Origin of the sequence: Burkholderia sp. BKH01 (assembly GCF_025685725.1) — a bacterium.
GTDB lineage: Bacteria > Pseudomonadota > Gammaproteobacteria > Burkholderiales > Burkholderiaceae > Burkholderia > Burkholderia pyrrocinia_C.
Map to the genome: position 1 here is coordinate 1 of NZ_JAOTQT010000009.1, position 57,671 is coordinate 57,671.

At 68.4% G+C, this 57,671-nt stretch carries 34 protein-coding genes and 1 pseudogene (1 of these 35 running past the window's edge); 4 read left to right on the forward strand and 31 right to left on the reverse strand.

The features are described 5' to 3' along the window. The 3 genes and pseudogenes from OEJ37_RS15635 to OEJ37_RS15645 all read right to left on the reverse strand — a co-directional run. A pseudogene (locus OEJ37_RS15635) lies at positions 1–283 on the reverse strand (N-acetyltransferase); the annotation flags it as partial. Continuing rightward, positions 273–5,267 (reverse strand): non-ribosomal peptide synthetase, encoded by a 4,995-nt coding sequence (locus OEJ37_RS15640; RefSeq protein ID WP_263344786.1) that lies wholly within the window; start codon positions 5,265–5,267, stop codon positions 273–275. The gene OEJ37_RS15640 and the pseudogene OEJ37_RS15635, both read right to left, overlap by 11 nt. A gap of 9 nt (positions 5,268–5,276) precedes the next feature. Further along, a complete protein-coding gene (locus tag OEJ37_RS15645; protein ID WP_263344787.1) occupies positions 5,277–14,948 on the reverse strand; it encodes a non-ribosomal peptide synthetase in 9,672 nt (3,223 codons plus the stop codon). Between the two features lie 272 nt (positions 14,949–15,220). Between OEJ37_RS15645 and OEJ37_RS15650 the strand changes: the two genes are divergently transcribed. Beyond that, a complete protein-coding gene (locus OEJ37_RS15650) occupies positions 15,221–16,966 on the forward strand; it encodes a cyclic peptide export ABC transporter (RefSeq protein ID WP_263344789.1) in 1,746 nt (581 codons plus the stop codon). Positions 16,967–17,134: 168 nt separating this feature from the next. On the opposite strand, the gene OEJ37_RS15655 is transcribed toward OEJ37_RS15650, so the two are convergent. The 14 genes from OEJ37_RS15655 to OEJ37_RS15720 all read right to left on the reverse strand — a co-directional run bounded on the left by OEJ37_RS15655 (position 17,135) and on the right by OEJ37_RS15720 (position 35,784). Continuing rightward, on the reverse strand, positions 17,135–18,157 hold the full coding sequence (locus tag OEJ37_RS15655) for an ABC transporter substrate-binding protein (RefSeq protein WP_263344790.1): 1,023 nt from the start codon (positions 18,155–18,157) through the stop codon (positions 17,135–17,137). Further along, positions 18,154–18,954, reverse strand: a complete 801-nt coding sequence (gene fhuF, locus OEJ37_RS15660) for a siderophore-iron reductase FhuF (RefSeq protein ID WP_263344791.1) — start codon at positions 18,952–18,954, stop codon at positions 18,154–18,156. The genes OEJ37_RS15655 and fhuF overlap by 4 nt, the downstream gene beginning before the upstream one ends. Further along, on the reverse strand, positions 18,951–21,041 hold the full coding sequence (gene fhuB, locus OEJ37_RS15665; RefSeq protein WP_263344792.1) for a Fe(3+)-hydroxamate ABC transporter permease FhuB: 2,091 nt from the start codon (positions 21,039–21,041) through the stop codon (positions 18,951–18,953). Before fhuB ends, fhuF begins: the two co-directional genes overlap by 4 nt. Continuing rightward, complete coding sequence (locus OEJ37_RS15670; protein WP_263344793.1) at positions 21,038–21,886, reverse strand: ABC transporter ATP-binding protein; 849 nt, start codon at positions 21,884–21,886, stop codon at positions 21,038–21,040. Before OEJ37_RS15670 ends, fhuB begins: the two co-directional genes overlap by 4 nt. Beyond that, complete coding sequence (locus OEJ37_RS15675) at positions 21,876–22,895, reverse strand: TauD/TfdA family dioxygenase (RefSeq protein ID WP_263344794.1); 1,020 nt, start codon at positions 22,893–22,895, stop codon at positions 21,876–21,878. Before OEJ37_RS15675 ends, OEJ37_RS15670 begins: the two co-directional genes overlap by 11 nt. Before the next feature lie 44 nt (positions 22,896–22,939). Further along, positions 22,940–23,182 carry an MbtH family protein gene (locus OEJ37_RS15680; RefSeq protein ID WP_174418746.1) on the reverse strand — a complete coding sequence of 81 codons (243 nt, stop codon included), beginning with the start codon at positions 23,180–23,182 and terminating at the stop codon, positions 22,940–22,942. A gap of 88 nt (positions 23,183–23,270) precedes the next feature. Beyond that, positions 23,271–23,939: an RNA polymerase factor sigma-70 gene (locus OEJ37_RS15685; protein WP_174418747.1), complete on the reverse strand. Its 669-nt coding sequence runs from the start codon at positions 23,937–23,939 to the stop codon at positions 23,271–23,273. A 254-nt stretch (positions 23,940–24,193) separates the two neighbouring features. Beyond that, the gene (locus OEJ37_RS15690) at positions 24,194–25,216 is read right to left on the reverse strand and encodes a fimbrial protein (RefSeq protein WP_174418748.1); all 1,023 of its coding nucleotides are present in this window, start codon (positions 25,214–25,216) and stop codon (positions 24,194–24,196) included. After that, the gene (locus OEJ37_RS15695; RefSeq protein WP_263344795.1) at positions 25,213–25,959 is read right to left on the reverse strand and encodes a molecular chaperone; all 747 of its coding nucleotides are present in this window, start codon (positions 25,957–25,959) and stop codon (positions 25,213–25,215) included. Before OEJ37_RS15695 ends, OEJ37_RS15690 begins: the two co-directional genes overlap by 4 nt. Positions 25,960–25,975: 16 nt before the next feature. Further along, entirely contained in the window at positions 25,976–28,429 is a 2,454-nt protein-coding gene (locus OEJ37_RS15700) for a fimbria/pilus outer membrane usher protein (protein ID WP_263344885.1), read from the reverse strand. 120 nt (positions 28,430–28,549) lie between these two features. Further along, entirely contained in the window at positions 28,550–29,062 is a 513-nt protein-coding gene (locus OEJ37_RS15705) for a fimbrial protein (RefSeq protein WP_263344796.1), read from the reverse strand. A gap of 861 nt (positions 29,063–29,923) precedes the next feature. Beyond that, positions 29,924–31,429, reverse strand: a complete 1,506-nt coding sequence (locus OEJ37_RS15710) for an efflux transporter outer membrane subunit (protein ID WP_263344797.1) — start codon at positions 31,427–31,429, stop codon at positions 29,924–29,926. Then, on the reverse strand, positions 31,426–34,563 hold the full coding sequence (locus tag OEJ37_RS15715) for a multidrug efflux RND transporter permease subunit (RefSeq protein ID WP_263344798.1): 3,138 nt from the start codon (positions 34,561–34,563) through the stop codon (positions 31,426–31,428). Before OEJ37_RS15715 ends, OEJ37_RS15710 begins: the two co-directional genes overlap by 4 nt. A 15-nt stretch (positions 34,564–34,578) precedes the next feature. Continuing rightward, positions 34,579–35,784: a MexX/AxyX family multidrug efflux RND transporter periplasmic adaptor subunit gene (locus OEJ37_RS15720; protein ID WP_263344800.1), complete on the reverse strand. Its 1,206-nt coding sequence runs from the start codon at positions 35,782–35,784 to the stop codon at positions 34,579–34,581. Positions 35,785–35,933: 149 nt separating this feature from the next. On the opposite strand from OEJ37_RS15720, the gene OEJ37_RS15725 reads away from it, so the two are divergent. Both OEJ37_RS15725 and OEJ37_RS15730 read left to right on the forward strand, forming a co-directional pair. Beyond that, positions 35,934–36,581, forward strand: a complete 648-nt coding sequence (locus tag OEJ37_RS15725) for a TetR family transcriptional regulator (RefSeq protein WP_174418752.1) — start codon at positions 35,934–35,936, stop codon at positions 36,579–36,581. Between the two features lie 337 nt (positions 36,582–36,918). Then, on the forward strand, positions 36,919–38,184 hold the full coding sequence (locus OEJ37_RS15730; RefSeq protein WP_263344801.1) for a M23 family metallopeptidase: 1,266 nt from the start codon (positions 36,919–36,921) through the stop codon (positions 38,182–38,184). Positions 38,185–38,349: 165 nt separating this feature from the next. Here the strand turns inward: OEJ37_RS15730 and OEJ37_RS15735 are convergent, their stop codons facing one another. The 13 genes from OEJ37_RS15735 to OEJ37_RS15795 form a co-directional block, all read right to left on the reverse strand. After that, on the reverse strand, positions 38,350–39,075 hold the full coding sequence (locus OEJ37_RS15735; protein WP_263344802.1) for an amino acid ABC transporter permease: 726 nt from the start codon (positions 39,073–39,075) through the stop codon (positions 38,350–38,352). A 2-nt stretch (positions 39,076–39,077) separates the two neighbouring features. Then, on the reverse strand, positions 39,078–39,800 hold the full coding sequence (locus OEJ37_RS15740) for an amino acid ABC transporter permease (RefSeq protein ID WP_263344803.1): 723 nt from the start codon (positions 39,798–39,800) through the stop codon (positions 39,078–39,080). 94 nt (positions 39,801–39,894) lie between these two features. Then, on the reverse strand, positions 39,895–40,710 hold the full coding sequence (locus OEJ37_RS15745) for an ABC transporter substrate-binding protein (protein ID WP_041489925.1): 816 nt from the start codon (positions 40,708–40,710) through the stop codon (positions 39,895–39,897). Between the two features lie 203 nt (positions 40,711–40,913). After that, positions 40,914–42,083: a fimbrial protein gene (locus OEJ37_RS15750; protein ID WP_174418757.1), complete on the reverse strand. Its 1,170-nt coding sequence runs from the start codon at positions 42,081–42,083 to the stop codon at positions 40,914–40,916. Positions 42,084–42,142: 59 nt separating this feature from the next. Next, positions 42,143–45,157, reverse strand: a complete 3,015-nt coding sequence (locus OEJ37_RS15755) for a GLUG motif-containing protein (RefSeq protein WP_263344804.1) — start codon at positions 45,155–45,157, stop codon at positions 42,143–42,145. 79 nt (positions 45,158–45,236) lie between these two features. Continuing rightward, positions 45,237–45,884, reverse strand: coding sequence for a fimbria/pilus periplasmic chaperone (locus OEJ37_RS15760; RefSeq protein ID WP_263344805.1), 648 nt, complete (start codon positions 45,882–45,884; stop codon positions 45,237–45,239). A gap of 154 nt (positions 45,885–46,038) precedes the next feature. Then, complete coding sequence (locus OEJ37_RS15765; protein ID WP_263344806.1) at positions 46,039–48,813, reverse strand: fimbria/pilus outer membrane usher protein; 2,775 nt, start codon at positions 48,811–48,813, stop codon at positions 46,039–46,041. Positions 48,814–48,854: 41 nt separating this feature from the next. Further along, positions 48,855–49,613 carry a molecular chaperone gene (locus OEJ37_RS15770; protein WP_263344807.1) on the reverse strand — a complete coding sequence of 253 codons (759 nt, stop codon included), beginning with the start codon at positions 49,611–49,613 and terminating at the stop codon, positions 48,855–48,857. A gap of 24 nt (positions 49,614–49,637) precedes the next feature. After that, positions 49,638–50,222, reverse strand: a complete 585-nt coding sequence (locus tag OEJ37_RS15775; protein ID WP_174418761.1) for a fimbrial protein — start codon at positions 50,220–50,222, stop codon at positions 49,638–49,640. A 965-nt stretch (positions 50,223–51,187) separates the two neighbouring features. Further along, positions 51,188–52,300 (reverse strand): agmatine/peptidylarginine deiminase, encoded by a 1,113-nt coding sequence (locus OEJ37_RS15780; protein ID WP_174418762.1) that lies wholly within the window; start codon positions 52,298–52,300, stop codon positions 51,188–51,190. Between the two features lie 50 nt (positions 52,301–52,350). Next, positions 52,351–53,463, reverse strand: coding sequence for a polyamine ABC transporter substrate-binding protein (locus OEJ37_RS15785; RefSeq protein WP_263344808.1), 1,113 nt, complete (start codon positions 53,461–53,463; stop codon positions 52,351–52,353). 10 nt (positions 53,464–53,473) lie between these two features. After that, a complete protein-coding gene (gene aguB, locus OEJ37_RS15790) occupies positions 53,474–54,388 on the reverse strand; it encodes an N-carbamoylputrescine amidase (RefSeq protein WP_174418764.1) in 915 nt (304 codons plus the stop codon). A gap of 46 nt (positions 54,389–54,434) precedes the next feature. Then, positions 54,435–55,472, reverse strand: a complete 1,038-nt coding sequence (locus OEJ37_RS15795) for an agmatine/peptidylarginine deiminase (RefSeq protein WP_174418765.1) — start codon at positions 55,470–55,472, stop codon at positions 54,435–54,437. 101 nt (positions 55,473–55,573) lie between these two features. Between OEJ37_RS15795 and OEJ37_RS15800 the strand changes: the two genes are divergently transcribed. Then, positions 55,574–56,482, forward strand: a complete 909-nt coding sequence (locus tag OEJ37_RS15800; protein WP_263344809.1) for a LysR family transcriptional regulator — start codon at positions 55,574–55,576, stop codon at positions 56,480–56,482. A 77-nt stretch (positions 56,483–56,559) separates the two neighbouring features. Here the strand turns inward: OEJ37_RS15800 and OEJ37_RS15805 are convergent, their stop codons facing one another. Then, positions 56,560–57,671, reverse strand: partial view of an MFS family transporter gene (locus OEJ37_RS15805; protein WP_072441484.1) — the 3' portion only. 193 nt of this gene lie beyond the right edge of the window; 1,112 of the gene's 1,305 nt are visible here — the last part of the coding sequence; its start codon lies off the right edge, out of view — the gene reads right to left on this strand; the stop codon is at positions 56,560–56,562.

The following is a 57,671-nucleotide window of genomic DNA, read 5'->3' on the forward strand; positions in this document are numbered from 1 at the left end:
GGTCGAGCCGGATCGCCGCGTGGTGCGCGCCGTCCGAAAACGCCGCGGACAGCGCGGCCAGCAGCGCGCGCCGCTGGTCGGCCGGCGTCGCGCGATGGTTGTACGCGACGAGGCGCAGCGCGCCGTCGTCCGCAAGTTGCGCGCGCAGCAACTGCGCGCCGATGCCGTCGCCCTGCGCGACGCGGATCTCCGTGCCGTCGCGCAAGGCGAACAGCCCGTCCGCGAACGCAAGGCGGCACGTATCCGGCATCGTGAATCCGTCCGGACGCACTTCAGCCAGCATGGCGTTCCTCCTGTCCTGTTTCCGCGCACGCATCGAGCCGCGCGCCGAGCGCCGCGAGCGTCGGCGACGCGAACACGTCGGCGACCGTCAGCGCGCGACCGGCGCGGACGGCCGCGTCGACGAAGCGCACGACGTCGAACGACGTCGCGCCGGCTTCGAACAGGTCGGCGCCGGGCTCGGGCGCGGCCGTCGCGAACGTGTCCGACCACAGCGCCGCGAGCGCGGCAGCCGCGTGTGACGGTGCGTCGGTCCGTATTTCCCCGCTTGCTTGCGCGCCGAAGGCCGCATCCGCGACCACACACGCATCGGGCGCGCCGAGCGCCGCCTCCGACGCGCCGGCAAAGCGCGCGACTTCGTCGTGATAGACATCGACGAGCGCATCGACGAAGCCGCGGTCGAGCAGTTCGTCCGCATACGAGAACGCGGCGCTCACGCGGCCGTCCGGATGCTCGACGACGTCCAGTTCAAGCGTAAACACGACGCGATGGCGCACGTCGTCGAATTCCGCCAGCGACAGGCCGGCCCAGTCGCGTGCGGCCGCACCCGTCGGGCGCAGGTAGTTGAACATCACCTGGAACAGCGGATTGGCCTGCGCGGCACGCGGCGCGCGCAGCGCCGCGACGACGTCGGCGAACGGCACGTCGGCATGCGCATACGCGGCGAGCGCCGTATCGCGCACCTGGGCGAGCACGTCCGCACGGCGCGCGGCCGGGTCGATCCGCGTGCGCACGACGACCGAATTGATGAACAGGCCGAGCGCTTCGCGTGCCGCGTCGCTGGTCAGCTCGCGCGTCGACGCAAGCACGCCGACCGGCTGGTCGGTCGCACCCGTCGCACGGAACAGCGCGGTGTTGAGCGCTGCGTGCAGCAGCATCGGCAACGTCGCGTGCGCGGCCGATGCGGCGTCGCGCGCGGCGCGGATCAGCGACGCGTCGAATTCGAACGCGATGCGTGCCGCGCGCCATTGCGGCACGGCCGGCGCGTCCGTGCGCTGCGGCAGCACGCGCGCCGGCAGATCGACCAGCGCGTCACGCCAGTAGCCGACGCGAGCCGGATGGCACGGTGCGGGCAGCACGAGCGGTACGACCAGTTGGTTAGTCAGTTGGACGGCTTCGTCGAGCGGCCCATCGCCGCCGCGCACGCGGGCGACGTAGCGTACGCGCACCGCATCGAGCCACAGCTCGATCGATTCGCCATCCGACACGATGTGATGGATCGTCACCGACAACACGTGGTCGTCCGCGCCGAGCCGCAGCACGCGTGCGCGCCACAGCAGCGCATCGGCCATGAGGTCGAACGGATTGAGCGCATCGTCGGCGGTCAACGCCGCCGCGCGGGCAAGCGCATCGGGTTGCGCCGACAGGTCGACTACCGGCAGCGCAACCCGCTGCGCCGCATCGATCCGCTGGCCCGGCAGCGCACCGTCGCGCGCGACGAGCCGCGCACGCAGCGCCGGATGCACGGCCGCCGCGTCGGCGAACGCGGCGCGCAGCGCATCGATGTCGAGTGAGCCACGCACGCGCAGCGCGACCGGGATGTTGTACGCGGCGCTGTCCGGCTGCGCGCGCCACAGGAACCACAGGCCGAGCTGCGCGGGCGACAGCGGCCACACGCCGTTTGCGTCGGGCTTGACCACCGCGGCGCCCGGCGCCGCAGCGCCCGCATGCGCGGCGCGCGGCGCGTCGGCCACCTGCAGCGCGTACTGCGCGAGCACCGGCGCCTCGAACAGCGCGCGCACCGGCACGTCGCGGCCGAGCCGTTCGGCCACGCGCGTCACGACGCGCACGGCGGCGAGCGAATGGCCGCCGAGATCGAAGAAGTGATCGCCGCGGCCGACGCGCTCGAGATTCAGCACGTCGCACCAGATCGCGGCAAGCGCGGCTTCGTCGCCGTCGTGCGGTGCCTCGTACGCACGTTCGACGCGCACGGGCGCCGGCAGCCGCGCGCGGTCGACCTTGCTGTTCGCGTTGCGCGGCAGCGCATCGAGCACGATCAGTTGCGCGGGCACCATGTAGTCGGGCAGCGTGCGGCGCAGATGCGCGTCGAGCATCGCGGCTTCGACGGGCTGCGCGGCCGCCTGTGCATCGGCGGTCAGTTCGACATACGCGACGAGCTGCGCAAGCGCGCCCTGCCCGTGCACGACCGCGCACGCTTCGCGCACCGCATCGTGCGCGGCAAGCTGCGCCTCGATTTCGCCGAGCTCGATGCGCAATCCGCGCAGCTTCACCTGATGATCGACGCGGCCGATGAAGTCGAACACGCCGTCCGCGCGGCGCCGCACGAGGTCACCGGTGCGGTACAGGCGCGCGCCCGGCGCGCCGTACGGATCGGGCACGAAGCGCTCGGCCGTCAGCGCCGGGCGGTCGAGATAACCGCGCGCGACGCCGATCCCCTCGCCGCCCAGATACAGTTCGCCGATCACGCCGACCGGCAGCGGATGCAGCCGCTCGTCGAGCACGTGCGCGGTGCGTGCGCCGACCAGCGTGCCGATCGGCAGATACGCGGCGTCGCCGAGCGTCGCGAGATCGTCGCCAGGCCGGAACATCCACAGGGTCGGCGTGATGACCGTCTCGGTCGGGCCGTAGCCGTTGACCACGCGCACGTTCGGCAGCGCGCGGCGCAGCATCGCGAACGCCTCGCGCGACGTCGCCTCGCCGCCGACGGTCAGCGAACGCAGCGTCGGCGGTGCGCCGTGGGCGAGCGCCCATTCGGCGAGCTGCGCGGCGCAGCCGGGCGGCACATAGGTCATCGTCACGCCGTCGCGGACCATCATCGCGCAGGTCTGCGCGGGCGGCCACAGCACGTCGGCCGTCACCGACACGGCGGCGCCCGACATGTATTGCGAAAACCAGCCTTCGTGCGCGCCGTCGAAGTTGACCGACTGGAACAGCAGGAACACGTCGTTCTCGCCCGCGCCGTAGCGCTCGGCAATCGCCGCGCAATGCAGCGCGAACGACGCATGGTCGACGATCACGCCCTTCGGCTTGCCGGTCGAACCCGACGTGTAGATCGCGTAGGCGGCATGGCCCTGCAGCACGTCGGGCAGCGCGACGCCAGCGGCTTCGTCGAGCGCATCGATTTCATCGGCGCGCCACACGCGCAGTTCCGGCAGCTCGGGCAACGACGCAGCGCTCGCGCCGTCGGTCAGCACGTGCGCGATGCTCGCATCGCCGACGATCTGCGCGAGCCGTTCGCGCGGATGGGCCGGATCGAGCGGCACGAACGCGGCGCCGGACTTCAGCACCGCGATCAGCGCGACGAGCAGGTCGACCGAGCGCTGCAGCGCGACGCCGACGCGCATCTCGGGCCGCACGCCTGCCGCAACGAGATGACGCGCGAGGCGCGCCGCGCGTGCATCGACTTCGCCGCGCGTCAATGCACGATCGATATCGGCAACGCCGCGTGCGTCGGGCCGCGCGTGCGCATGTGCGGCGATGCGCGCATGCACGGGCACGAACGGTTCGGCTTCGGTTGCGCCCGCCGGCGCGTTCCACGCAAAGAGCTGTGCACGCTCGTCGGCGGGCAGCCAGTCGAGATCGCCGACCGGCAGGTCGGGCCGCGCGAGCGCATCGGCGAGCAGCGTGACGAAGCGCGCGGCCAGCCGTGCGATCGCATCGGCGTCGAACAGGTCGAGCGCATAGATGAACGCGGCGTCGAACGTACCGTCGGGCGTTGCCTCGACGGCGAGCGTGAGATCGAATTTCGCGGACGGCGTGCCGGACGGCAGCAACGCGGCCGCTGCCGCGCCGAGCGCCGGCAGCGCGCGGCGCTCGCCATACGCGGCCATCACCTGGAACAACGGATGGTGGCTCGCGCTGCGCGGCACGCCGAGCGCGTCGACCACCTGCTCGAACGGCACGTCCTGATGCATCTGCGCGTCGACGAGCGCGCGCTGCGTGCGTGCGACCAGCGACGAGAAACCACCGTGCGCAGGCACGTCTACGTCGATTGCCAACGTATTGACGAAGAAGCCGATCAGGCCGGCGACTTCCGCGCGTTCGCGGTTTGCAGCCGGCACGCCGACGCAAATCCGCGCATCGCCGGTCGCGCGCGCGAGCAGCGCATCGAGCGCGGCGAGCAACACCGCGAACGGCGTTGCGCCCGACGCGGCCGCGAACGCACGCAATTGCGCGCCGACGCGCCCGTCGAGCGAAAACACATGGCGGGCACCGCGCGCACTGCGTCGCGCCGGCCGTGCCGCCGCGCCCGGCAACATCAGCACGCCGCGCTGCGGATCGAGCCGTTCGCGCCAGAACGCGAGCTGGCGGTCGCGTTCGCCGGCGTCGAGCCAGCGGCGCTGCCACAGCGCGTAGTCGGCATACTGGATCGGCAGCGGCGCGAGCGGCACCGGCTTGTCGGACGCATACGCGCGGTAGAACGCCGCGAGTTCCTCCAGCATCACGCCCGACGACCAGCCGTCCGACACGATGTGGTGCACGGTCAGCGCAAGCCAGTGGTGCGTCGCATCGAAACGGACCAGATGCGCGCGCACGAGCGGCGGCGTACCGAGATCGAACGGCTCGGCTTCGTCGGCCGTCGCGACGGCCTCCGCGCGCGCGGCGCGCTGCGCGTCCGGCAGCGCTTCGAGATCGGTTTCGCGCCACGGGCAGCGCAACGGCGCATGGATCGTTTGAGCGACACCGTCCTGCGCCTCGTCGAAGGTCGTACGCAACGCTTCGTGACGCGCGATCAGCGCGTCGCAGGCAAGACGCAACGCATGCGCGTCGAGCGGGCCCGTCAGCGCAAGCCGCTCGGTGATGTGATACGCATCGGGCGCATCGATCAGCCGCGCGTGCAGCCACAGCCGCGTCTGTGCGAACGACGCCGGCACACGATCGCCGCGCGGCGTGCGCGGCGGTATCGGCAACACGCGGAAGTCGATGCCTGCCGCGCCGAGCTTGTCGATGAAGACCGCGCGCTGCGCGTCGGGCAGTTGCGCGAAACGCGTCGCGAGCGCGAGCCAGTCGGGTTGAACCTTCGTCATCCGTCGTCCTTATTGGGTTTCCAGTTCGCCGAGCAGCGCATCGATCGCGCTCGCCGCATCGGTCGCGCCGCGCGCCGCGCAGGCCGCGTCGATCGCTTCCGCGCAGCGCGCGAGCGTGCGTGTGTCGAACAGCGTGCGCAGCGGCAGAGCGAGCCCCCAGTGCAGGTTCGCCTGCGCGTGGGCCTGCGTCGCGAGCAGCGAATGGCCGCCGAGCAGGAAGAAATCGCCATCGCGGCCGATCGCGTCGACGTGCAGCACGCGTTGCCAGATCTCCGCGAGCGCGCGTTCGGTATCGGTCGCGAGTTCGACGGCTTCGGCCGCTTCGCGCACCGGCGCGGGCAACGCATGGCGGTCGCACTTGCCGTTCGGCGTGACGGGCAATGCATCGAGCTCGATCAGTTGCGACGGCACCATGTAGGCCGGCAGTTGCGCGCGCAACGCGTCGAGCAGCGCCGCGCGGTCGAGCGGGCCCGCGTCGCCGCGTGCGACATAGCCGATCAATTGCTCGTCGCGCACGATCACGACCGCATCGTTCACGCCGGGCGCCGCGCGCAGCAGCGCCTCGATCTCGCCCGGCTCGATCCGCTGGCCGCGCAGCTTCACCTGCGTGTCGACGCGGCCGAGATAGTCGAGCGCACCGTTGGCGCGCCGGCGTGCGAGGTCGCCCGTGCGGTACATGCGTGCGCCCGGCACGAACGGATCGGGCACGAAGCGCTCGGCGGTCAGTGCCGGGCGGCCGAGATAACCGCGCGCCAGGCCCGCGCCCGCGAGATACAGTTCACCGGTCGCGCCGGCCGGCACCGGCTGCCATGCGGCATCGAGCACGTGCAGTTGCAGGTTCGCGATCGGATGGCCGATCGGCACCGCGGCCGCGTTCGCGTCGTCAGGGCCGCAAGTCCAGTGCGACACGTCGATCGCGGCTTCAGTCGGCCCGTACAGGTTCACGAGCGTCGCCTTCGGCAGCAGCCGCGCCATCTTCGCGACGAGTTCGGGCGCGAGCGCCTCGCCGCTCGCGACGATCAGGCGCACGCTGTCGCATTGCGCGGCGGCCGAGAAATCGTCGAGATACGCGGCGAACGCGGCGAGCATTGACGGCACGAAATGCAGCACCGTCACGCCGTGCGCATGGATCGCGGCCGCGAGACGCGCCGGATCGCGATGGTCGCCGGGCGCGGCGATCGCGAGCTTCGCGCCGATCGCCAGCGGCCAGACGAATTCCCAGACCGACACGTCGAAGCCGAACGGCGTCTTGTGCAGCACGACGTCGTCGCGCGTCAGACGGTATGCGTGCTGCATCCACGCGATCCGGTTCGCGAGCGCGCCGTGCGTGTTGCCGGCGCCCTTCGGCTTGCCGGTCGAGCCCGATGTGTAGATCAGGTACGCGAGTCGGGCGTCGTCGATGGTCTCGCCTGCGGGCGCTTCTTCACGCTCCGCCGCTTCATCGGCGAGCAGGTCCGCAACCGTCAGCAACTGCGTCGCGGAACCGTCGCCAAGCGCGGCCTCGACCTGCTCGCGCAGATGGGCCTGCGTGATCGCGACGGCCGGCCGCGCGTCGCGCAGCAGGTACGCGATGCGCTCGGCCGGATAGTCGGGATCGACCGGCAAGTAGGCGGCGCCGGCCTTCAGCACGCCGACGAGCGCCATCACCATGTCGAACGAGCGCTCGACGCACAGCGCGACCGGCGTGTCGGGCCGCACGCCGCGCCGGCGCAGCGCGGTCGCGATGCGCGATGTGCCGACGTCGAGTTCGCGATAGGTCGCGCGATGCACGCCGCCGTGAACGTCCGCGTATTCGAGTGCGATCGCGTCGGGCGTCGCGTGCGCCGCATCGGCGAATTGCAGATGCAGCGGCTGCCGTTGCGAGACCGGCCATGACTTTGCGGTGTCCTGCGCAAGCGCCAGTGCGTCTCGGGTCGCGTCGTCCGCGATCGACAGCGCGCCGAGCAGCGCATCCGGCGTGCGGGCCAGCGCATCGAGCGCGCACGCGAACGCACGGTGCCAGGTCTCGACCTGCCGCGCATCGACTCGCGCGGTGTCGTAGCCGTAGTCGATCGTCATTTCGGCGCCGTTCTCGATCACGAGCGTCAGCGCGAAATCGGTCGCTTCGATGCTGCGCACGCCGCTCAATGCAAGCGCGCGCGGATCGGCGTCGTGCGCCGTGTCGTCCACCGGGTAGTTCTCGAACACGACCAGCGTGTCGAACAGTGCGCCGCCCGCGCCGCGCGCCCAGCGCTGGATGTCGGCGAGCGGCGTATGAGCATGCTCGGCGGCCGCCGCATTCTCGCGCTGCAGCGTTTGCAGCCAGTCGGCCGCGCGTTGCTGCGGCGCAGGTGCGGTGATGACCGGCAGCGTATTGATGAAGAGACCGAGCACCGTGTCGACATCCGCGAGCGCATCGGGGCGGCCCGCGACGGTCGCGCCGAACGCGATGGCCGGCTGGTGCGTCATCCGCTGCAGCGCGAGCGCCCACGCACCCTGCACCAGCGTGTTGACCGTCAGCTTCAGCACGCGCGCCGTCTGCGCGACACGCGTCATCGCGTCCGCATCGATCGTCGCGCGCCAAGTGACCATGTCGGCATCGGCGCGGTCTGCCGCGCGTTCCGCGATCAGCGTCGGCGCGTCGAGCCGCGCGAGGCGCTCGGTCCAGAAGCGTTCGTCGGCATCGCGCTCGCGCGTGCCGAGCCACGCGATGAAGTCGCGATAGCGCAGCGCCGGGCGGCTCGCGAACGGCGACACGGCGTCCGGGTCGCGATAGTCGCGCAGCACGTCCGCGAGCAGGCGCGCGGTGCTCCAGCCGTCGAGCAGCACGTGGTGACGCGTCCACACGACGCGCCATGCATCGTCCGTCACGCGGATCAGCGTGAGCCGCATCAGCGGCGGCTCGCGCCAGTCGAAACCGCGTGCGCGGTCGGCCGCGAGCCACGCATCGAAATCGGCGTCGAGCGTGTCGCCGCGCGTGCGCCAGTCGAGCTGCTCGACCGGCATCCGTGCGTGGCGATGCACGCACTGCAGCGGCGCGGCTTCGTCGGGCATCACGCTCGTGCGCAGGATGTCGTGGCGCGCGACGGATGCGTCGAACGCGTTGACGAGACGCTCGGCATCGAGCGCGGTCGCGGTCGCGACGAGCTGGTTCACGTAGCTTGCGTGGCCGGGCGCGAACAGCGCATGGAACAGGATGCCCTGCTGCATCGGCGACAGCGGATATACATCGTCGATCGAGCGCCAGTCGAGCGGCTTACGTTCGATCGCGGCCTGCGTGAGGCCGGCGGCCTGCGCGAGCGGGAAATCGCCCGGCGTCGCGCCGCCGCCGCGATGCGCGACGCGCGACGCGCACGCGTCGATGACCTCGCGCAACGCGGCCGCGAAGCGTTCGGCGAACGCGTCGATCGTCGCGCGCTCGAACTGCGGCGCGCCATAGACCCAGTGCACTTTCAGCGTGCGCGCGCCGTCGCGGTCCATATCGAGGTACGCGTGGATCGCGAGCGTATTGCCGAGCGGCCCTTGAAGGTCGCGCTCGATGCCGGTGCCGCCGAAGCGCGGCACGAGCGTCGCGTCGCGCGGCGCGTCGAACTGACCGAGATAGTTGAACGTGACGCGCGGGCGCGGCACGGCGGCCAGCGCCGCGCGCGTCGCCGGATCGCCGTAGTGCGCGAGCACGCCGAAGCCGAGCCCCTTGTGCGGCACCGCGCGCAGCGTGTCCTTGACCGCGCACAGCGTGTCGCTCGCGGTCGCTTCGACCGGCAGCGTCACCGGGTAATGGCTCGTCAGCCAGCCTATCGTGCGGCTCGCGTCCGCATCGTCGAACAGCGCCTCACGGCCGTGTCCTTCCAGTTCGATGCGGCACGATGCGCCGCCGCCGCGTGCGCCGGACAGCGCCAGCGCGAGTGCGGCACCGAGAAGCTCGATCGTCTGCGTGCGATAGGCCGCATGCGCATCGGTCAGCGCCGCGCGCGTCAATGCCGCGTCGATCGTCTGCATGACGACGGCTGCATCGGCATTCGTCGCCGCTGCGTCGGGGTGATCGGGCACGAGGTCGGCGCCCTGCGCCATCCCGGCCCAATACGCGGCCTCGGCCGCGAACGGCGATGCCGGTTCCGTCGCGGCGCGCGCGAGCCGTGCGGCCCATGCGTCCGCGCGCAGGCCCGGTTGCGACAGCCGGACCGGCGTGCGGTCGCATGCGGCGCGGTAGGCCGTGTCCAGGTCGTCGAGCAGGATGCGCCACGACACGCCGTCGACGATCGCGTGGTGAATCGCCAGATAGAGCCGCGCCGAACCGTCCGGCAGCCGTGCCGCGCACGCGCAGGCGAGCGGCCCGCGGCCGAGATCGAGACGGCGCTGCAACGCATCGAAACGCGCGAGCGCGTCGGCTTCGTCGCGTGCGGCGACTTCGACGAACGGCAGCGCATCGTACGGCTTCGCGGCATCGCTCGCGTGCCACGTGCCGTCAGCACCGCGCGCGAAGCGCTGGCGGAACGCATCGTGATGCGTCAGCAACGCATCGAATGCGCGCGCGAACGCGTCCGCGTCGAACGGCCCGCGCACGTCGAACGCGACCGACTGGTTCCAGTGGCCGCGATGCGGGACGTCGAGCGCGAAGAAGCGCTGCTGCGCCGGTGTCAGGATTGGTGCGGCAGCCGGCGTCGCCGCCGCGGTTGCAACCGCGATCGCAGGCTGTGCAGTGGCGGCCGCGTCATCGGTCTTCGCGATACGCGCGAGTTCAGCCACCGTCGGACCGTCGAACAATTGCTTCGGCGTAAAGCGCACGCCGCGCTTGCGCGCACGGGCAATCACCTGCAGCACGAGGATCGAATCGCCGCCGAGTTCGAAGAAGTTGTCGTCGCGGCCGACCTGCGGCGCCTTCAGCACGGCCTGCCAGACTTCGGCGAGCACCGTTTCGACGGCGCCCTGCGGCGCGTCGCCGGACGCAAGCGCGACCGGCGCGGCCGCCAGTTCGCGCAGCGCCGCGCGATCGATCTTGCCGTTCGCGGTCACCGGCAGGCGCGCGAGCGCGACGAACTGTGCTGGCACCATGTAGTCGGGCAGCTTCGCGGCTAGCGCCGCGCGCATGGCGGCTTCGTCGAATACCGCACCGTCGTGCATCACGACGAAGGTCGCGAGCCGCAGGCGGCCGTCATGCTCGATCGCGAGCGTTTCGGCTTGCGCGACCGGGCCGGCCGCGCGCACGGCCGCACTCGCCTCGCCCGGTTCGACGCGGTAGCCGCGAATCTTCACCTGGTCGTCGATGCGGCCGAGGAACGCGAGACGACCGTCCACGCGCAAGCGCACGCGGTCACCGGTGCGATACAGCCGCGCGCCGGGCGTGAACGGATCGGGCACGAAGCGTTCGGCGGTCTGTGCCGGACGCCCGAGGTAGCCGCGCGCGACGCCCGGCCCACCGAGATACAGCTCACCGGCTGCGCCGGCCGGCACGCATGCGCCGAACGCATCGAGCACCAGCGCGCGCGCATTCGGCAGCGGCAGGCCGAGCGGCACGCCGCTCGCGGGATCGCGCGCATCGGCGGCAATCGATGCGGTATCGCACGCAATCGCGCCGACCGTCGCTTCGGTCGGCCCGTAATGATTGATCACGCGGCAGGCCGGCGCGAGCGCGGCCAGGCGCGCAACAAGCGCCCACGTGAGCGTTTCGCCGCCCGTTACGAGCGCGTGGCGCGGCAGCACGTCGGCCGGCACGCGCGCGTCGAGCAGCGCCTGCAGGTGGCTCGGCACGATCTTCAGCACGCCGACGTCGCGGCGGCGCATCTCGTCCGCGAACAGGTCGGGATCGAACGCACATGCGGCCGGCAGCAGGTGCAGCGCGCGACCCGCGCACAGCGCGCCGAACAGCGTCGTGTGGCCGAGGTCGGCCGCGACGGTCGACACCATCGCGAACGACGCGTCCGGCGCGAACGCGAGTTCGTCGAGCATTCCCTGCACGTAGTCGGCCAGTGCGCCGTGCGACACGACGACGCCCTTCGGCGTGCCGGTCGAACCCGACGTATAGATCAGGTACGCGCCCTGTTCCGGATGCGGTGCGACGCGCACGCCGGCCGCATGCGCGAGCGTCGCGTCCTGTGCGAGCGTGTCGACGTCGAGCGGCTGAGCGTCGATGCCGGCCGGCCACGCGGCCGTATCCGCGACGAGCGCCCAGCGCGCGCCGCAGTCGGCTGCCGCCGCGGCCAGTCGTGCGGCCGGCTGCGCGGGATCGAGCAGTACGGCGAGCGCACCGGCCTTCAGCGCGCCGAGCAGGCCGACGACGAAGCGTGCGGACCGTTCGATGCAGACGACGACCGGTGCTTCTGCCGCCGCGCCACGCTGTGTCAGCGCGCGCGCGATGCGGTTCGACGCGTCGTCGAGTTCGGCGAACGTCAGCGACGCCGACGCATCGGCGAGTGCGACGCGATGCGGATACGCGGCGGCCTGTCGCGCGAACGCGGCGACGATGTCGGCATGTTCGACGCACAGCGCACGGCCGTCGCGCGGCTGGCGCGAGGCGGCCGATGCGTCGCACGGCAGCGCGGCCGTCATGCGTTGCGGATCGTGCGCGGCCGCGCCGACGAGCGCCGCATAGCTGTCGAGCCACGCGCGTGCGGTGTCCGCGTCGATGCAGTCAGTCGCATAGGCGGCGACCAGTTCGATCCCGTTCGTGTCGTCGGTGAAATCCAGCGCGAAGTCGAAACGCGCGGCCAGATCGGGCCCCGGCGTGGCAACAGCGGTCGCGCCCGGCAGCACGCTGTCGTGCCGCGCGTCGAACTGCTGCGCGAATTTCACGCGCAGCCATTCGTCGCCGCGCTTGACCGGCGGCTTCACCGCATCGACGACACGCTCGAACGGCACGTCCTGGTGTGCGACCGCGTCGAGCGCCGCCGTGCGTGCCGCGTCGACGAGTGCGCGGAACGGCAGCGTCGGCGCCACGCGCACGCGCAGCGCAACCGTGTTCAGGAACAGCCCCAGCAACGCACGCGTTTCAGCGCGCTGGCGATGCGCGACCGGCACCGCGACGACGACGTCCGTTTCGCCGGTCAGGCGCGACAGCCACGCATCGAGTGCAGCCAGCAGCACCGTGAAGACGGTGGCCTGCGCGTCGCGCGCGAGTTGCCGCACGTCGGCCGCGACCGCGTCGGGCAGGCGCAGCGACACGCGTGCGCCCTGCAGCGTGCGCGCGGCGCCCGGCTGACGGTCGACCGGCAGCGCGATCGGGCCCGGCACGTCGCGCAATGCGCCGCGCCAATAGTCGAGCTGGCGTTCGCCCTCGCCGCCGGCCAGCATGTCGCGCTGCCAGTCCGCGTAGTCGGCGTACTGGATCGGCAGATCAGGCAGCGACGGTTCGCGGCCTTCCGCATACGCGCGGTACGCGGCCGACAGTTCGTCGAACGCGCAGCGCGAGCTCCAGCCGTCGGTGATCGCGTGATGTGCGGTGAGCAGCAGGCGGTGACGGTCGTCGGCGAGCGCGACGAGCGTCGCGCGCAGCAGCGGGCCGCGTGCGAGATCGAACGGTTCGGCCGCATCGCGCTCGGCGAGGCGCGCGGCTTGCGCATCACGCGCGGCCGGCGGCTGGTCGCGCAGGTCGATAGCGGCGATCGACACCGGCAGATGCGCATGAATCCGCTGCATCACGACGCCGTCGTCGGTGTCGACGAGCGTCGTGCGCCACGCTTCGTGCCGGCCGATCACGTGGTCGAGCGCGCGCTGCAGCGCGTCGCGATCGAGCGTGCCGTCGATCGTCCAGTGCGCGGCGATGTGATACGCGGCGCTCGCGTCACGCGTTTGCGCGAGCACCCAGAAACGTTGCTGCGCGAGCGACGCCGCACGGTCGACATGCGGTGCGCCCGATGCGGCCGCGTCGGCCGTCGCGCGGCGTGCGGAAATGGCGGCCAGCGGCTCGCCTGTCTCTCGTTCCGAACGATCGACCGTTTCGGCCAGTTCCGCGAGCGCCGGATCGGCGAACAGCGTATCGAGCCGCAGGTTCACGCGCGATGCGGCACGAATCGCGGCCTGCATCTGCATCACGGCGAGCGAATCGGCGCCCAGCGCGAAGAAATGGTCGTCGCGCGACGGCGCGGCGTCGAGGCCGAGCAGCGTTTGCCAGAGGCCTGCGAGCTGCTGCTCGGTCGGCGTGCGAGGCGCGTCGCCGGCACCTTGCGTCGTGTCGCGCGCGGCGGCAATCCGCTCGCGCAGCGCGGCACGGTCGATCTTGCCGTTCAACGTATACGGCAGCGCATCGCAGCGCACGAACCGGTGCGGCTGCCATGCCGCCGGCAATTGCGCGGCCACGTGCGCCTTCAGCGCCGCATCGTCGGCCGCCGCGCGCAGCGCGACGCACGCGATCAGCCGCGTCGGCCCGTTGCCGGTTTCGGCAACCACGGCCGCGTCGGCCACGGCCGGATGCGAGCGCAGGCACGCGGCGATTTCCGCGGGTTCCACGCGCACGCCGCGCACCTGGACCTGGTCGTCGAGGCGGCCGAGATAGTCGAATGCGCCGTCGTCACGCAGGCGGGCGAGATCGCCCGTGCGGTAGACACGCGCACCCGGCTCGCCGTCCGGATCGGGAATGAAACGTTCGGCCGTCAGCGCCGGGCGGCCGTGATAGCCGCGCGCGATGCAGACGCCGCCGAGCAGCAGCTCACCCACGCCGTCGCTCTCACCGCCGTCGATGCGCGCGACGCGCGGGCCGATCACGCGGCCGATCGGCAGCGACGCATACGTGTCGTCGGCGGCCAGCACGGGCGCCTCGCCCGGTTCGACCGGCCACAGCATCGGCGAGATCACGGCCTCGGTCGGCCCGTAGCCGTTGATCAGGCGTACCGACGGGAACGTGCGGCGCACGAATTCGAATGCCTGCTGCGGCAGCGCTTCGCCGCCGAACGCGAGCACGCGCAATGCCGGCGGCACGCCGTCGCGCGCGGCGACAGCCGCGAATTCCCGCAGGTATGCAGGCGGAAATGCGGCGACGTTGACCGATTCGCGCACCATCAACGCATGCGCGGCGTCGGGCGCGAACGGTTGCGGCGGCGCCACGACGATACTGGCGCCGATCGCGAGCGGCGCGAGCCAGCATTCATGAGCGGCGTCGAAATTGACCGACGCGAAATGCAGCAGGCGGTCGCCCGCGTCGATCGGCAGCGCGGCCGCGAGCGCGTCGCAATGCGCGGCGAGCGGCCCGTGTTCGACGACGACCGCCTTCGGCGTGCCGGTCGAGCCCGACGTATAGATCATGTAGGCGGCCGCACGCGGGTGCACGGGCGCGTCTTCGTCATCGGCAGCGAAGTCCTGCTCGCCCGCCGCTTCCGCTGCCGCGTCGAACGCGTGTTCGAACGGCGCGCCGAGCGCCGCGCGGCCGGCTTCGTCGACGATGCCGTGCCGCAGTTGCGCATCCTGGACGATCCAGTCGAGGCGCGCGGCCGGATGAAGCGGATCGAGCGGCACGAACACGCCGCCCGCCTTCAGCACGGCCAGCAGCGCGACGAACAGCTCGCACGAGCGCTCGACGCAGACGCCGACCGGCACTTCCGCGCCGACGCCGGCCGCGCGCAGTTGCCGGGCCAGCCGCGACGCACGCGCGTCGAGCGCGCCGCGCGACAGGCGCAAGTCGTTCTGGAAAGGTACGGCGATTGCCGGTGCGTCGGGCGCGACGCGCGCCAGTTCGCGGATTCGGTGATGCAGCGCAGTCGGGAAACTCGTCATGTGCGTGAAGTCCTTCGGTCCGGCCGCTTCGGCCAAGTCTCGGGGCCGCTTGGGGCGGCTTCACTGGTGTGACGAACGGCGCGGCCGATTTTTTACCGTTTCGCGCTCAAAGCGTGCGTGATCGTCTTTTTTGCACGCGCTGCTAAATATTTGCGCGGCCCGTTCGTCTATCAGGGAGGAAAGCCGGAACGGGGCCCGCCCCCGCCCACCGCTTTCGCATCGACTTTTTCGTTTCCGCGTATTCGCTTGCCTTCCCTTTACCGACGTTGCCGATGACTGCTGCCCACGAGCCTTCTTCCCCGCCGTCCCTCGACGCCTCGCCCGCCCGCCCCGCGGCGCGCCTGATCCTCGCGCTGTTGCGCGAAAGCCGCGCGTCGCTCGCGCTGGCGCTTACCGCGTGCGTGCTGAACGGCGTCGCGAGCGTGCTGCTCGTCGCGACGCTGAACCGCGCACTCTCGCAGCCCGGCACGGCCGATGCGTCGCTCGCGTGGCGCTTCGCGCTGTGCGCTGTGATCGCGCTCGTCACGCGGATCGTGTCGGGCACGCTGTTCGCGCGCCTGTCGCAGGACACGATGGCGCGGCTGCGCGTGCATCTCGCGCGGCGCGTCGGCGCAGCCGAGCTGCGCGACATCGAGCGGATCGGCGCGGCACCCGTGCAGTCGGTACTGACCGACGACGCGACCAACGTGTCGATGCTGTTCTTCGCGCTGCCGAACCTGGTCATGCACGGCTCGATCGTGTTCGGCTGCCTCGGTTATCTCGCGTGGCTGTCGTGGCCCGTGTGCGTGCTTGCGCTGGCCGCGATCGTCGCCGGCTCGCTCGGTTATCACACCGGCGACCGCCGCGCGATCGCGTCGCTCGAAGCGGCCGGCCACGCGCAGGACCGTCTGTTCGGCTATCTCGGCTCGCTGTTTTCCGGCGCGAAGGAACTGAAGCTGCACGATGCGCGCGCGCGCCAGTTCGTCGACGGCCAGCTCGGCGCCGCGATCGGCGAAGTACGCGACCACCGCCGCCGCGCGTTCAGCGCGTATGCGGTCGGCGTCGGCTGGATCATCTTCCTGTTCTACGTATTCCTTGGCGTGGCGTCGTTCTGGCCGCAGCTCGGCGTGCATGCCGATCCGGGCACGGCGGCCGGCTATGTCGTCGTGTTCCTGTTCATGCTCGTGCCGCTCGACGGGCTCCTGAACAACCTGCCGACCGTCAACGCGGCACGCGTGTCGCTCACGCGGATCGAGGGCGTGATGGCCGAATTCGGCGCGCTGCGCACGGTGCCGCCGGCGGCCGACGCGCCTGACGTGCCGCCGGCCGGCGCCGTCACGTTGCGCGGCGTCACGCACGCGTATTTCCACGAGCGCGACGAACGGATGTTCAGCATCGGGCCGATCGACCTGACGATCAAGCCGGGCGAGCTCGTGTTCATCGTCGGCGGCAACGGCAGCGGCAAGACAACGCTCGCGAAGGTGCTGACGGGGCTCTACGAGCCCGAGGAAGGCACGATCGAGGTCGATGGCCGCCCGATCGGCTGGCGCGAGCGGGCAGCGTACCGGCAGCGCTTCAGTGCGGTGTTCAACGATTTCCACCTGTTCGATGCGCTGCTCGGCATCGTCGATCCCGACGATCCGGCCCGCGCGCAGGCCGATGCGCGGGCGAACGCGCTCGTCGCGAAGCTGGCGCTCGACCACAAGGTGAAGGTGGTCGACGGCGCGTTCTCGACCCGCGCGCTGTCGACCGGGCAGCGCAAGCGGCTCGCGCTCGTCGTCGCGTATCTGGAAGACCGGCCGTTCTACCTGTTCGACGAATGGGCGGCCGACCAGGACCCGTCGTTCAAGGCCGTGTTCTACGAACAACTGCTGCCCGAGCTGCGCGCGCGCGGCAAGGCCGTGATCGTGATCACGCACGACGACCGCTATTTCGATCTCGCCGACCGGCTGTTGAAGCTCGACAACGGGCGCATCGTCAGCGACACGATGCCGGCGCGTTTGCGTGCTCAGGACGGTGTCGATGCGCTGAGCGTGTAAGCCATTCATGAATCGATCGCCGACGCGCCCGCAATGGCAACGCGTCGGCGATGTTCGGTTCGGAAGGAAATATTGCTGACGAGCGGCGACAAGGAAAGGCAGGAGCAATCGACCATCAAGCCCTGCCCGTCAAAACAGCACTATCCGTGCCGATAAACCACCGCGCACTCAACGCGCGGCCGGCATCTTCAGCATCGTATCGGTCATCACGTCGGCCAGCTTCAGCGCCGACATCGGCCCGCCGAATCCCCAGATATTGCGCTCGATGAGCGCGATCCGGCGATCGCGCAGCGCGGGCACGAAGCGCCACACCGGCGAATCGAGTTTCGCCGCCAGCGGCGCGTCCATCCCCGACGCGGTCACGAACAGCACGGCCAGGTCGCGCTGCGTGAGCAGGTCGGCCGACGTCACGTACAGCGTGCCTTCCCGCGTCGGCTTCTTCGGCCACGGATCGAGCCCGAGCGCACGCGCGAGGCCGGCCGACGTGCTGTTGCCCGTATAGGCCCAGTAACGGTCGGGCAAGCCGAGATCCTGCAGCAGCGCGATGCGCTCGCCCTTTTTTCCCGCTGCCGCGAGCCGCGCCGCATTGCGCGCGATCCCCGCGTCGAGTTGCGCATCGACCGCCTGCGCGCGCGCATCGCGCCCCGTCACCGCGCCGATCGTCCGGAAGATCTGCCGCATCCAGTCGAGCTGCGTGACGGGCACGCCGCCGTCGGAAACATTCGGGCTGAACTGGAACAGGATCGTCGGCGCGATCCGGTCGAGCGCGTCGAAGATCGGCGCATGCCGGAAGCCGACGCCGATGATCAGGTCCGGCTTGACCGCGGCGATCGCCTCGAGCCCCGGCTCCTGCCGCGAGCCGATGTCGGTCACGTGCGCGAGCCGGTCGCTCCGGTAGCCGAGCCAGCCCGGATAGAACGCCGTATCGGCCATCCCGACCGGCACGAGGTCGAGCGCGATCACGCTTTCCGCGAACATGAAGTCGAGCGCGACCACGCGCTGCGGCCGTGCGGGCATCTTTGCGCTCGCCTGCGACACGACGGGGTTGCCGGCCAGCGACACGGCGCCCGGCGTGCCGGGTCCTCCGCCGGCAACGGCAACCGCACCGGCCGACGCGGAAAACACGCCGCAGCACGCGGCACCGAGCGCGGCGAGTGCGCCCAACGCGTGCCGGCGGCCGGCATGCGTCACCGGATCGCGTCCTGCGCGGCCAGCGCCGCGTCGTCCATCGTCAATAGCAGGGGGCAGCTTCCACACAGTTGCGTTTCTCCGGGAATTTCGTAGCGCAGGCAGCACACGCGGCGCGCGCGGAACGGCGTCGGCAGCAGCGGCGAGCGCGGCACGGCATCGCGCACCGGCATGCGCAGCGGATTCGGTTCGCAGCCGAAGCACGTCGAGCCGAACAGCCAGCCCGCGTCGCGCACGGGATCGGCCGCGCAACGCAGCGACCGGCAGGTGTCGAGCAGATAGTCGAGCAGGTTGCCCGCGTTGCTCCACAGCACGCGCGGCGTGACGCGGCCCATCGCCGCGAGCAGGTCGATCGCCGCGCCGAGATGCGCGACGAGCCCCGCATAGCGAAGCGCGGGATCGTCGCACGGCGCGCCGAGCGCGTCCGCCGCGAAATACAGCGCGGCGGGCATCCCGTCGTCGAGCGCCACGAACGTGCGCTCGGGCGTCATGTCGAGCGGCCGGCCGAGTGTCAGCGCGGCGACGACGCCGGCCGGCGCGGCACGGCCGAAATAGTATTTGCTCCATTGCGACATCAGCGCGCGCGCATGCCGTGCCGGATCGCCGCCGTAATGGCGGACCATCGCGTCGAGCACTGCGTCACGATGCTCGGGCAACGCGCTGACGGGCACGACGATGCGGCCCGGCGCATGTGCGTCGTCGGGCATGCCGAGCCACACGACGTCGAGATGTTCGGCGAACGGTTCGGGCGCGAACGCCGAGAAGCGCGTGGCGCGCGCGCCGTCGAGCGACGGCGTCATCGCCCCGCGCGCCGGGCGCGGCGCCCCTCGAGGATCAGCAGCCCGAGCAGATACGGCGCGCCGATCAGCGCGGTCAGCACGCCGGCCGGCACTTCGCGCGGCGCGACGACCGTGCGCGCCGCGAGATCCGCGACACCGAGGATCAGCGCGCCGCATGCGGCCGCGAGCCACAGCCGCGTGCGATGCCGGCGCGCGCCGAGCATCGTCGCGACGTGCGGCGCCATCAACCCGATGAAGCCGACCGGCCCGACCGCCGCGACGGCCGCGCACGCGGCGAGCGTCGCGATCGTCAGCGCGAGCGGCCGCAGCGCGGCCACCGGCAGGCCGAGCGCGGCCGCCTGGTCGTCGCCGAGCGCGAGCATGTCGAGCGGTCGCGCGAGCCACGCGAACACGGGCACCGCGACCACGCACCACGGCAGCAGCATCGACACCTCGCCCCAGCTGCGGCCATAGGTGCCGCCGACGAGCCACACGACGAAGCGCGCGGGCTGCACGCTTTGCTGCGTGATCAGCCATTGCGCGAGCGTGGTCCACAGCGCGCCGATCACGATACCGGTCAACGCAACCGCGAGCGGCGCATAACGATGCCGGTGATTCAGCGCGAGCGTGATCGCGAGCGACAGTCCGCCGCCGATCAGCGCGGCCGCCGCGAGCGTCATGTGGCCCATCAGCGGCCACGTCGACAATGCGAACAGCGTGACGAGCCCCGCGCCCTGCGTGACGCCGAGCACTTCGGGGCCCGCGAGCGGATTGCGCACGACGCTCTGCATCGCGACGCCACTTACGGCCAGCAGCGCGCCCGCGAGCAGCGCGCACAGCAGGCGCGGCATGCGCAGGTCGATCAGCATCCGCGCGAGCGCATCGTGGCCGGACAGCGCGGCGGACCAGCGTGCGGGCGACAGCCACTCCGGGCCGGCCGACACGCCGACCGACACCACCAGCGCGCCGACCACGACGAACAGCGCCGTGCGCAGCGGCCAGCCGAGCCGTTCGAGCCAGCCGACGAGCCGCGTCGAGCCGCCGCCCGCCGCACGTTCGGCATCCGCGTGCAGCACGCCCGACCACGCGGCGCCGCGCCGGATCATCGCGAGCATCAGCGGCGTGCCGACCAGCGCGATCGCGACGCCGGTCGACAGCGTCGCGTCGAGTCCCGACGCGAGCACCGCGCTGTCGGTAACGAGCACGAGCGCGCCGCCGGCGAGCGCCGACAGCGGCACCAGCACGCCGAGCCGCGCCGCGCGCGCGCCGCGCACCTGGCGCAGCAGGTTCGGCGCGACGAGACCGACATACGACAGCGGGCCCGCGATGCTGACGGCCACGCTCGTGAACGCGACCGCGACGAGCGTCGCGGCGAGCCGCGTCGCATCGACGCGCACGCCGGCCGCGGCCGCCGCATCGTCGCCGAGCGTGAGCGGGTTCAGCGGCCGGATCACGAACGGCAGCGCGACCAGCGGCACGACGAGCCAGCGCGCGGCGAGCGCGAGGCCCGTCGCGCCCGGCTGGTAAAGGCTGCCGTTGGTCCACAGCGCGGCGCCCGCGATGTTCTGCTCGAAGAACGCGAGCACGAGCGTCGACAGCGCCGCGAACAGCAGCATGCACACGCTGCCCGCGAGCACGAGCCGCAACGGCGTCGCGCGCCAGCCGCCGGCCGCGACGATCGCGCACGCGGCGGCGGCCAGCCCGCACACGAACAGCAGCGGCACCGATGCGACGCCCGCCAGCGCCGGCACGAGCATCGCCGCGAGCAGGCCGAGCTGCGCGCCGCCCGTCACGCCGAGCAGGTCGGGCGACGCGAGCGGATTGCGCGTGAGCGACTGGAACAGCGCGCCCGCGATGCCGAGACAGCCGCCCGCGACGAGCGCGGCCGCGACACGCGGCAGGTTGAGGTCGAACAGGAATACGTGCGCGAGCGCGGCGGCGTCGCTGCCTGGCGCCGCCGCCCACCACACGCGCAAATCGGGTGCGACCCGCAGCGCCGCGAGTATCGCGATCAGCACGACGAGGCCGAGCGCGATCGTGCCGGCCCGGCCGGTGGCCGCGCCCTTCCCCGTCGCCGCGAGGCGCTTGCGCATCGCGAACGTCGTCATACGGCGAGATCCCGGTCGAAAACACCGGCCGCCTGCGGCGCGCCGGCGCTCGACGGCCCGTAGGCCGGCACGCACATCGGCGCGCCCGTCTGCGGATGCGCGAGCTTCAGCATCTCGACGCCGAACGCAGCGCGCAGCCGCGCCGGATCGAGCATCGCATCGGGCGAGCCCTGCGCGACGACGCGGCCCGCGCGCATCAGCACGATCTCGTCGCTGTACGCGGCCGCCTGGTTCAGGTCGTGCAGCACCCACACGATCGTCAGCCCGCGCGCGCGGTTCAGCGCGCGCAACGCATCGAGGATGTCGAGCTGGTGATGGATGTCGAGATAGGTGGTCGGTTCGTCGAGCAGCACGATCGGCGCCTGCTGCGCGAGCGCCATCGCGATCCACGCGCGCTGGCGTTCGCCGCCCGACAGCGCGCCGACGTCGCGGCCCGCGTCGTCGGCGAGGCCGCTCGTCTCGAGCGCCTCGTCGATCGCCGCATGGTCGGCCCGCGACAGCCCGCGCAGGAAGCCGCCGTACGCATAGCGCCCGTACGCGACGAGCTCGCGCACCGTGAGCCCCGACGGAATCTGGTTGAACTGCGCAAGCATCGTCAGCTCGCGCGCGAGCGCGCGACGGCGAAACGACGCGAGCGGCTTGCCGTCGACTTCGACATGGCCGGCACGCGCGGGCTGCAGGCCCGCGAGCGTGCGCAGCAGCGTGCTCTTGCCGCAGCCGTTCGGCCCGCACAGCGCGGTCACGCGGCCGGCCGCGATCGACAGGTCCAGCCCGTCGATCACGACATGGTCGCGATAACCCACCGTCAACCCGCGCGCGGCAAGCGCGGCGGCACTACGCGTCATCGGTCCTCCGTTCGGTCGCGCGCGGCACCGCATAACCCTGCGCCATCGCGACGACAACCTTGCGCGGCCCCTCGAACGGGTCGCGCGCATGCGCGGTCAGCATGTTGTCGAGCATCAGCACGTCGCCCGTGCGCCACGGGAACACGATGCGCTGCTGGTCGAGCACGCCGCGGATCTGCGCGAGCGCATCGGCCTCGAGCGGCTCGCCGTCGCCGTAGTACACGTTGCGCGGCACGTTCTCCAGCCCGACCGCATCGACGAGCGCTTCCTGCATGTCGTCGTCGAGCGCGGACAGATGGAACAGGTTCGCCTGGTTGAACCACACGCGATCGCCGGTGCGCGGATGGCGCGCGACGGCCTGGCAGCGTTCGCGCGTGCGCAGCAGCAGTTCGCCGTCGTCGTCGGTGCGCCATGCGCATTCGATGCCACGCGCCGCGCACATCCGCTCGACCTCGGCCGGCTCGTCGGTGCCGAACGACTGCTGCCACGGCAGGTCGAGCCCCTGCCCGAAATTGCGCACGTACAGCAGCTCGCGCCGCTCGAAGCGCGCGACGAGCGCCGGATCGAGCGCACGGTACACGGCACGGCTGTCCGCGATCGGCGTCGCGCCGCCCTTGGGCGCCGCGAGCGCGCAGTGGAACCAGATCCGCAGCGGCCATTCGCGCGTATACGACTGCTCGTTGTGCAGCGGAATCGCGCGATGCGGCGGGTATTCGGTCGACGTGTAGACCGCGCCTTCGACCTGGCTGCGCGGCGTCGACGCGTATTCATAGCCGATCAGCGGATCGCCGAACGATGCCGCGAACTGCTGGAACGCATCGATCGACGGCACGTGAAAGCCCGTGAACAGCACGCCGCCCGCCCGTTCGAGCGTGTCGGCCGCGATCTCGCGCGCCAGCGGCGCGACTTCGTCGATCGACATCCCGTCGCTGCCGCGCGGCGACACGACGGTGGGCAGCCCCGGCTCGATACGCAGGTCGTCGAGCGTCGGCAACGAAAGCAAGGTCATGCAACGTCCTCTTCAGGTGGCACGCCGGATCACGGCGCAGCGGGTCACGATGCGCGCGACGCGCGCTCGCCGTCCATCGCGCGGCGCAGGCTCGCGGGGCGCATGTCGGTCCAGACGGTCTCGATGTGCGCGAGACAGTCGGCCTTCGGGCCGCGCACGCCGACCTCGCGCCAGCCGGCCGGCACGGGCCGGAATGTCGGCCAGATCGAATACTGTTCTTCGTCGTTGATGACGACCGTGTAGACGAGATCGTCGGTGTCGGCGGAAGGCGTCGTGGCTTGCGTCATGATCGGAAAAAAGCGGGAGACGGTTGAAGGATGCGAAGCGGCGGATTGCGCCGCTCCTGTCTGATAGACGATTGGCCGGCGCGTTTTTTTACCCTCGCCGTGCACGACCGCCCAGGAACACCGGGCAAGCGACGCCGCGATGGCACGCGTCGAGGCATTCCGCGCAGTGGCGCTCCGCATCACGCACCATGAAATGCACGAGCGTCTGCGATACGTTCAGCGCGCGCGCCGCGGTCTGCAGCGTCTCCTCGCGCAGCCGCACCATCTCGAAGGCCGCGCGGCTGCGCGCCGGCAGGTCGTCGAGCGCGGCCCATACGCGCCGCAGCGTATCGCGCGTCATCAGCGCGGCTTCCGGCGTCGGCTCGGGCGACGGCACGTCGAAGCCGTCGTCCTCTTCCGTGTGATAGACGTTTTCGAGGCTCTGCCGACGGCACGCGTCGATCGACGCATTGCGCACCATCCGCGTCACGTACGCGACCGGCTGGCGCACCGCGTCCTGGTTCGGGAATTCGACGAGCTTCACGAATACGTCGTGCACGACGTCCTCGGCGCGGCTCGCACAGCCGACGAAGCCGCGCGCGACATTGACGAGCATCGAACGATGCGAGATCAGCACGTCGAGCAGTGCGCCCTGCGCGCGGGGCTCCGCGGCACGGCGCGCACGCGGCGCGGCGCGCAGCGGCAGGTCCGGATAACTGCCGAGGAACGGGTTCGCCGTTGCCGCCGCCGGTCGGTCGAGCACTTCCGCCATGGCCATCGATCTGCTCCGTCAAATTCCGAGATAGCGCAATTTAACGTAAACGCAAATCATTCTCAATCCGATTACCAGATACCCCTTCCGGCCGTCAGGATTTGTCTGAACAATTGGCGGCATCGTTGTTCGAGCGAACGTGATCGTGCGATGCCGGCCACGACGCCGCATAAGCTTTCGACATGAAAGGCGCCGGGCAATGCCGGCGCCTGATTGACGGCTTGCGGCCGACTGTCGGGCGCCGGTCGCGCCCGCATGCGTCAGTAGATAAACAGCCGGATCGTCGCCGTCGCATCGAACCGCCCGATCTTCGGCGGCCCGAACGACTTCAGCACCGCGTCCATCAATACGCTTTGGTTCATGACGTTGGACGGAAACTGCGTCAGCGTGAACTGTTGGTTGAACGGAATCGCCTTGCCCTGGCTGTCTTCGATGCCGATACCGAAATTGCTGTCCTTCGCGGGTACCAGCAAACCGTTCTGAACCGGATAGCTCGTTTCGAAGTACCCGTCGACGCGTACCGCGACGTTGCATTTCTTGGTCAGCGACAACGAAAACCGCTTGCGCGGCACCGCCGGCAGGAAGCCGTTGCCGACCGCCTGCACCTGTCCGAAATTGACGATGCCCGGTTCGGGCGTCACGAGCACGTCGACGAAACACGGTGTCGGCTTGAGGTTGCGCAGGCCGCTCAGGCGGTACTGGAAGCTCGGGTTGTACGCGTTCAGCCCGAACTCGCCGTCGAACTGGAACACCGTGTAGATATCGCTCGGCGGCTGGACCCAGTTGCCCTTCTTGCGCACGACGACCTGATAGTCGATGCTGATGCGCGTCTGCTGGCAGCGCCCGCGGTCGAAGTCGTACCTGCTGCACGGCGGCACCGAATACCCGGTAAACACGCCGCCGCCGCGATTGCTGGTCTTGTCGAAATAGTCGACGCCCTTGTAGCGGATGCCGATCTCGAGCCCCCACGCGGCAGGGTTCGTGCGATTCGGATTTGCGTAGAAATAGATGTTGTCGACGACTTTCAGGCTGCCGTCGTCACCCAGATCCTTGTAGCAATACCCTGACGTCGTGCGCACCGGCGACACCCAGATCACATAGCCGTCCGGCGCGTCGGTCGGATACGACGCAACGCCGCCGATCGGCTCGGTCAACGAAGTCGCGCCGCTGTTGGTCAGGCAGCGCAGTGCCCATGCGGGCTGCACGGCCGCGACCAGCAACACGAGTACGATCCAGCGCAACCATGCCGCCGGCGCTGCCTGACGACGCATTCCCCCGCTCATTTCTTCACGCTCTTGCAAGCCCCCGCCTCGCACGCATACTCGACCGCCACCTGGCCGCCGTAATCGTCGATATGCGTGACGAACAGCGTCGACGGCGTAGCGGCCTTGAACGGCACGTCGGCCGTGCTCATCGGGCTCACCATCACCGGCTCGATCGGCACCGGCGTCTTCTGCGCGCCCGAGCTCACGTCGACCACCGTCACGTGGTACGGCGTCGGGTTGTCGAACACCAGCTTGTGCGCGGCCGCGTCGACGCGCAGCGTCATCGGCAGCGTCCAGTCCTCGTCGCGCGCGGGCTGCACGGCCTTCGGCCGGTAGAACAGCTTCATCTGCGTATGCAGCGCGATCTGCAGCGTGTTCGGCGTATCGGTCTTCGGCGGCACTTCGCGGATGTTCAGGTAGAACACCGATTCGCGATCGGCCGGCAGCGTGGTGCCCGGCAGCTTCGCGATCCGCAGCACGTTGCGCTCGTTCGCCTCGACGCGCTGCAGCGGCGGCACGACCATCAGCGGCGACGTGATCTTGTTGCCGTTCGCGTCCTCGAGCCACGACTGCACGAGATACGGATACGTCGTGCTCTTGTTGGTGATCGTGACGATCGCGGCCTGTTCGCCTTCGTTGAAGATCACGCGCGTACGGTCCGGCACGATCGCCGCATGCGCGGCGCCCGCGAGCAGCGCGCCGGCGGTCGCGAGCGCGCACGATGCGCGGCGCGGGAAGGAAAGGGAAAGAGCGTTTTTCATCGCAGGATCCGTGAATTCATCGTTCGACCCGTGCGGCCGCTGCGTGCGACTCGCCGGGTGCCTGGCACGTCACCGGGATCGGCGTGCCTTCGAGTTGGAGCTGGTTCGGCAGCGCATCGACTGTGCAGAGCGTGCGTTCGCCCGCGCGCACCGCAAGCGTGGATTTCGGCTGAACCTGGGTCAGGAACGCGGCGCCGCCCTCGCCGACGATGCCGAGTTCCTTGCCGTTCGCCGCGTCCTGCACCGACGCACCGAACGGCAACGGCTTGCCGGCCGGGTCGGTCAGCGTCAGGTACAGGTTGCTGCCGCGCGCGGCGAAGAACTTCACGAAGCCGATCGCGCCGTCGGTCAGCACCATGCGCTGGATCGGGTTCGTCACCTGCACTTCGAGCGGCAGCTTCTCGACGTTGACGGTCGCGTCGTACACGTTGTACGGCGAGATGCCGTCGAGCACCGCATAGCCGCGCGAATCGGTATGCGTGAGCGTGCCGGACAGCGGCACGTCGGGCACGCCGTCGGTCGACACCAGCAGCCGCGTATCGCCCGCGTTGCCGTTCGCGTGCGCGGACACGCCGTACTGCGTCGCGACGAACGAACCGTCGACCTCGAGCGACGCGGCCGCATACGCATTGGCGAGCGTCGACGCCTGTGCCGTGAGCTGGTACGCCGACGAGCGCTGGCGGAAGCTCGCGTTCGCCGATGCGCGGCCGTCGGTCGCGCCCGCGTTGACCTGGTAGGTGCGGCCATCCGGATCGTCGTAGATATAACCCGCGTTCACGCTCGTGCTGCCGCTGCCCGTCGTCAGGTTCGACGTGACGGTATGGCGGCCGCCGATCGGCAGCGTCGCGGTGACCGAGAACTGGTTGCCGCTCGCGCCCGCGCTCTGCGTGCGAAACGCCGACACGCTGACGTTCAGGTTGCGCAGCGCGCCGATCGAGAACGCGCGCGTCAGCGTGAGGCCGACGCGCTGCTCGGACGAACGCGCCCAGTAGGTCGTCTGGTCGTACGAGAAATAGGTCGACGTGTCGCCGAAGCGCTTCGACATCGTCGCCGAGTAGCGCTGCTTGCTGTTGGCAAGGCCGTACGCGGTCGGGTCGCCCGTGAACTGCGCGAAGTTCGTGTAGTCGCGCTCCGAAAACCGGTAGCCGAAGAAGCGCACGTCGGCATCGAGCCCGTCGAAGTGCTTCGAATAGTTGACGCGATACGAGTTGCCGTTGCGCGTCGCGCCGTTCCACCACAGGCGTGCCCGCGCATGCGTGACGTCGGCCGACACCGCGCCGAACGCGCCGAAATCGCGGCCGACGCCGAGCGCGATCGACGTATAGCCCGATGCGGCGACGAAGCCGCCATACACCGTGACGTCGAGCGGCAGCCCGTACGCGATTTCGCCGAAGCCGAAGAACGGCGTGACGCCTGCGCCGCCGAACAGGCGCGGCTTGCCGACGGCGGCCTTGTAGCGCAACTGCCCGGTACGGGCGAGAAACGGCACGGCGGCCGTCGTCACCTGGAAGCGCTGCACGCTGCCGTCCTCTTCCTCGACGGCCACGTCGAGCGTGCCCTGCACGCTCGTGTTGATGTTCTGCAGTGCGAACGCGCCCGGCGACACGCGTGTCACGTGCAGCACACGGCCTGCCTGCGACACGGTCACGGTCGCGTTGGTGCGTGCGACGCCCGCGATCAGCGGCGCGTAACCGCGCAGCGAAGGCGGCAGCATGCGGTCGTCGCTGCGGATCGACGCGCCCGTCAGCGCGAACGTGTCGAAAATGTCGGAGCTCAGGTAGTCGTCGCCGAACGTCACCGTCGACTGGATCGACGGCAGCGCGCGAAATGCATAGAGCCGGCTGAAGCGGAACGTGCGGTCCGCGTACGCCGTGTTGCCCACGTTCGACTGCGCCTGGTAGTCGCCGCGAAAGCGCCATGCATCCCAGTTCGCGCCGATCGTCCCGTAGGCCTGGATCGAATTCGTCTGCCCGCCGCCCGCCCCGAAGTTGCGGTTCGTGTTCGCGATCACGCGATAGTCGAGCATCGCGCCCGGAATCCCTTCGGACCAGCGCTCCGGAGGCAGGTAGGTCGAATCGGTGAATTCGAGCGCGGCCTGCGGAATCGTGATCTTGAGCCGCCCGTCGCTCTTCAGGTAACGCACGGTCGCCCCCTCGATCGCGCCGAGGTCGACGCAACGCCCGCCCTGGAAGCGCGGCAGGTCCTTCGCGAGCGACGGCTTCAGCCCGAATTGCGCGACGAGTTCCGGCCGCAGGCACGGCTTGCCTGCGCCGGACGCGTCGACGGCGATGAACTCGATCGCCTGCAGCCCGTAGAACAGGTCGTTGACCTGCACGTCGAGCATGTACTCGCCCGGCAGCGTGAAGTCGGCCTGCGAGAACTGCGACAGGTCGACATTGCTCGTTCCGTCGATGTCGAGGAACGACGAATTGAATTCCGTCGCATGGCCCTGGCTGCCGACGACCAGCACGGAGACGCAAAGGAAGGAATGTCTGATTCGCACGCGGTACTACCGGAAGTCCGAGGGAGAGAAAAACGGCAGGAAAAATGAACGAGGAAGGGTGCACGCACCCTTCCCCGGTATGGCGGCTTACTGGTAGCGGACCGTGAAGTTCGCGACGCCGTCGGCGGTACCCGGTTTCACGCCGGCTGCCGTCGCCTCGTACATCGCTGCGAAGCGCGCGATGTTCGTGCCGTTTTGCAGCACGGTCGGGGCCTTCTGCTCGGCGCCGTTGTCGAGGTATTCGCCCGACGCGGCCTGCAGGCGGATGCCGACGTTGGTTGCCGAACCGATCGTGGCGAGCAGCTTCGGCTGGCCCGCGCTCGACGTGCCCGTGAACGTGAAGTACGCGTTCTGCGCGATGCTCGTGTCGCAGTCGGTCAGCTTGATGTCGAAGTTGGTCGGCGTGGACTTGTCGCCAGCCTGCTTGAACACGTTGGTCGGCACCTTGCCGAGGTTCACGGTCTGGTTGACCGAGCCCGAATCGATGCCGCATGCGCCCGCGACGATCTCGCCCGTGAAGTTGATCGTGCCGGTGCCCGCTGCGAAGGCCGAGGTCGACAGGGCCGCGAGTGCGACAGCGGTCAGGAGGGATTTTTTCATGACGTTTTCCGTGAGAATTGCAAAGGGAATGGACGACGTGGCGGATACAAAAGACAGCGTGTGGTTGGCTCCCGTCCGTCACGAGGCGGCATTATCGAGATAATCGTGAAAGTTTTTTGTAAATCATTGTCAAATATCTCTGACAATGTTCGATTTACGCCCCTTAAATCCAATTATTTCCCGATGATTTTCAATCACGCCATTTTCGTACGCAGTCCTTTTTTGCTTCATGGAACCAATTGAAGATTAACGAAATTTTTCGCAGATAATCGCCCAAACCCCACCAACCAGCTCTGGCACTGGCTCATACAAGACTCGATCCAAAAAAGACAAAACATTGTCAAATGCCGCCACCGTTGTCATGCGACAACGCCAATATCAAGTCATTTTCAACTGACAGGAAATTAACGACAGCCTTCGCCAATCGCGATTTATCGCGCAAACGATTGCGAATCGAATGCAAACGTTTTACCGCGACATTTCGCCACTCTTATTAATTCCAATACACGGATTAATCCGACCGTCAATTCCCGATCGAAAATCAGGCATTCGCGCGACCGTCGAGACGCGACATGCGGGCCTGAATGAAAGCGCTGAAAAAGGAGGATGCGCGGCGCACGTTTGCGCCGGCTGGCGACACGATCGGTCGCCGGATGCGGGCCGCTCCGGAAGATGCCCTTCCGCACTGCCCGGGGATGAAACACGGTTCGGATGACTTGCCCGACATCGGAAGGCATCGCCGATGGCGATCGGCAATGCAACGGGCAACGATGTCGATCAAAACGGGAAACGGCGACCACACGTCGAATCGTGCGGCCGCCGTCTCGTTGCCCGGCGCGCTGCGGCGTCAGGCGACACGCATCATGCGGAAGCCGCGACCTCCGCCGACGCCGATGCCGGCGCCCAGCCGCCGCCGAGCGCGCGATACAGCGCGATCGCGTTCGCGAGCCTGAGCTGCTTGAGCCGGATCAGTTCCTGCCCCGACTCGTACGTGCTGCGCTGCGCGTCGAGCAGTTCGAGATACGTCGCGACGCCGCCCGCATAACGGCGCTCCGCGAGCTTCAGCCGCGCACCGTCGGCCGTGTAGACGTCCTGCTGTGCGGCAAGCTGGCGATCGATCCAGTCGCGCGCGGCGAACGCGTCGGCCACTTCGCGGAACGCGGTCTGTACCGTCTTCTCGTATTCGGCGACCGCGATGTGCTTGCGCGCGTTCGCGACGTCGAGATTCGCGCGATTGCGTCCGCCCGCGAAGATCGGCAGCGTGATGCGCGGTGCGAACGTCCACACGCTCGTGCCGGCCGCGAACAGGCTCGAGAACGCGTCGCTGACCGAGCCGTAGTCGGTCGTCAGCGCGATGCGCGGGAAGAACGCCGCACGTGCGGCGCCGATCTGCGCGTTCGCGGCCTTGAGCCGCGCCTCGGCCTGCCGGATGTCCGGCCGCCGCTCGAGCAGCGCGCTCGGTGCGCCGGGCGCCACGGGCGCGATCGACAACGTGTCGAGCGCGGTCGCATCGCCGGGCACGTTGCGCGCGAAATCTCCCGCGAGCAACTGCAGCGCCCGCACGGCCTGCGCATGCTCGCGCTGCAGCGCGGCCTGCGATGCACGCGCGGACGCCACCAGCATCTCGGCCGAACGCAGCTCGATCGCGTCGCTCGTGCCGGCCGCGTAGCGGCGCTGCGTGAGCGCGGCCATGCGTTCGCGCGCGTCGAGCGTGCGCTGCGCCAGCGCGAGCTGCTCGTGCAGCGAGCGCTCCGATACATACGCACCCGCCACTTCGGCGATCACGCCGATGCGGACCGTGCGCTGCGCGTCGGCCGTCGCGAAATATTCGGCGAGCGCCGCGTCGGACAAGCTGCGCACGCGGCCGAACAGGTCGAGCTCGTACGCGCTGACGCCGACGCCCGCGCGATACAGCCCGCTGATCGCACTTTGGCGCACGACCGGGTCGTACTGGCGCGCGCGTTCATAGCCGAGATTCGCATCGACCGACGGCATCAGGTCCGCGCGCTGCACGCCGTACAGCGCGCGTGCCTCCTCGAGCCGGCCGGCCGCGATCCGCAGGTCGCGGTTGTTCGCGAGCGCCGCGTCGATCCACGCCTGCAGCGCCGGATCGGTGAAATACGCATGCCAGTCGTCGAGCAGCGCGGCATCGGACGCCGCAGCCGCAGCCGCAGCCGCAGCCGCAGCCGCAGCCGCAGCCGATTCGGCAACCGGCGCCGCGCTGCCGTCAACTGGCGCATAGGTCGCCGGCACCGGCGCCGCCGGCCGCTCGTAGCGCGGCGCGAGCGAACAGCCGGCGAGCGCGAGCGCCGCGGCCAGCGCGAGCTGCGCCCGCAGTACGGCGCGTGCATTCAGCGCAAACGTCATTGCGATCCCTCCATCGTCGCCGGCTGCGTGCCGCCGCGCCGGCGCGGGCCGACGTCGAACAGGCGGCCGACGATCACGAAAAACAGCGGGACGAGGAACACCGCGAGCACGGTCGCCGTGATCACGCCACCGAGCACGCCGGTGCCGATCGCCATCTGCGCGCCGGACGCGGCGCCCGACGCAAACGCGAGCGGCAGCACGCCGACGCCGAACGCGAGCGACGTCATCACGATCGGCCGCAGCCGCAGGCGCGCGGCCTCGAGCGCGGCGTCGACGAGCGACATGCGCTGCGCGACCAGATCCTTCGCGACTTCGACGATCAGGATCGCGTTCTTCGCGGACAACCCGATCGTCGCGATCAGTCCCACCTTGAAATAGATGTCGTTCGGCATCATCCGCAGCGTGACGCCGAGCACCGCGCCGATCACGCCGAGCGGGACGACCAGCATCACCGCGAACGGGATCGACCAGCTCTCGTAGAGCGCCGCGAGCGCGAGGAACACGACCAGCACCGACAGCGCGAACAGCATCGGCGCCTGCGCGCCCGACAGCCGCTCCTCGAACGACTGCCCCGACCACGCGTAGCCGATGCCGGCCGGCAGCTTCGCGGCGATCCGCTCGATCGCGGTCATCGCCTCGCCGCTGCTGTGGCCTGCCGCGGCCGAGCCGTTGATCGTGAACGACGGATAGCCGTTGTAGCGCGTGAGCTGCGGCGGCCCCATCGTCCAGTGCAGCGTCGTGAACGCCGCGAGCGGCACCATCTCGCCGCGCGCGTTGCGCACGCGCAGCTTCTTCACGTCGTCCGGATCGAGCCGGTGCAGCCCGTCGGCCTGCACGACCACGCGCCGCACCTGCGTGCCGTGCATGAAGTCGCCGATATAGTCCGAGCCGAACATCACCGCGAGCGTCGTGTTGATCTCGTCCATCGACACGCCGAGCGCCGAGGCCTTCGCGCGATCGATGTCGAGCTTCAGTTGCGGCGCGTCCTGCGTGCCCGCGAACATCAGGTCGGTGAGCGCGCGGTCCTTGCCGCCCGCCGCGAGCAGTTGCTCGCGCGCGGCGCTGAACGTCGCGTAGTCGAGCCCGCCGCGGTTTTGCAGCCGGAAGTCGAAGCCGCTCGACGAGCCGAGATCGGGCAGCGCCGGCGAGTTCATCGCGAACACCGTCGTGTTCGGCGTGCCCGCGAAGCGCTCGTTGATGCGCGCGACGATCGACTGCACATGATCGCGCTCGGCCTTGCGCTCCTTCCAGTTCTTCAGCGTGACGAAGATCATCCCGCCGTTCGGCCCTTCGCCGTACAGGTTGAAGCCGCCGAGCGCGAACGTATACGCGGCCGGCTCGTCGTTGCGGATATACGACTCGACCTCGCGCACGCTCTGCATCGTTTCCGCGAGCGGCGTGCCCTGCGGCCGGATCACCATCACCATGAAGTTGCCCTGGTCCTCATCGGGCAGGAACGCGGTCGGCAGTTGCGTGAGCATCAACGCCGCGGCCGCGGTCAGCGCGCCGTACACGACGAGCCAGCGCAACGGCTTCTTCAGCATCGCGCCGACTCGCGTCGCGTAGCGCTGCGTCGCACGCGCGACGAAGCGGTTGAACCAGCCGAAGAAACCGCGCTTCTCGTGATGGTCGCCGGACACGGGCTTGAGCAGCGTCGCGCACAGCGCGGGCGTCAGCGACAGCGCGAGGAATGCCGAGAAACCGATCGACACCGCGAGCGACAGCGCGAACTGCCGATAGATGTTGCCCACCGCGCCGCCGAAGAACGCCATCGGCACGAACACCGACGTCAGCACCACGGTGATCCCGACGATCGCGCCGCTGATCTGCGTCATCGCCTTGACGGTCGCGTCGTACGGGCCGAGCCCTTCCTCGACCATCAGCCGCTCGACGTTCTCGACCACGACGATCGCATCGTCGACGAGGATGCCGATCGCGAGCACCATCCCGAACATCGTCAGCACGTTGATCGAGAAGCCGGCCGCATACATCACGCCGAACGTGCCCGCGAGCGCGACCGGCACGACGAGCGTCGGGATCAGCGTCGCGCGCAGGTTCTGCATGAACAGGAACATCACGAGGAACACCAGCACGCCGGCCTCGATCAGCGTCGTGACGACCTTGTTCATCGACACGCGCACGAACGACGACGTCTCGTACGGAATCTGGTATTTCACGCCCGGCGGGAAGTATGCGGACAGCTCGTCCATCGCCGCGCGCACGCGCTTCTCGGTGGACACCGCGTTCGAGCCCGGCGCGAGCTTGATGCCCATCCCGGTCGCGACCTTGCCGTTCACGTACGACGGATAGTTGTAGTCGTTGCCGCCGAACTCGACGCGTGCGACGTCGCGCAAGTACAGTGCGGAGCCGTCGGCCTGCGTGCGCAGCGCGATCGCGCCGAAATCGGCCGGCGTCTTCAGCGGCGCGTCGGCGAACACGGTCGCCGCGATCGGCGCGCTGGCCGGCACCGCGCTGCGGCCGATGTCGCCAATCGTCACGCGCGCGTTGTGCGCGCGCACCGCCGACGCGATGTCCGACGCGGTGAGGCCGTGCCCGGCCATCTTCACCGGGTCGGGCCAGATCCGCATCGCATATTCGGCGCCCCAGAACTGCACCCTGCCGACGCCGTCGACGCGGCGCAGCGCCTGCACGACGTTCGCCGATGCATATTCGCCGAGCTGCACGTCGGTCATCCGGCCGTCGTCCGACGTCAGCGACACCACGAGCTGGATGTTGTCGGCAGCCTTCTCGACCTGGATGCCGTCGCGGCGCACGGGCTCGGGCAAGCGCGCCTCGACCGTCTTCAGCCGGTTCTGCACCTCGACGGCCGCGAGATCGGCGTTCACGCCCTGCTTGAACGTCAGGTACAGCGACGCCATCCCCGCGCTGCTCGTCGCGGACGTATACATCAGCCCCGGCGCGCCGTTCATTTCGCGCTCGATCAGCGCCGTCACCGATTCCTCGACGACCTGCGCGGACGCGCCCGGGTACGTCGCATAGATGCTGACGACGGGCGGCGCGATGTCCGGGTACTGCGCAACGGGCAGCGCGCGGATCGCGAACGCGCCGCCCAGCATGATGAAGATTGCGATCACCCACGCGAAGACGGGGCGATCGATGAAGAAACGTGCCATGGTGGTTTGAACCGGTCAGGTTTGACGGGCGGCCGCCTGCGAAGCGGCCGCTGCCGGCGCCGCCTTCGACGGCGGCGCCTTCTCGACGGGCTTGACGGCCGTATCGGGCGCGAACTGCGCGGCGTTGTCGACGATCACGCGCTCGCCGCCCGTCAGGCCGCGCGTGATGCGCCAGTCATGGCCGCTCATCTGGTCGGCCGCGACCTCGACGTCCTTGACCTTGCCGTTCGTGCCGACGACGCGCACCGACGTGCGATCGGTCGTGCGCAGCAGCGCGTCGCGCGGCACGAGGATCGCCCGCTGGTCGACCGCCGTGTCGAGCGCGATCCGCACATACGCGCCCGGCAGCAGCTCGCGCTCGGGATTCGGGAACAGCGCGCGCATCGCGACGGTATCGGTGGTCGGATCGACCGCGAGATCGCTGAACAGCAGCTTGCCCTTCAGCGGATACGCGGTGCCGTCGGCACGCAACAGCGTCACCGCGATGTCGTGCTGCGCAATGCCGGTCGCGCGCCCGCTCTGCACCGCGCGGCGCAGAGCGTCGACGTCGGCGGCCGGCTGCGAGAAGTTCACGTAGATCGGATCGAGCTGCTCGACGGTCGTGAGCGGCGTCGCCTGGTCCTGGCCGACGAGCGCGCCTTCGGTTACGAGCGCGCGCCGTGCGCGGCCCGCGATCGGCGCGGTGACGGTCGCATAGTCGAGCTGCAACTGCGCACGCGCGAGCTCGGCCTTCGCGGATACAACCCCGGCTTTCGCCTGCGTGTCGTCGGCAACGGCCTCGGTATGGTCGCGCTCGCTGACCGCGCGGTCGCGCACCAGGTCGTCGTAACGGCGGCGCTTGTCGCTCGCCGCGAGCGCGGCCGCCTGCGCCTTCGCGAGCGCACCCTGCGCGGCGTCGCGCGCCGCCTTCAGCGGTGCGGGATCGATGCGGAACAGCACCGCGCCCTGCTTCACTTCCTGGCCTTCCTCGTAGGTGCGCGCGGTGACGATGCCCGCGACCCGCGCGCGCACTTGCGCCTGCCGGTACGCATCGAGCCGGCCCGGCAATTCGACGGTCATCGGCACGGCCGTCGGGCGTACCGTGACGACCGTCGCCTGCTTCGCGGTCTCTTTCTCCGCGTCCTGCCCGCCCTTGCCGCATCCGGCCACGACGAGCGCGGCCGCCAGCGTGAGCGGCGCCAGCCGGCGGCAACGCGACAGGAAGCAATTGTTGTTATTCATGGTGACCTCGGATCGTTCGCCGCCGATAAAATGCGGCGGCTCAGGGTGGCCGATTATAATCAGTCATGACTGATTAAATAAACGCTGTTTCGATCTGATCGCCACGCTGTCTCAATAAAACGACAGTGAATTGTAAGGAAACTCACGACATGGCCCGCAAGACCCGGGAAGAATCGCTCGCCATCAAGCACCGGATCCTCGACGCCGCCGAGCTCGTACTGCTCGAGAAAGGCGTCGCGCAAACCGCGATGGCGGACCTCGCCGAGGCCGCCGGAATGTCGCGGGGCGCCGTCTACGGCCACTACCGCAACAAGATGGAAGTGTGTCTCGCGATGTGCGACCGCGCGTTCGCGCGCACGTCGGAAGGCTTCGACGCGGGCGACGGCCTGCCGCCGCTCGCCACGCTGCGGCGCGCCGCGTCGCACTATTTGCAGGAATGCGGCGAGCCGGGCCCAATGCAGCGCGTGCTCGTGATCCTCTATACGAAGTGCGAGCAGAGCGAGGAAAACGGCGCGCTGCAACGGCGCCGCATGCTGCTCGAGCTGCAGATGCTGCGGATCACGAAGGCGCTGCTGCGCCGCGCGATCGCGGCCGGCGAACTCGCCGCCGATCTCGACGTGCACCTGGCCGCTGTCTATCTCGTGTCGCTGCTCGAAGGCGTGTTCGCGTCGATGATCTGGACCAACCGGCTGCGTGGCAATCTGTGGAACGACGCCGAAGCGATGCTCGACGCCGGCTTCGACGCCGTCCGCACGTCCGCCGCGCTGCGCGGTCGCGCGCAAAAATTGCCGAACTGACGAAAATCGTCGTAACTAATGCTGATTTAACCCGATTTACCGCACTGCGAAACGAATGAGCTGACCCCCTTTAAAATTTTTAACGTTTCGCGGAACATCGGTAGACTGACGCTGTCATCTTTCTTTAGCGTCTTCGTGATAACCGGGTTCGACCCGGTAAACACGCCGCCGTTCGAAGCGGGCCCGCCCCGCGAGTTGGGTCGAACGGAAACGACACAGGCCCCTGGCGGGGCCTGTTTTGTTGCACGCCCGCCGCCCGCCCCGTCGCCATTCGACGGTTGTGCCGCCGCGGCCCCTGCCCACACCCCTTTGAACCGCTTTCCTGGATGTGGACACCTTGGTCAAGCCTGTCGCAACTCCTGATGCTTTCGCGCCCGGCCGCGCGCAGCGCGTCGTGCGCGCGCTCGTGCCGGCCGCCGTGCTCGGCGCCCTCGCCGCCCTCGGCCTTGCCGCCGCGTTGCCGGCCGTGTCGCAACTGCCGGGCGCCGTCGACTCGGGCACGGCCGTGCTGCCGCAGCGCGTGCTGTCCGACACGCCGTTTCCCACCGCGCAGCATTTCGTCACGAGCGAACTCGCCCGCACGCTCGGCGAGCGCAATGAACACGGCGAACGCAACGACCGCAGCCTGCAGCCGGGCCTGTTCGCGCCGCTCAGCGCACACCGCAACGACATGCTCGGCTATGCGAGCCTGTTCCAGCTCGCGCCGCCCGAAAACCAGCACGGGATGCGCGCGGGCGACATCGAGCTCACGCTGTCCGATACGCTGAACCGGCTCGACGTGCCGCCCGAGGTGCGCATCCAGCTCGGCGATCTCGTCACCGGCAAGGTCGCGCTGCGCGCGAGTGCGCAGCGCGGCGACTATTACCGCGTCGCGTACGACACGAACGACGGCACGCCGCGCCTCACCGCGCTCGAACTGCGCGTCGCCGGCCGCACGTTCGGCGCGATCTGGTTCCGCGCGCCGGGTGCCGAGCACGGCGCGTACTACACGCTCGACGGCTCGCCGCTCGAAGCCGCCGCGTTCACGATGCCGGTCAAGTGGACGCGCATCAGCTCGTTCTTCGGCGAGCGCATCCATCCGCTGTCGCAGGCGATGGCGTTCCATACGGGCGTCGACCTCGCCGCGCCATCCGGCACGCCCGTCGCCGCGGCGGCCGACGGCGTCGTGTCGTTCGTCGGCACCGATCCGGGCGGCTACGGCCGCTACGTGATCGTCGATCACGCGGACGGCTACTCGACCTATTACGCGCACCTGTCCGCGTTCGCGCACGGGCTCAAGACCGGTGAAACCGTGAAGCAGGGCCAGCGGCTCGGCTCGGTCGGGATGACGGGCGCCGCAACAGGCCCGCACCTGCATTTCGAAGTGCGCGTCGCGAACGATCCGGTCGACCCGCTGGTCACGCTTGCCAACGCGCAGACGGCGCTGTCCGACATGCAGCTCACCGCGTTCCGCCAGGAAGCGGCGCAATGGCGCTTCCGCCTCGCGTCGGTCAATACGGCGCCGTTCGCGTTCGCGCAGAACGACGGGCCGCTGTGGGGCGATTTCGCGACCGACAAATCGACGTTGCGCGCGGTCTTCAACGCACACTACTCGGCGTCGTGACGCGCGTGCCGCCCGCCGTCGCTCCGGAAGCGGCGGCGCAGGCGGCCGGCCATCTACCGTTCCTGTCCATACTGCACGCCGGGCCCGACCTGCGCGGCGTGCTGTCCGCTGCGGATAGTCACTAGCGCTTCCCCACTGGCCGTTCGTCACGGCCACGGCACACCGTCACCGTGCGGGTTCCGTGCGCTCGGCGCTCGCCTGCTCGACACGTTCCGCACGCTGGCCGCGCGACAACAGCCAGCGTGCCGCGCCGTCGAGCGACGTGCACAGCACCAGATAGATCGCCGCGACGAACAGGAAGATCGGCGCCGGATACACCATCAGCCGGTTGTTCACCTGCGTCGCGACGAACGACAGTTCCGGCACGCCGACGATATACGCGAGCGACGTGTCCTTCACGAGCGCGACCCACTGGTTGACGAACGACGGCGTCATGATCCGGATCGCCTGCGGCAGCAGCACATGGCGCACCGTCTGCCAGCGCGTGAGCCCGAGCGACAGCCCGGCCTGCCATTGACCGTCGCCCGCGGCGGCGATGCCCGCATGCACCGCATGCGCGAGATATGCGCCGCCGACGAGCGCCAGCGCGCAGACGACCGTTGCGAGCCCCGGCACATCCATGTGCAGCAGCACGGGCATCAGGAAGTACGTCCAGAAGATCAGCATCAGCACGGGAATCGCGCGGAAGAACCCGATGAACGCGAGCAGCAGCACGCGGCCGGGGCCGCGCGCGAGCGCCATCGCGACACCGAGCGCGATGCCGAGCACGGCCGATCCAACGGCCGACGCGATCGCAAGCACCAGCGACAGCGCGGCGCCGCCGAGCGGGCCTTCCGGGAACGCGCCGACGAGCAGGTACGGCAGGTTGGCGAGCAGCAGCGAAAAGTCCATCGTCAATGCCCCGCCCCAAGCCGGTCGCGCCATTGCGTGGCCGCGTACGCACCGGCCTCGATCGCGGCCACCGCCGCGACGTACAGCAAGGTCGCAACGCCGAACGCGGCGAAGGTCTTGAACGTTTCCGTTTCGACCTGCCGCGACGCATACGATAGCTCGGCCACGCCGATCGCCATCGCGAGCGACGAGTTCTTCACGAGATTCATGTATTGGCCGAACAGCGGCGGCAGCGCGATGCGCACGGCCTGCGGCAATACCACGTAGCGCAGCGACTGCATCGGCGTGAGGCCGAGCGCCGCCGCCGCGTCATGCTGCGCGCGGCGCACGCCGCGCAGGCCGGCTTCGCATTCCTCGGCGACGAATGCGGCCGTGTATGCGCTCAGCCCGACCCAGCCCGCGACGAATTCGAACGACGGCCATGCAAGCGTGAGCGGGCCCGCGCTCACTTCATGGCGCGCGTTCAGCCACGCGATCCACGTGTCGGGCAGCAACGACGCGACGCCGAAATACCAGAACAACAACTGCACGAGCAACGGCGTGTTGCGGAGCGCGACGACATATGCGGCCGCCGCCGTGCGCAGCGCCGCGCCGCGCGCATGCCGCATGACCGCGAGCAGCAGCCCGCCGGCGGTCGCGGCGACGGCCGACGCGGCCGCGAGGCCGAGTGTCAGCAGGAAACCCTGCCAGAGCCAGGACAGATATTTGGGAGCCAACCCGAGCATGCTGAGGTACGTGCGCGAAGCACGCGATCGGAACAAAACGGAAAGCGCCGCGCTGCCGATATTCCGGCAAATCGCGGCGCGCGTGCGACGTGGCTCAGGTCTTGTCGCCGATGCGGAAGATGCGCGTGAGCGGCGTCTTCGTCGTCGGCCCGAACCATGCGTCGTAGATCTGCACGGCGCGGCCGTTCGCCTCGAGCCCCTTCAGCGTGTCGTTGACGAAGCCCAGCAGGCGCGTCTCGCCCTTCGGCACGCCGACGCCCATGTAGTCGTTCGAGATCGTGAAAGCGGGGATCTCGTAGTTCTGCTTGTCCGGCACGTTCGCGAGCAGGCCGATCAGCTTCGGGCCGTCCTGCGTGATCGCCTGCACGTTGCCGGCGCGCAGCGCGGCGAACGCGAACGGCGTGTCGTCGTACGCGACGATCGTCGCCTTCGGGAATTTCTCGCGCAGCGTGATCTCGTTCGTCGTGCCCTTGTCCGCGCCGACGCGCAGGCCGTTCAACTGGTCGGCCGATTTCAGCACGCCCTTCTTCGCGAGAAACTGCTGGCCCGACGAGAAATACGGAATGCTGAAGTCGACCTGCTTCGCGCGCTCGTCGGTGATCGTGAAGTTCGCGAGCACGAGATCGACCTTGCCGGACGTCAGGAACGGAATGCGGTTCGCGGGGTTGGTCGGCTGGAGTTGCAGCTTTACGCCGAGCTTGTCGGCGAGTGCCTTCGCATAGTCGACGTCGAGGCCGACGATGTGGTTGTTCTTCGCATCGACATAACCGAACGGCGGGTTGCTGTCGAACGTCGCGACGCGCAGCACGCCGGCCTTCTTGATGTCGTCGAGGCGGTCCGCATGCGCGACGGTGCCGGCGGTGACGAGCGCGGCCCCGACGAGCCACGTAGCGAGAGTGTGGATTTTCATGAGCACGACCTGATTTGTTATGAAGGCCGCCGCGGATCGCGCGGCGGCCGGTTCGAGGAACGTCACGACCGGGTGTGCGATCGCGAAGCCGCTAACGTAGCAGCGCGTGCGGCGAATCCGAACCAACAATTGGTGCTTTGCTCAGCGGGTTTCGTGATGAAGCCGGGGCGGCGCCGGCCCGTTCGCCGAGCCGCCCGTCGCGTTCACGGAAACGTAAACGAGAATTCCGCGCCGCCGCCGGCATAGCCGGGCTTCAGCTCGGCATCCACACCGGTACGAATGTACTGCGCGCGCAACGGCATCACGGCCATGTCGCCGGTGCGGCGCATCGGATACTGAGTGGCCGTGCCCGGCTCGCCGTACGCGATCCGCTCGCCGGTCAGCGCATTCGTCATCACGATGTTGAACCCGCGCGCGACCGTCTGCCCGGCCGGCGCGCTCAACTGCAGCAGCGTCTTGTCCGGATTCGGCTGCGCGGCCTTGTCGCGGAAACTGATCGACGGCTTTGCCGCTGCCGCGCACTGGCTGAGCGCGATATCGAAACTGACCGGCTTCGACATCGCGTTCACGCTGGGAAAATGGTTGATCGCAAAATTGCCGAGCGTCACCGGCACGATCATGTTCGACTGGATCTCGCAGCGATTCGGTACATGGATCTCGCACTCGCTGCCGATGCAGACGTTGCCGACGCCGACAAAGGCCTTCATCTGCTTGCACAGATTAGGCGGCGTCTGCTCCGGCACCGTCACCGTGCCACCGATCGACGCGACGCCTTTCGGAAAGTCGATCGCATAAATCGCGACGGTCGGATTGCCCGGCAGGTTCTTGACGACCAGCTTGCCTTGCGGCAGATCCGAAACTGGCTTGTCGAGCACCAGATACTGCCGGAAGCGCGCCATCTGTATATCGTTGCCGCCTTCTCCCGCTCGACCGAGGTCGGTCTTTGCGGTTACCACCGGCAGTGCACCTTGCTGCAGCGTGCGCTCGCTGCTGTCGTCGGACACGCCGGCCCATTTGAAGCCGATCCCGTTGACATTCGTCTGCGCAACACCGTCCGCGATGACGCTGCCCGGCGTCCAGTGTGCGGCACTCACCAGTTCATGCGCCATCGGCGCGGTGCCGTACGTAAACGAGACCATCAGCGAAACCGTGCGTTGATACAAGATCGCGCCGACCGGCGTCGTGCTCGTCAACGGCGTGATCATGCGCCAGGATGACGCTTCAGGGTTGCTGAACGTGCAATTCAGCGCCGTCGCACCACTGCCGCCTTGCGCCATTGCGTGCGTGCCGAATGCGAGGATGTATCCCGCCGTCGCCAGGCGACGCATCACCCGGCCGACTCGCCCGAGCCGGCGCCGTCGAATCGTCTTCATGCTGCCCTCCCGTTGAATCGGCGGCGGGCGCCGGCCATGCTCGCCCGCCGCCTGCTGCATTACTCGATCACACCGAGATTGAGACCGGCAATCTTCTGCAGCGCAGCCTCGCCGGATGTGACACTGTTGCGGAAGATGCCCCGGTTGATGCCGACGAGGCCGCCGAAGGTCTGGCTCGACGAGCCGTTGACCCGCCCGCTTGCGGCAGCGCGCTCGACGAGCCCCGCGTTCAGACCGACCAGGCCGCCGAGCGTCGCACAGTAGTAGCCGGCGCCGACCGTCCCCGACGCCGATACGTCGCGCATCGTGCCGAGGTTTTCGCCTGCGAACCCGCCCACCGTGCTCGACGAGCTGCCCGTCACGTTGCCGGTTGCCGACGCGGCCTCGATCGTGCCGAACCGCGTGTTCGCGCCGGCGAACCCGCCCACCGACGCGCCGGTGCCGGCCGACACGTCGCCGCTCGCGTCGACGTTGGCCAATTCCGCCTCGTTGCTGCCGACGAAGCCGCCCGTCTTGCTGTAACTGCCGCCCGTCGTCTTGCCGCGTGCGACCGCGTGAGCAATCCGGCCGCCGAGATGACTGCCGACGAAACCGCCATTGGCACCCTGACCACCCGTTACCGCACCATGCGCTTCCGCCATGTCGATGAACGCGTTGTCGCCGAGGTTGATGCCGACGAAACCGCCCGTCGACCCTGTCGATGCGCTCGAGACGGTGCCCAGCGCCTTGCTGTCGGCCACCTTGCCCTGGTTCAGCCCGACGAAGCCGCCGATTGCCTGCGCGTATCGGCCATCCACGACACCGCTCGCACTCGAACCGGTGATCGTGCCGGTATTGTTTCCGACGAACCCGCCTGCCGTGCCGCTCGAGCCGCCCGTCACGCGCCCCAGCGCCGATCCGTCGACGATCTTGCCGAGCAGGTTCGCACCCACGAGCCCGCCGACGTTCACGCCGGCAAGGTTGTAGCCGGATGTGGTGCCGGATGTGGTGCCGCGGCTCGTCGAGCGCAGAATTTCACCACCCCGGTTCACGCCGACGAGACCGCCGATCGACGCGCGGTTCGATGCGCCGCCGGATACGGTCGCGTTGGACTCGCTGTCGGACACGATGCCGGCAAGCTGATCCAAGCGGTTCTCGCCGACCAGGCCGCCGACGGCGTCCGACATGCTGTTGCCCGTTACCGATCCCGAATACGACGTCCGGGAAATCTCGCCGCTATTGATGCCGACCATACCGCCCAGCGCATTGTTGCGGCTGGCGCCGGCACTCACCTGCATGCCCGTCGCGGTCACGTTCGAGATCTTGCCGGCGTTTTCGCCTACCAGCCCGCCGATGGCCACCGGACCGACGCCCGACGCAGCGCTGACACGCAACGACTTCAGGTTGACGTTGGCGAGCGTGCCGGTGTTGCGACCGAACAGCCCGGCATACGCATCGCTGCTCGTGATGGTGAGGTTGCTGATCGTGTTGCCGAGGCCGTCGAACACACCGGCGAACGACGCGCCCGAACCGATCGTCTTGAACGCGGTGCCGTAATAGTAGGAACCGGCGATGTCGTTGCCGAGCACGTACAGCCCGTCGAGATTCGCATTGACGGCCTGCAGCTGCTGCAGATTCTGGATCACGGTATAGCGATAGCCGTTCGATTCGAAACCGGCGCCTACCCCCGACAACGTCACGGCCCCACCGCCCGCGAGCGAGTGCGCGACGCCGTAGTCGAGCGTCAGCAGCGCGTTCGCACCGGTCAGCGCAATCGGGGCCGCGATCTGCACGCTCTTCTTCGCGTCGATGGCCACTCGCGCATTCGCGCCCGTCGCGCGCAGCGCGCCGTTGACCGACACGTCGCCCTGCCGGCTGGCCAGCGTCAACCGGTTGCCGCTGGCCCAGGTCACCGGCCCGTCGACCGACGTCTGACCGCGTTCGGCGACCAGTTCGACATCGGTGGTCGCGAGATTGCGCGACAGCGTGTCGGCCACGATCGTGCCCGGCTGATTCGCACCGGCCTTGACCGACACGTCCGACGACGCGATGCGCCAGGTGCCGACGCGCCCGTTGGTCGCGCGGGTGTCGACCATCGCGCCGAGCGCCACCTTCACGTCGGCACCGCGGGTTTCGACCGTGCCGCCGTTGCCCGGCGTCGTCGCGCTCGCGTTCAGCACGCCCGCGACGTTGACGGTGCCGGCGTCGTGACCGTCCAGCGAGATCCGGCCCGCGGCATTCCTGAGCGTGCGCGCCTCGATGACGCCCTGGTTGTTGACCACCGTGCGCAGCAGCGTATCGGCGGTCTTCGCGCTCATCAGCACCTGCCCGCCGTCGGCCCTCAGCAGCTGCTCGTTGCTGACCAGCGCGTTGACGATGCCCTGGTCGATCTGCACGCTGAGCAGCTTGCTGCCGTCGAAGTTCAGCGTGGCGTCGCTGCCCGCGCCCAGCGCGACGGTGCCCATCTGCGCCTGAACGATCCCCTTGTTGACGACTTTCGCGCCGAGCAGCGCGATCGCGCCGCCTTCGCCCGCCACGAGATTGCCGAAGTTCTGCACTTCGCTCGGAGACTGGCCGGAAAATCGGTAGCGGCCGGCGTCGAAGTCTTCGTTCCTGATATCCAGCGTCGTCGCCACCAGCCCGCCGACATTGACCTGCGCGCTCTTGCTGAACAGGATGCCGTTCGGGTTGACGAGGAACACGCGGCCGTTCGCATCGAGGTTGCCGTGGATTGCGCTGCCGTCCTGGCCGACGACCCGGTTCAGCGCGATCGACGCCGCGGACGGCTGGTTGAACGTGACGTGCTGCCCTTTGTCGATGTTGAACGTTTGCCAGTCCGTCACCAGCTTGTCGCTATGCTGGTTGATCGACATCTGCTGCCCGTTGTCGTAACGGTGAATGTCACCTTTCCCGGACACGATCTTCTCGCCTGTCGGCAGCGCATGCACGGACGTCGCCGCACCGCAGGCGAGCAGCGCCAGCACCGCGACGACACGTGCGCGCGTGGCGGACTTGCCGTGCCGGCGTACCCGTTCGCCGGCAACCTGCCACGCGCCTTGCGCGTCGTTCCATACCAAAGAATAGGTCTTGTTCACTTTCGTTTTTCCTTGTTGTGGTTGATTCCCTGCCGATGCCCGCGGCAGGACGGGTACTGCAACCTTCACGCGCCGTCGGTCACGGCGGCGCGAGCCGCGCCCGGTATTCGTGCGTTGCGCCGCTGTCGTCGACGGCGTCGAACACGATCTCGCCCGGCCCCGCGCCGGCCTGCGTGCCGATCGGGATCTCGACCCGGCCGAACGGCGCGACATCCGTCGCCGTGTTCGCCGGCCCCGCACGCTCGCCGTTCAGCAACACGCGCGTCAGCGTCACGTAGTACGGCGTGGGATTGAGCGCGACGATCGACGCCGCCGCCTTCGTGCCGGCGTACGTCCATGCGAGCCGGTTCGGTGCGTCGTCCGGGTCGCCGCCGAGACCGGGTGGCCGAACCAGCAGCTTCATCCTGAGCCGGTATGCGATGCGCAGTGCGTGGTCGCCCGCCGGCGCCGCCGGCGGCACTTCGAGCAGGTTGATCCAGAAACAGGATTCCCGGTCCGTGGCGAAGCTGCCGCCGACGGACTGCACGCGGATCGACAGCGGCTGCCCCGGATCGAGCCGGGCGAGCGGCGGCGCGACGACGAACGGCACGCGCAGGCGGCTCGGGTCGGCGTTCGCATCGCCATCGTCGAGCCAGGCCTGGACGAGAATGGGTGCGTCCCCGCCGTTGCGCGCGAAGATCGTCAGTGCGCGCGCATCGCCCGGATAAACGAAGCGGGTACCGGTCACGGACAATGCTGCGTCGCACCGGACCGTACCGATGCTCGCGATGCAGGCCAGCACCGCCGCGCGCACGATGCGGCCGGCGCCGGGCCGTCCACTCAAACGGCGCGGCAACGTGTGAATGACGGAAGCGAAACGAAAAGCCGAGTCATGCATTGGGCTAGCGCTCCTCGATACGGCCGGCCGACGGTACCGCCGCCGTCGGCATCACCGTCGCCGCGCGGCAGATGCCCGCCAGCGTCACGTAGCCGCTTCCCGAACGCTGCGCGGCCGGCACCGCGTAATCGATCACGCACTGCTGATCCGCGCGCGTACCCCATTCGACGCGAATCCGGCCGTCGTCTGCGGCACTGCGCACGAACAGGCGGCTGCCCTGCCCGACCACGCCGAGCGCCTCACCGGTACCCGCATCGAGCGCACGCGCGGCGAACGGCAGCGGCCGACCATCGTCGGTCTGCGCGTCGATCAGCAGCGCACGCGCCTTCAGCGTGTCGTAGGACAGCATGACGATCGAACCCGAGCGTGGCGCCACGCCGTGCGATACGGTTTTCAGTTCGACGTCCTCGGGCACGTCCTTCGGATCGATGTCGATCCTGTTGAGCTGATATGGAATGAGGCTCGGCACGATCGCGTAACCGAAGCGGTCGACGCGTGCGCTCGTGTTCGCAACCAGTGCGCCGCGCGCGTTCGGCACATGCACGACGCCGATGGTCTCGCTCAACGTGGGTGCCGGTGTCAGGCCGCCCGGGTGCAGCACGAGGCCGCCCGTTGCGCTCGCCGACGCCTGCTGGTAATCGCGCCCGATGCCGAGATTCGCCGACAGGGACACGGCCGGCCGCTGATAGCCGACACCGAAACTGCCCGACGACGCCCGGTTGTTGCCGTCGTAGCTCGACGACAACGAGTACGATCCGTCGTTTCGCTCGCCGAAACGGCCAGCCAGGCTCGCCGTGGCGCTCGTACCGGTGCTGCTGTCGTGCGTCATCAGCGTGCTGAAGATCGGTGCGCGCCGCGTATTGCGCCCCAGCGGAATCGATATGTTCAGGCTCGCGAGCGTGCTGCCCGCCCCGCCGCCGAACGACGATTCCCGCGCGGACAGGTTGCGCACGCGCTGGACCGACGCGGTCACCGTGGCGTCGCGCCATTGCGTGCTGTAGCCGAGCGTGAAGCTGAGCGACTGTCCGCCTCCCGCCCAGTAGCTGAGCGCCGATCCGTTCGCATAGAGGTTGCCCGACCGCCCGATCTGCTGGCTCACGTTGAGATCGACCCGATTGCGCAGCCGCGAAAACGACACCGCGCCCTGGTCGCTCCGGCCGTTCAGCAGCAACGCGTCGCGCAGGCCGAGATAGCCTTTCGTCGAGTAGCGATACGCGAGCAGCGAAAAGTTCGTGCCGCTGTTCGGAAGGTTCTTGCTGTACGACACGCGCATACTCGAGCCGGTCAGGCGTTCGCTGCCTGGCGGCTGGGTCCGCGCGATCGTGACGTCCGCCGCGAAGCCGCCGATCGACGTATTGAGCGCGACGCCCATCAGCATCGACTGGTAGCGGTTCGCGAACGCGGCGCCGCCGTAGGCCGTCACCGCATTGCTGACACCGCGCTGCACGGTGAACTGGCCGACATACTGCGTGCCGATGTCGCCGCCGAGTTCGATCGCCCGCCCCGCCATCGCGCTGAACCGTGTGCTGCCTGGACGCAGCAGCTGGACCGTCGTCGCGAAAGGAACCACGAAGCTGCGCGATTCGCCGTTGGCCTCGGTCACCGTCACGTTCAGATCGCCGCCGTAGCTCATCGCCTGCAGGTTGTCGATCGCGAACGGTCCCGGCGCGACGGTTGTCTCGTGAACGAGATAGCCGCGCTGGTAGATCGATACCTTGGCATTCGATTGCGCGACGCCGCGGACGACCGGCGCGTAGTAGCGCTGCTCGTCGGGCAGCATCCGGTCGTCGCTGGCGATTTGTACGCCGCGAAACGACACGGCGTCGAACAGCGCACCGCTCGTCGAGCTTTCGCCGGCCAGCAACTGCGCATGCCAGTCGGGTAGATCGGTCTGCGCGTAAACGTAGCCGCGTTGATAGTGGGCGCCGCCGCGCTGCGACCAGGTGAGGTTGCCGTTGTGGCGAATCCGGAATCGCCCGGCGCTCGCAGCCATCGAGAGGCCCGTGTAGAGCTGCGAGAATTCGTAGCCGCTGGAACGCGTCGTGAACACGCTGGCGTTATAGTTCAGCCACGCGGCCGGCACGCCGTTCGTCCAGTTCGCCGGATCGACGTAGGTACTCCGGCCGGCGAGCCGCATATAGAACTGCGGCACCGTCAGGTACAGTTTCTGTTCGGCCGCATCGAACGACAGCGCAGCGCCGGGCACGTATCGAGACGGTGCATCGCAGATCAGCCCGTCGGGCATCGGATTCGGCGGCTGGCTGGCGTCCTGGCCCCGCGCGCTTCGGTCGAGGTCGACGCCGGCCCGCTGCAACAGCATCCGGTCGTAGCAAGGCAGCGCGTCACCATGGGCGTCGTGACGGAACGTGATGTTTTCCACGCCGCGCCACTGCCCGTTGACGATCATGTCGACACGATGCACGCCCGGCGCCACGGTATTCGGTCGCTCGAACGGCGTCGTATCGATCGGCTCGCTGTCCGGGCCATGCATCAGCATCGAATCGTCGAAGTGGGTCGCTCCAGCCGCCGGCGCAGCCGGTGCCGTACCTGCCATCGCGCGATGCGCGTCCTCCTGCGCCACCGTATCGATCGTATCCGCGACGGCATTCGCGCCCGACGTCATCGCGACCGATGCGAACACGGAAGCGACCGCCAGCAGGCAAGGCCGCCGCGGAAGCCGCGGGACAAGCTCCGGCGCGCATGAAGATTGGAAACCTGCTGAACTGCGCATGTGGATACAATTAGTTCGCATGCCGAATCGATTATTGGAATCCGGCATGCTGGATCGTGCCTTCTGGATGCGTTGCGTGGACAGACTGCTCAGTCGGTCAATTTTTTGGTTATCGTGCTTTGCCCGCCGTAGTCGTCGATGGTCACGAAGCGCACGGCCGTCGGGCGATGCGACTGCGCGGCGGCGCCCTGCAACGGGAAGCGCTGGGAGCCGAACGGTGCGACCATCCCTCCACCGGCCGGGATGAATGTGCCGCCGATCTCGCCCTCGACCATCCCGAACGAAACGTAATACGGCGTCGGATTGGAAACTTCGAGCGATATCTGCCGTGCGCCTGCGTGCGACGCGTCGGCAGACACCTTCCAGACCAGCTTTTCCTGCGCCGTTTCGACGTCGTTCGCGAGCGACGAGGGCCGGTAAAACATCTTGATGCGGGTGCGGAAGGCGAAGCGCAGCCGGTTGTCCGCGTCCGGCTGTACCGTCGGCACTTCGAGCACATTCAGCCAGAACACCGATTCACGGTCGATGGGCAACTGCGCCTGCATGTTCGTAATGCGCAGCACGGCACCCCTCCCCGCCTCGACGCGCACCAGTGCCGGCGCAACCACGAACGGCGTGCGCATCTGTTCGGGCGGAACGTCGGCGCGACCGTCGTCGATCCAGCTCTGCGCGAGTACCGGTTCGGAGCCGGAATTTTCCATCCGGACCGTCACGTCGCGAGCGTGCTCGGGAAAAATCACCCGGGTACCGTCCAGCAAAAGCGCCGCCTGCGCCAGCGTGGCGCAGGCGGCCCACGCCATGACACCGGCCACGACTTGTAAATAAGGATAACGAATTGACAAGGTCATGACGTGGAACTGGAAATGCACCGATCAGTGGTAAGCGAGCATATAGCGGATGAACGAGTTGCCCGAACCGGTCTTGATCGCATCCGGCGCGGCCGTCGACACGTACGACGCCGTATAGGTCAGGGTCGCGGCGTTGTTCGCGACGGTCGCTACCTGAGCATCCGCGATGTTCTGCGGCTTGCCGAGCGTGATCTTGCCGGCCTTTCCGTTACCCGCGTCGCTGATCTGGATCTCGACGCCTTCCGCCGGCTTGGTGCCGATGAGCTTCAGGTTGCCGGTCGCCGGATTGATGTTGACCGACACCGGGTCGAAATCGATCACGACCTTCGTGCCGTCGGCACAGCCCGTATTGCCGCCGATAGCCAGGCTGAACGTGACGGGCGTCGACACCGCACCGATCTTGTCGAAGGTGCTCGGCTTGATGCGGTCGCCGAGTTGCACTTCTTTCCGGTTGCCGGCCCCGGGCGCCTCGCCATTGATGTTGCAGGTGACGTCGGAGATGCTGCCGTAGAAATCGAGCTGGCCGTCGAATGCGTGGGAAACCGACGGCACCAGTGCGACACTCGCGATACCCGCTGCAACGCAACCCCGAAGCAGATTCATTTTCATCGTTGAAATCCTCTAAAAATGGACGATTCTTCTCGGAACAGACCGATCGACACGCGGGCATTCAACCCTTCCGCCGACTGCCCGCGATACGGATCGGATCGCCTTATTCCGGATGATTCCATCCGAAAAAATGACGACCGCACCATTCTATTTACCCAAACGATTTCCCGATATCGTACGAGTAAGAAATATCGGATCCATTTATCGATTCAGAAGAAATTCGAATGATTGCACCGAGTCGATAGCCGCGTGCGCCGGCGTAGTCGCGACCATCCGCGCATGCGGGCCGGATCACCGCACGGCTCTTGAATCGGTTTCCAACAGCGGCGCGAAATGCGTTCCGGTCGGTACGTCCATCGCAGATCACACAAAGCCATCAAAAAATCATCGAAATCATTCAAAAAAGACCATGATTAATTATCTCTAAAATAGATTAATCAATAACGTCCTATTGATGCAAATCGAAAATTTGACAAATCGTATGTTCGAGCGCGCCGCACCTCGCTCATCTTCACCGATGAATTAAATGTGCATGTCGAACATTGGCAATCGGAATTCGCGTTTCATACCGGGGCATCATTGCGAGCCCGCATTTCGTGGAGCGATCGCATCGATCGCAGACATTGTTGCGAACGTGTCCCAAGCGTATCGTTCCGGCCGAAGCCCGGCCGACATTCACCGCTCGGCGCCCGCCAACGGACGCAGCACGCAAAAAAACGCCCGCTGCAAGCAGCGGGCGCGAATCCCAGTCAAGGAGGTGTCACACGAACTACGGGTTCAGATTAAGGAAATCTCCCGTAACGGACAACGAATCGATTTCAATATCGATATGACGGGACACGCTCACGCCGGCACCTCCCGGGTCGAGCCGCGGATGCCGCCGCCCGACGCGATGCCGAGGATATCGACCCGCGCGATCGTCCGGTTCCCCGCATACGGCCGGGTGGCGGCGACCGCGGCCTCGCTCAGGCCGGCTGCTGTTGCGTGGCGCAGTGGATGCCGCCGCCGCCCGCGGCGATGCCGTCGATATTCAGTTGAATGACGTCACGACCGGGAAACAGGTCGACGAGCATGTCCCGCGTATTGCGGTCGGTCCGGCTGTCGCCGAACTCCGGCGAGATCACCGCGCGGTTGCACACGTAGAAGTTGGTGTAGCCGGCCGCGAACTCCGCGTTCTCGTATTTGTGCCGGACGGTTTTCGGGCCCGGCAGCACGACGACCTTCAACGGGCGGCCCTTCGCGTCGGTGGATTTCCTCAGTATCTCCAGATGCCGCCGCGTCACCGCGTGGTCGTACGAGGCCGGGTCCGTGTCGAGCCCGGCCACCACAACCCCCGGACTCGTGAAGCGCGCGTAGAAGTCGGTATGCCCGTCGGTGATGTCCTTGCCCGCGATGCCGGGCAACCAGATGATCTTCTTCAGCCCAAGCAGTCGGCTCAGCTCCGCCTCGCACTGTGCCTGGCTGACGCCCGGATTGCGGTTCGAATTGAGCACGCAGCTACGTGTGATGATCGCCGTCCCTTCACCGTCCACCTCGATGCCGCCGCCTTCCAGCACCAGCCGCGTATCGAGCAGCCGCGCACCGGCGCGCTCGGCCACGAAAGGCGCGACTTCCGCGTCCTGGTCATGCTCCTGCTTGTTGCCCCAACCGTTGAAATTGAAGCTCACGCCGCCGAGTTGGCCCGACGCATTCTTCACGAACACGGGCCCCGTGTCCCGCATCCACAGATCGTCGACCGGATGCTGGACGAGCTCGACCGATGTGCCGCACAGGCGCGACGCGATCGCGTAGTCCTGTTCCCGTACCAGCATCTTGAGCGGCTCGTGCGCGGCGATCGCCTTCGCGACCGCGGCGAGGTTCTCGCGCACCACGGGCAAGAGCCGCGCGCCCCAGATGTCCTCGCTCGGGCCGAACGCCATCCAGGTCGCCGTGTGTTGCGCGCCCTCGTCCGGCATCTGCCAGGTTGCACCCTGCTGCGCATGCGCGGAGCGGCCGGGCAACCCGCCCAGCGCACTCGCGGCCAGCGCCGCGGCCGATACGGACAGGCCGCGTTTCAACAGTTGACGTCTCGTTGTCATGTCATTCCTCTTTCGCTTGCCGGTTGCTCCAATGGTTTCATGGTGTGCCGTCACGGTCGCGCCGTCTTGAAGCCGAGCCAGGTTCGACCTTCGACGCGCATTGCGGCCGGCGATTCGGCGATCGGTGTAAACAGCGTGTGCCGCGTCGACTCGTCCGGATAGATGCCCGGATCGCGAACCAGCGCCGGGTCCATCAGCTTCAGCGCGCCCTGGTTCGCATTCGCGTAGCGCGTCGAATTCGAGATCTTCGCGATCACGTCCGGGCGCAGGATGTAGTTGATGAACGCATGCGCGTTGTCCGGATGTTTCGCGGATGCCGGCATGACCATCGCATCGAACCACATCAGGCTGCCGATGCGCGGGATGTCGTACACGATGTCGCGCTTCGGATCGCGTGCCTTCGCCTTCTGCGCGGCCAGGTTGATCGCGCCCGAGAAGCCGATCGTCACGCACAGCTCGCCGTCGATCAGCTCGTTGGCATCGGACGATCCGACGAACTGGCGGATGAACGGCCGGACCTTCATCAGCATCGCCTGCGCGGCCGCATAGTCCTGCGCGGACGGGTGCATCGGATCGCGGCCGATGTAGCGCAGCGCCAGCGGCAGCACCGTGCTCGCGGAGTCCTGCAGGCCCAGCCCGCACTGCGCGGCGACACGCGCCGCGATCGCCGGGTTGAACAGCAGTTCCAGGCTGTCGGCCGGCATGTCCTTGCCGAGGATCGCGCGCACTTTGGCTCGGTCGTAGCCGACGCCCACGGTGCCCCACATGTACGGCACGCCGTACTCGTTGCCGGGATCGGATTGCGCCATCTGCTTCAGCAGCGACGGATCGAGATACTTCAGGTTCGGCAACCGGCTCTTGTCGAGCTTGCGAAATACACCGGCCTGGATCTGCCTGGCCATGAAGTCGTTGGTCGGCCACACGAGGTCGTAGCCGCTGTTGCCGGTCAGCAGTTTCGATTGCAGCGTCTCGTCGCTGTCGTATGCGTCGTAGCGCACCTTGATGCCGGTTTCCTTCTCGAACGCGGACACGGTATCCGGCGCGAAGTAATTGCTCCAGTTGTACAGGTTCAGCACCTTCTCCTCGTCGGCCCAGGCCGTTCCGGCCAGCATGCACAGCGCGAGGCCCGGCACCGCGAAGCGGAGCCATCCTTTGCGTTTCATCGGGAATCCCTCAACGGTAACAGGAAGACACACCGTCGCTGGTGAGCAAGGTGCGATACATCTCCGGGCGGCGATCGCGGAAAAAACCCCACGATTGCCGGTCGGCGCGAATCGCGTCGAGGTCGAATGTGTGCACGAGCACAGCTTCGTCGGTGCGGTTCGCCTCGGCCCGCTTCTCACCGGTGTGATCCGCGATGAAGCTCGACCCGTAGAACACGCCCGTGAGCCCCTGCTGCTGCGGATTGCCGTTGCCGAAGCCCACTTCGCGGCCGATCCGGTTGGCCACCACCACCGGCACCATGTTGGCCGCCGCATGGCCCTGCATCGTGCGCTGCCAGTGACCGGCCGAATCGAACTCGCTGCTGAACGGCTCCGAGCCGATGATGGTCGGAAAACACAGGATCTCGGCGCCCATCAGTGCGAGGCAGCGCGCCGTCTCCGGATACCACTGGTCCCAGCAGATGCCGATGCCGATCCGGCCGAAGCGCGTGTCCCACACCTTGAATCCGGTGTCGCCGGGCGTGAAATAGAACTTTTCCGTATAGCCCGGCCCGTCCGGGATATGTGTCTTGCGGTAGACGCCAAGCACGCGTCCGTCGGCATCCGCCACGGCGATCGAGTTGTACGCGGAATTGCCCGCGCGCTCGAAGAAGCCGATCGGCAACACGATGCCGAGTTCGCCGGCAAGCGCCGCGAAACGGGCGATCTGCACGTTGCCTTCGAACGGCTGCGCGAGTTCGAGATGACGCACGTTCTGGTCGAGGCAAAAGTACGGCACCGCGAACAGCTCCGGGCACAGCACGAGATTCGCGCCCTGCGCGGCCGCCGCACGGATCAGGCGCTCCGCGGTGGCCATGTTGTCTTCCGTATTCCAGCTGCCCGACGCCATCTGGACGGCAGCGACGGTGATGTGTTTGGTCGGCATTGCGACTGCTCCTCGGTGGGACCGAAAACCGCTGGTGGGGCGTCGCTCAGTTCGCGACGGACGGCTGCTGTTGCGTCGAACAGTGGATGCTGCCTCCGCCGATCGACAACGTCGGAATCGGCACCATCTCCACGTTGCGCCCCGGGAACGCACGACCGAATACCTCGCGCGCGGCCTGATCCTGCTCGACGCCGAACGCGGGCACGATCACCGCGCCGTTCACCAGAATGTAGTTCGCATAGCAATCGCAATAGCGCTCTGAGCCGAAACGTTCGCTGACGATCGGCGACGGCAGATCGAGCAGCTCGAAGCGACGCCCCGCCGCATCGGTCGCGAGTTCCAGCGCGCGGCGGTTTTCGCGCATCACGCGGAAATAGTCGCCCTGCTCCGGCAGCGCGGCCTGACACAGCATCCGGCCGGGTGCGATGAACGACGCGATGCCGTCCACGTGCCCGTTCGTCTCCACTTCGTCGGGATTGCCCGGCAGCCAGACGATCTTCTCGATACCCAGCATGCGCCGGAGCTCCGCCTCGATCTCCGCGCGGCTCAGGTGCGGATTGCGATTGGGATGCAGCAGGCAGCTCTCGGTGGTGACCAGCGTGCCCTGTCCGTCGACGTAGAACGAACCGCCCTCCAGCACCATGTGCGAATTGAAGATCTCCGCGCCGGCCGAGCGCGCGATGTCCTGCCCGGCCTGCTGGCAGCCGTCGTACGGCTGGTACTTCTCGCCCCAGCAGTTGAAGCGGAAGACGGCCGCACCGAGCCCGCGCTGCTCGCTGACGAGGAAGATCGGCCCGCAATCGCGCAGCCAGTTGTCCTCGGCCGCACCCGGCAGCACGTCGACGCTGGCGCCCAGCAGTTCGCGCGCGGCGTCGGCGCGGCTGTGGTGCACGGCCACCACGCAGCGCTGGTAGCGGGCGATCGTCCGCGCGACCAGCGCGAATTCGCGGCAAACCTGCGCGTAATGAATTCCCCACAGGTTCTCGCGACCTTCGAGAACCGGCCATCCGAGCCACGTGGCGTGCATGGATTCCCATTCGGCGGGCATCCGGTAACCGCGCTGGCGAGCATCAAAGCGACCCATCGATCAGCCTCCGTTGTGATTGATGGCCGATTGTGCGGCAGGTTAAACTTGACGAATATTGATATTTTTTGACCAAATTAATCAATTCTTCTCATATCTAGATGCAACGTGTTCCATCCCTTAAACTACTGACCGGTTTCGAAGCAGCGGCCCGGCTGGGCAATTTCTCGCGCGCGGCCGACGAGCTGCACCTGTCGCAATCGGCGATCAGCCATCAGATCCAGCAGCTCGAGGCGCAACTCGGGCAGCCGCTGTTCCGCCGGCGCGGCCGCGGCGTCGAACTGACCATTGCCGGCGAGGTCCTGCAGCGCAGCGTGCAGCGCGCGATGGAGACGTTGCGCGGCGGGCTCGACCGCATCGCGACCTATCTGAACCCGGGGCTCGTCGTGCTGGTGTGTCCCGCGGCGTTGCTGCACGGCTGGCTGCAGCCGCGCCTCGAACAGTTGCAACGGATCGTGCCGGACCTGTGCCCGCTGCTGTCGACCGACGAAACGGCGCGCTATGTCGACGAGATAGACGTCGACATGACGATCGGCTCGCGGCCGATGCTGCAGCCGGGCCTGCTGGATATTCCGTTCATGCGGGACGAGTGGGTGACGGTTTGCGCGACGCCGCTGGCGGAGCAGCTCGAACGCGTGCCGCGCGACGAGCACCCGCGGCATGCAGCACTCATCTGCCTCGAAGCCAGCCTGACCGACGAGCGCATGGCGACGGTGTTTCGCGAGCGGCTGTCGGCGTTCCGGATGCACGCGATCTACGACGATCAGCGGCTCGTGCTGGACGCCGTGCTGCGCGGCCGCGGCATCGCGTGCCTGCCGCGCCTCGTCGCGCAGGCCGACATCGACCAGCGCACGCTGACCGTGCTCGCCGACTACCCGCGCCTGCCCGGCACCACGTGGTGGCTGTCGCGCATCGACGGCCCGTCGCGCGCGCCGATCGTCGAGCGGATGTTCGAATGGCTGGTCGAGCAAGGCAGGCTGTCGAGCCCGTCCGATCCGCCGCCGTCGTGATCGAACGCCGCAAAAAAAACGTCCCGCCGGCTGGCGGGACGTTCGTCATGATGCCGATGCGCGCGGTGCGCAACCTGTCACGGTTCGTTGCGCAGGTACCCTTCCTTGCTCGGATCGCGCATCCGCCACGACACGATCAGCGAGATCGCGCACAGCACCGTCACGTACCAATAAAAGGTTTCCTCGCTGCCGATCGACTTGAACCACAGCGCGACATACTCGGCCGAGCCGCCAAAGATCGCGTTCGCGACCGCGTACGACAGGCCGACGCCCATCGCGCGCACTTCCGGCGGGAACATCTCGGCCTTGATGAGGCCGCTGATCGACGTGTAGAAGCTGACGATCGCCAGCGCGACCGTGATCAGCACGAACGCTGCGACCGGGCTCGTCACGTCCTTCAGCGCATGCATCAGCGGCACCGTGCCGATCACCGCGAACGAGCCGAACAGGATCATCGACGTGCGGCGGCCGATCTTGTCGGACAGTGCGCCGAACACCGGCTGCATCAGCATGTAGACGAGCAGCGCGACGGTCATCACGTTGCTGGCCGTCTTCGCGTGCATGCCGGCCGTGTTCACGAGGTACTTCTGCATGTACGTCGTGAACGTGTAGAAGATCAGCGAGCCGCCGGCCGTGAAGCCGACCACCGTGAAGAACGCGCCCTTGTGCCGCCACACGCCGCGGATCGTGCCGGCATCCTTCTTGTCGCGCGATGCGCTCGTCGACGTCTCGTCGAGCGATTTCCGCAGGTACAGCGAGATCAGCGCGGCCGCCGCGCCGACGACGAACGGAATGCGCCAGCCCCACGCCTTCAGTTCGTCGGTCGACAGCGTCTGCTGCAGGATCACGAGCACGAGCAGCGCGCACAACTGGCCGCCGATCAGCGTCACGTACTGGAACGACGCGAAGAAGCCGCGCCGGCCCTTCAGCGCGACCTCGCTCATGTAGGTCGCGCTCGTGCCGTATTCGCCGCCCACCGACAGGCCCTGAAACAGGCGCGCGACCAGCAGCAGCGCCGGCGCGAGCGCGCCGATCTGCGCGTAGGTCGGCAGCACCGCGATTACGAGCGAGCCGCCGCACATCATCAGCACCGAGATCATCATCGCGGCGCGGCGCCCGTGACGGTCGGCGATGCGGCCGAACAGCCAGCCGCCGATCGGACGCATCAGGAAGCCGGCCGCGAACACGC

Bases quoted from the DNA above. Each gene is read 5' to 3' on its own strand.
- OEJ37_RS15685 (WP_174418747.1), bottom strand. From the start codon at position 23,939: ATGGCCATGGCGGAAGTGCTCGACCGACCGGCGGCGGCAACGGCGAAC.
- OEJ37_RS15725 (WP_174418752.1), top strand. From the start codon at position 35,934: ATGGCCCGCAAGACCCGGGAAGAATCGCTCGCCATCAAGCACCGGATC.
- OEJ37_RS15675 (WP_263344794.1), bottom strand. From the start codon at position 22,895: ATGACCTTGCTTTCGTTGCCGACGCTCGACGACCTGCGTATCGAGCCG.
- OEJ37_RS15745 (WP_041489925.1), bottom strand. From the start codon at position 40,710: ATGAAAATCCACACTCTCGCTACGTGGCTCGTCGGGGCCGCGCTCGTC.
- fhuB (WP_263344792.1), bottom strand. From the start codon at position 21,041: ATGACGACGTTCGCGATGCGCAAGCGCCTCGCGGCGACGGGGAAGGGC.
- OEJ37_RS15770 (WP_263344807.1), bottom strand. From the start codon at position 49,613: ATGACCTTGTCAATTCGTTATCCTTATTTACAAGTCGTGGCCGGTGTC.
- OEJ37_RS15780 (WP_174418762.1), bottom strand. From the start codon at position 52,300: ATGACAACGAGACGTCAACTGTTGAAACGCGGCCTGTCCGTATCGGCC.
- OEJ37_RS15705 (WP_263344796.1), bottom strand. From the start codon at position 29,062: ATGAAAAAATCCCTCCTGACCGCTGTCGCACTCGCGGCCCTGTCGACC.
- OEJ37_RS15800 (WP_263344809.1), top strand. From the start codon at position 55,574: ATGCAACGTGTTCCATCCCTTAAACTACTGACCGGTTTCGAAGCAGCG.
- OEJ37_RS15715 (WP_263344798.1), bottom strand. From the start codon at position 34,563: ATGGCACGTTTCTTCATCGATCGCCCCGTCTTCGCGTGGGTGATCGCA.
- OEJ37_RS15735 (WP_263344802.1), bottom strand. From the start codon at position 39,075: ATGGACTTTTCGCTGCTGCTCGCCAACCTGCCGTACCTGCTCGTCGGC.
- OEJ37_RS15690 (WP_174418748.1), bottom strand. From the start codon at position 25,216: ATGAGCGGGGGAATGCGTCGTCAGGCAGCGCCGGCGGCATGGTTGCGC.
- OEJ37_RS15695 (WP_263344795.1), bottom strand. From the start codon at position 25,959: ATGAAAAACGCTCTTTCCCTTTCCTTCCCGCGCCGCGCATCGTGCGCG.
- OEJ37_RS15710 (WP_263344797.1), bottom strand. From the start codon at position 31,429: ATGACGTTTGCGCTGAATGCACGCGCCGTACTGCGGGCGCAGCTCGCG.
- OEJ37_RS15795 (WP_174418765.1), bottom strand. From the start codon at position 55,472: ATGGGTCGCTTTGATGCTCGCCAGCGCGGTTACCGGATGCCCGCCGAA.
- fhuF (WP_263344791.1), bottom strand. From the start codon at position 18,954: ATGACGCCGTCGCTCGACGGCGCGCGCGCCACGCGCTTCTCGGCGTTC.
- OEJ37_RS15640 (WP_263344786.1), bottom strand. From the start codon at position 5,267: ATGACGAAGGTTCAACCCGACTGGCTCGCGCTCGCGACGCGTTTCGCG.
- OEJ37_RS15650 (WP_263344789.1), top strand. From the start codon at position 15,221: ATGACTGCTGCCCACGAGCCTTCTTCCCCGCCGTCCCTCGACGCCTCG.
- OEJ37_RS15785 (WP_263344808.1), bottom strand. From the start codon at position 53,463: ATGAAACGCAAAGGATGGCTCCGCTTCGCGGTGCCGGGCCTCGCGCTG.
- OEJ37_RS15775 (WP_174418761.1), bottom strand. From the start codon at position 50,222: ATGAAAATGAATCTGCTTCGGGGTTGCGTTGCAGCGGGTATCGCGAGT.
- OEJ37_RS15765 (WP_263344806.1), bottom strand. From the start codon at position 48,813: ATGCCGGATTCCAATAATCGATTCGGCATGCGAACTAATTGTATCCAC.
- OEJ37_RS15740 (WP_263344803.1), bottom strand. From the start codon at position 39,800: ATGCTCGGGTTGGCTCCCAAATATCTGTCCTGGCTCTGGCAGGGTTTC.
- OEJ37_RS15680 (WP_174418746.1), bottom strand. From the start codon at position 23,182: ATGACGCAAGCCACGACGCCTTCCGCCGACACCGACGATCTCGTCTAC.
- OEJ37_RS15750 (WP_174418757.1), bottom strand. From the start codon at position 42,083: ATGAAGACGATTCGACGGCGCCGGCTCGGGCGAGTCGGCCGGGTGATG.
- OEJ37_RS15720 (WP_263344800.1), bottom strand. From the start codon at position 35,784: ATGAATAACAACAATTGCTTCCTGTCGCGTTGCCGCCGGCTGGCGCCG.
- aguB (WP_174418764.1), bottom strand. From the start codon at position 54,388: ATGCCGACCAAACACATCACCGTCGCTGCCGTCCAGATGGCGTCGGGC.
- OEJ37_RS15670 (WP_263344793.1), bottom strand. From the start codon at position 21,886: ATGACGCGTAGTGCCGCCGCGCTTGCCGCGCGCGGGTTGACGGTGGGT.
- OEJ37_RS15645 (WP_263344787.1), bottom strand. From the start codon at position 14,948: ATGACGAGTTTCCCGACTGCGCTGCATCACCGAATCCGCGAACTGGCG.